General features: G+C 32.0%; 60 protein-coding genes and 1 pseudogene (2 of these 61 cut by a window edge). 40 read left to right on the forward strand and 21 right to left on the reverse strand.

From position 1 onward, the window contains the following. The 17 genes from CVU84_03790 to CVU84_03870 form a co-directional block, all read left to right on the forward strand. Positions 1-591, forward strand: partial view of a TIGR01212 family radical SAM protein gene (locus tag CVU84_03790; GenBank protein PKM96122.1) — the 3' portion only. 354 nt of this gene lie to the left of the window's left edge; only the last 591 of its 945 coding nucleotides appear in the window; its start codon lies off the left edge, out of view; its stop codon occupies positions 589-591. Next, the gene (locus tag CVU84_03795; GenBank protein PKM95935.1) at positions 569-2,059 is read left to right on the forward strand and encodes a hypothetical protein; all 1,491 of its coding nucleotides are present in this window, start codon (positions 569-571) and stop codon (positions 2,057-2,059) included. The genes CVU84_03790 and CVU84_03795 overlap by 23 nt, the downstream gene beginning before the upstream one ends. A gap of 11 nt (positions 2,060-2,070) precedes the next feature. After that, positions 2,071-2,757, forward strand: a complete 687-nt coding sequence (locus tag CVU84_03800; GenBank protein ID PKM95936.1) for a YggS family pyridoxal phosphate-dependent enzyme — start codon at positions 2,071-2,073, stop codon at positions 2,755-2,757. 11 nt (positions 2,758-2,768) lie between these two features. Beyond that, entirely contained in the window at positions 2,769-3,266 is a 498-nt protein-coding gene (locus tag CVU84_03805; GenBank protein ID PKM95937.1) for a cell division protein SepF, read from the forward strand. A gap of 15 nt (positions 3,267-3,281) precedes the next feature. Continuing rightward, positions 3,282-3,542: a YggT family protein gene (locus CVU84_03810; GenBank protein ID PKM95938.1), complete on the forward strand. Its 261-nt coding sequence runs from the start codon at positions 3,282-3,284 to the stop codon at positions 3,540-3,542. A gap of 2 nt (positions 3,543-3,544) precedes the next feature. Beyond that, positions 3,545-4,315 carry an RNA-binding protein gene (locus tag CVU84_03815; protein ID PKM95939.1) on the forward strand — a complete coding sequence of 257 codons (771 nt, stop codon included), beginning with the start codon at positions 3,545-3,547 and terminating at the stop codon, positions 4,313-4,315. 11 nt (positions 4,316-4,326) lie between these two features. After that, a complete protein-coding gene (locus CVU84_03820; GenBank protein PKM95940.1) occupies positions 4,327-4,959 on the forward strand; it encodes a hypothetical protein in 633 nt (210 codons plus the stop codon). A gap of 83 nt (positions 4,960-5,042) precedes the next feature. Further along, the gene (aroB, locus tag CVU84_03825) at positions 5,043-6,128 is read left to right on the forward strand and encodes a 3-dehydroquinate synthase (GenBank protein PKM95941.1); all 1,086 of its coding nucleotides are present in this window, start codon (positions 5,043-5,045) and stop codon (positions 6,126-6,128) included. 11 nt (positions 6,129-6,139) lie between these two features. Further along, positions 6,140-6,637: a signal peptidase II gene (lspA, locus tag CVU84_03830; protein ID PKM95942.1), complete on the forward strand. Its 498-nt coding sequence runs from the start codon at positions 6,140-6,142 to the stop codon at positions 6,635-6,637. A gap of 1 nt (position 6,638) precedes the next feature. Continuing rightward, positions 6,639-7,562 (forward strand): RNA pseudouridine synthase, encoded by a 924-nt coding sequence (locus tag CVU84_03835; protein PKM95943.1) that lies wholly within the window; start codon positions 6,639-6,641, stop codon positions 7,560-7,562. Positions 7,563-7,583: 21 nt separating this feature from the next. After that, on the forward strand, positions 7,584-8,105 hold the full coding sequence (locus tag CVU84_03840) for a bifunctional pyr operon transcriptional regulator/uracil phosphoribosyltransferase PyrR (GenBank protein ID PKM95944.1): 522 nt from the start codon (positions 7,584-7,586) through the stop codon (positions 8,103-8,105). Positions 8,106-8,232: 127 nt separating this feature from the next. Beyond that, positions 8,233-9,174 carry an aspartate carbamoyltransferase gene (locus tag CVU84_03845; GenBank protein PKM95945.1) on the forward strand — a complete coding sequence of 314 codons (942 nt, stop codon included), beginning with the start codon at positions 8,233-8,235 and terminating at the stop codon, positions 9,172-9,174. Next, the gene (locus CVU84_03850; protein PKM95946.1) at positions 9,167-10,510 is read left to right on the forward strand and encodes a dihydroorotase; all 1,344 of its coding nucleotides are present in this window, start codon (positions 9,167-9,169) and stop codon (positions 10,508-10,510) included. Before CVU84_03845 ends, CVU84_03850 begins: the two co-directional genes overlap by 8 nt. A gap of 203 nt (positions 10,511-10,713) precedes the next feature. Continuing rightward, complete coding sequence (locus CVU84_03855) at positions 10,714-11,334, forward strand: hypothetical protein (GenBank protein PKM95947.1); 621 nt, start codon at positions 10,714-10,716, stop codon at positions 11,332-11,334. 266 nt (positions 11,335-11,600) lie between these two features. Further along, positions 11,601-13,880 carry a histidine kinase gene (locus CVU84_03860; GenBank protein ID PKM95948.1) on the forward strand — a complete coding sequence of 760 codons (2,280 nt, stop codon included), beginning with the start codon at positions 11,601-11,603 and terminating at the stop codon, positions 13,878-13,880. Between the two features lie 92 nt (positions 13,881-13,972). Continuing rightward, complete coding sequence (locus CVU84_03865; GenBank protein PKM96123.1) at positions 13,973-14,254, forward strand: CsoR family transcriptional regulator; 282 nt, start codon at positions 13,973-13,975, stop codon at positions 14,252-14,254. Positions 14,255-14,296: 42 nt separating this feature from the next. Continuing rightward, positions 14,297-14,788: a phosphohydrolase gene (locus CVU84_03870; protein ID PKM95949.1), complete on the forward strand. Its 492-nt coding sequence runs from the start codon at positions 14,297-14,299 to the stop codon at positions 14,786-14,788. 403 nt (positions 14,789-15,191) lie between these two features. Here the strand turns inward: CVU84_03870 and CVU84_03875 are convergent, their stop codons facing one another. Then, entirely contained in the window at positions 15,192-16,454 is a 1,263-nt protein-coding gene (locus tag CVU84_03875; protein ID PKM95950.1) for a glutamate dehydrogenase, read from the reverse strand. Between the two features lie 462 nt (positions 16,455-16,916). Here CVU84_03875 and CVU84_03880 point away from each other — a divergent pair, with 462 nt between their 5' ends. The 11 genes and pseudogenes from CVU84_03880 to CVU84_03930 all read left to right on the forward strand — a co-directional run bounded on the left by CVU84_03880 (position 16,917) and on the right by CVU84_03930 (position 29,479). Continuing rightward, on the forward strand, positions 16,917-17,759 hold the full coding sequence (locus CVU84_03880; protein ID PKM95951.1) for an MBL fold metallo-hydrolase: 843 nt from the start codon (positions 16,917-16,919) through the stop codon (positions 17,757-17,759). Positions 17,760-17,833: 74 nt separating this feature from the next. Then, complete coding sequence (locus CVU84_03885) at positions 17,834-18,487, forward strand: hypothetical protein (GenBank protein PKM95952.1); 654 nt, start codon at positions 17,834-17,836, stop codon at positions 18,485-18,487. Positions 18,488-18,511: 24 nt separating this feature from the next. Then, positions 18,512-19,351 carry a hypothetical protein gene (locus CVU84_03890; protein PKM96124.1) on the forward strand — a complete coding sequence of 280 codons (840 nt, stop codon included), beginning with the start codon at positions 18,512-18,514 and terminating at the stop codon, positions 19,349-19,351. Positions 19,352-19,852: 501 nt separating this feature from the next. Next, positions 19,853-22,288 carry a hypothetical protein gene (locus CVU84_03895; GenBank protein PKM95953.1) on the forward strand — a complete coding sequence of 812 codons (2,436 nt, stop codon included), beginning with the start codon at positions 19,853-19,855 and terminating at the stop codon, positions 22,286-22,288. A 177-nt stretch (positions 22,289-22,465) separates the two neighbouring features. Beyond that, on the forward strand, positions 22,466-23,197 hold the full coding sequence (locus CVU84_03900) for a hypothetical protein (GenBank protein PKM95954.1): 732 nt from the start codon (positions 22,466-22,468) through the stop codon (positions 23,195-23,197). A 369-nt stretch (positions 23,198-23,566) separates the two neighbouring features. After that, entirely contained in the window at positions 23,567-24,733 is a 1,167-nt protein-coding gene (locus CVU84_03905; protein PKM95955.1) for a hypothetical protein, read from the forward strand. A gap of 186 nt (positions 24,734-24,919) precedes the next feature. Then, entirely contained in the window at positions 24,920-25,411 is a 492-nt protein-coding gene (locus CVU84_03910) for a hypothetical protein (protein ID PKM95956.1), read from the forward strand. A 537-nt stretch (positions 25,412-25,948) separates the two neighbouring features. Beyond that, positions 25,949-26,137 (forward strand): hypothetical protein, encoded by a 189-nt coding sequence (locus CVU84_03915; protein PKM96125.1) that lies wholly within the window; start codon positions 25,949-25,951, stop codon positions 26,135-26,137. 560 nt (positions 26,138-26,697) lie between these two features. Continuing rightward, positions 26,698-26,778: pseudogene (locus CVU84_03920) on the forward strand (RNA-binding protein). Between the two features lie 1,273 nt (positions 26,779-28,051). Next, positions 28,052-28,906, forward strand: a complete 855-nt coding sequence (locus tag CVU84_03925; GenBank protein ID PKM95957.1) for a hypothetical protein — start codon at positions 28,052-28,054, stop codon at positions 28,904-28,906. A 12-nt stretch (positions 28,907-28,918) separates the two neighbouring features. Further along, on the forward strand, positions 28,919-29,479 hold the full coding sequence (locus CVU84_03930) for a hypothetical protein (GenBank protein PKM95958.1): 561 nt from the start codon (positions 28,919-28,921) through the stop codon (positions 29,477-29,479). A 404-nt stretch (positions 29,480-29,883) separates the two neighbouring features. Here the strand turns inward: CVU84_03930 and CVU84_03935 are convergent, their stop codons facing one another. Together CVU84_03935 and CVU84_03940 are read right to left on the reverse strand one after the other, a co-directional pair. Then, positions 29,884-30,570 carry a DUF4386 domain-containing protein gene (locus CVU84_03935; GenBank protein ID PKM95959.1) on the reverse strand — a complete coding sequence of 229 codons (687 nt, stop codon included), beginning with the start codon at positions 30,568-30,570 and terminating at the stop codon, positions 29,884-29,886. 30 nt (positions 30,571-30,600) lie between these two features. Next, the gene (locus tag CVU84_03940) at positions 30,601-31,500 is read right to left on the reverse strand and encodes an AraC family transcriptional regulator (protein PKM95960.1); all 900 of its coding nucleotides are present in this window, start codon (positions 31,498-31,500) and stop codon (positions 30,601-30,603) included. Positions 31,501-31,952: 452 nt separating this feature from the next. Here CVU84_03940 and CVU84_03945 point away from each other — a divergent pair, with 452 nt between their 5' ends. From CVU84_03945 to CVU84_03990, 10 genes are all read left to right on the forward strand, one after another. Further along, positions 31,953-32,336 (forward strand): hypothetical protein, encoded by a 384-nt coding sequence (locus CVU84_03945; protein PKM95961.1) that lies wholly within the window; start codon positions 31,953-31,955, stop codon positions 32,334-32,336. Between the two features lie 69 nt (positions 32,337-32,405). After that, a complete protein-coding gene (locus tag CVU84_03950; protein PKM95962.1) occupies positions 32,406-32,825 on the forward strand; it encodes a hypothetical protein in 420 nt (139 codons plus the stop codon). A 361-nt stretch (positions 32,826-33,186) separates the two neighbouring features. Beyond that, positions 33,187-33,606: a hypothetical protein gene (locus CVU84_03955; GenBank protein PKM95963.1), complete on the forward strand. Its 420-nt coding sequence runs from the start codon at positions 33,187-33,189 to the stop codon at positions 33,604-33,606. A gap of 617 nt (positions 33,607-34,223) precedes the next feature. After that, entirely contained in the window at positions 34,224-34,715 is a 492-nt protein-coding gene (locus tag CVU84_03960) for a GNAT family N-acetyltransferase (GenBank protein ID PKM95964.1), read from the forward strand. A gap of 248 nt (positions 34,716-34,963) precedes the next feature. Further along, positions 34,964-35,722, forward strand: a complete 759-nt coding sequence (locus CVU84_03965) for an SAM-dependent methyltransferase (protein ID PKM95965.1) — start codon at positions 34,964-34,966, stop codon at positions 35,720-35,722. Between the two features lie 331 nt (positions 35,723-36,053). Further along, complete coding sequence (locus CVU84_03970; GenBank protein PKM95966.1) at positions 36,054-36,470, forward strand: bleomycin resistance protein; 417 nt, start codon at positions 36,054-36,056, stop codon at positions 36,468-36,470. 165 nt (positions 36,471-36,635) lie between these two features. Beyond that, complete coding sequence (locus CVU84_03975; GenBank protein ID PKM95967.1) at positions 36,636-37,211, forward strand: hypothetical protein; 576 nt, start codon at positions 36,636-36,638, stop codon at positions 37,209-37,211. Between the two features lie 96 nt (positions 37,212-37,307). Then, entirely contained in the window at positions 37,308-37,898 is a 591-nt protein-coding gene (locus CVU84_03980; protein ID PKM95968.1) for a hypothetical protein, read from the forward strand. A gap of 89 nt (positions 37,899-37,987) precedes the next feature. Continuing rightward, positions 37,988-38,203, forward strand: a complete 216-nt coding sequence (locus CVU84_03985; GenBank protein PKM95969.1) for a hypothetical protein — start codon at positions 37,988-37,990, stop codon at positions 38,201-38,203. A gap of 326 nt (positions 38,204-38,529) precedes the next feature. Then, positions 38,530-39,594 carry an integrase gene (locus CVU84_03990; protein PKM96126.1) on the forward strand — a complete coding sequence of 355 codons (1,065 nt, stop codon included), beginning with the start codon at positions 38,530-38,532 and terminating at the stop codon, positions 39,592-39,594. Between the two features lie 5 nt (positions 39,595-39,599). Here the strand turns inward: CVU84_03990 and CVU84_03995 are convergent, their stop codons facing one another. Further along, complete coding sequence (locus CVU84_03995) at positions 39,600-39,893, reverse strand: LysM domain protein (GenBank protein PKM95970.1); 294 nt, start codon at positions 39,891-39,893, stop codon at positions 39,600-39,602. Positions 39,894-40,117: 224 nt separating this feature from the next. Here CVU84_03995 and CVU84_04000 point away from each other — a divergent pair, with 224 nt between their 5' ends. Then, entirely contained in the window at positions 40,118-40,732 is a 615-nt protein-coding gene (locus tag CVU84_04000; GenBank protein ID PKM95971.1) for a transcriptional repressor LexA, read from the forward strand. Between the two features lie 98 nt (positions 40,733-40,830). Here CVU84_04000 and rsfS read toward each other — a convergent pair whose 3' ends face one another. The 14 genes from rsfS to asnB all read right to left on the reverse strand — a co-directional run bounded on the left by rsfS (position 40,831) and on the right by asnB (position 54,390). Continuing rightward, positions 40,831-41,178, reverse strand: coding sequence for a ribosome silencing factor (gene rsfS, locus CVU84_04005; GenBank protein ID PKM96127.1), 348 nt, complete (start codon positions 41,176-41,178; stop codon positions 40,831-40,833). Between the two features lie 44 nt (positions 41,179-41,222). Further along, positions 41,223-42,410, reverse strand: coding sequence for a hypothetical protein (locus CVU84_04010; GenBank protein PKM95972.1), 1,188 nt, complete (start codon positions 42,408-42,410; stop codon positions 41,223-41,225). Between the two features lie 77 nt (positions 42,411-42,487). Next, positions 42,488-42,796, reverse strand: a complete 309-nt coding sequence (locus CVU84_04015) for a ribosome assembly RNA-binding protein YhbY (protein ID PKM96128.1) — start codon at positions 42,794-42,796, stop codon at positions 42,488-42,490. A gap of 13 nt (positions 42,797-42,809) precedes the next feature. Next, a complete protein-coding gene (locus CVU84_04020; protein PKM96129.1) occupies positions 42,810-44,087 on the reverse strand; it encodes a GTPase CgtA in 1,278 nt (425 codons plus the stop codon). Positions 44,088-44,361: 274 nt separating this feature from the next. Further along, positions 44,362-44,646, reverse strand: coding sequence for a 50S ribosomal protein L27 (locus CVU84_04025; protein PKM95973.1), 285 nt, complete (start codon positions 44,644-44,646; stop codon positions 44,362-44,364). 3 nt (positions 44,647-44,649) lie between these two features. Continuing rightward, complete coding sequence (locus CVU84_04030) at positions 44,650-44,973, reverse strand: ribosomal-processing cysteine protease Prp (GenBank protein PKM95974.1); 324 nt, start codon at positions 44,971-44,973, stop codon at positions 44,650-44,652. Positions 44,974-44,975: 2 nt separating this feature from the next. Beyond that, positions 44,976-45,287 carry a 50S ribosomal protein L21 gene (gene rplU / locus CVU84_04035; GenBank protein PKM95975.1) on the reverse strand — a complete coding sequence of 104 codons (312 nt, stop codon included), beginning with the start codon at positions 45,285-45,287 and terminating at the stop codon, positions 44,976-44,978. A 218-nt stretch (positions 45,288-45,505) separates the two neighbouring features. Further along, positions 45,506-46,342, reverse strand: a complete 837-nt coding sequence (locus CVU84_04040) for a DUF368 domain-containing protein (GenBank protein PKM95976.1) — start codon at positions 46,340-46,342, stop codon at positions 45,506-45,508. Positions 46,343-46,953: 611 nt separating this feature from the next. Continuing rightward, the gene (locus CVU84_04045; GenBank protein PKM95977.1) at positions 46,954-48,198 is read right to left on the reverse strand and encodes a mechanosensitive ion channel protein MscS; all 1,245 of its coding nucleotides are present in this window, start codon (positions 48,196-48,198) and stop codon (positions 46,954-46,956) included. 35 nt (positions 48,199-48,233) lie between these two features. Continuing rightward, a complete protein-coding gene (locus CVU84_04050; GenBank protein PKM95978.1) occupies positions 48,234-49,445 on the reverse strand; it encodes a ribonuclease E/G in 1,212 nt (403 codons plus the stop codon). A 65-nt stretch (positions 49,446-49,510) separates the two neighbouring features. Continuing rightward, the gene (locus CVU84_04055; protein PKM95979.1) at positions 49,511-50,191 is read right to left on the reverse strand and encodes a Fe-S oxidoreductase; all 681 of its coding nucleotides are present in this window, start codon (positions 50,189-50,191) and stop codon (positions 49,511-49,513) included. Further along, on the reverse strand, positions 50,181-52,031 hold the full coding sequence (locus CVU84_04060; protein ID PKM95980.1) for a B12-binding domain-containing radical SAM protein: 1,851 nt from the start codon (positions 52,029-52,031) through the stop codon (positions 50,181-50,183). Before CVU84_04060 ends, CVU84_04055 begins: the two co-directional genes overlap by 11 nt. A gap of 76 nt (positions 52,032-52,107) precedes the next feature. Then, positions 52,108-52,521: a hypothetical protein gene (locus CVU84_04065; GenBank protein PKM95981.1), complete on the reverse strand. Its 414-nt coding sequence runs from the start codon at positions 52,519-52,521 to the stop codon at positions 52,108-52,110. A 21-nt stretch (positions 52,522-52,542) separates the two neighbouring features. Continuing rightward, positions 52,543-54,390 (reverse strand): asparagine synthase (glutamine-hydrolyzing), encoded by a 1,848-nt coding sequence (asnB, locus tag CVU84_04070; GenBank protein ID PKM95982.1) that lies wholly within the window; start codon positions 54,388-54,390, stop codon positions 52,543-52,545. Between the two features lie 328 nt (positions 54,391-54,718). Here asnB and CVU84_04075 point away from each other — a divergent pair, with 328 nt between their 5' ends. Then, a complete protein-coding gene (locus tag CVU84_04075) occupies positions 54,719-55,948 on the forward strand; it encodes a tyrosine--tRNA ligase (protein ID PKM95983.1) in 1,230 nt (409 codons plus the stop codon). A gap of 384 nt (positions 55,949-56,332) precedes the next feature. Here CVU84_04075 and CVU84_04080 read toward each other — a convergent pair whose 3' ends face one another. The 3 genes from CVU84_04080 to CVU84_04090 form a co-directional block, all read right to left on the reverse strand. Next, complete coding sequence (locus tag CVU84_04080) at positions 56,333-56,563, reverse strand: hypothetical protein (protein ID PKM95984.1); 231 nt, start codon at positions 56,561-56,563, stop codon at positions 56,333-56,335. Positions 56,564-56,791: 228 nt separating this feature from the next. Then, on the reverse strand, positions 56,792-57,493 hold the full coding sequence (locus CVU84_04085) for a DNA-binding response regulator (protein PKM95985.1): 702 nt from the start codon (positions 57,491-57,493) through the stop codon (positions 56,792-56,794). A gap of 107 nt (positions 57,494-57,600) precedes the next feature. Then, on the reverse strand, positions 57,601-57,671 hold the 3' end of the coding sequence (locus CVU84_04090; protein ID PKM95986.1) for a hypothetical protein. 343 nt of this gene lie beyond the right edge of the window; only the last 71 of its 414 coding nucleotides appear in the window; its start codon lies off the right edge, out of view; it ends in the stop codon at positions 57,601-57,603.

Consider the following 57,671-nt stretch of genomic DNA (forward strand, 5'->3'; position numbering starts at 1 on the left):
TCTACTAGACCAGATTGTATTTCAAGAGAGTATTTAGATGTTCTACAAGATATATACCATAAAACAAATACCAACATTACAATTGAGCTTGGTCTTCAAACTACAAATGATGAAAGCTTAATTAAAATTAATCGAGGTCATAATGTCCAAGATTTTATTGATGCAGTGAATGTGATTAAGGAATATCCCTTTGACATATGCGTTCATCTTATATTAAATTTACCTTGGGATGAGGATCAAGATGCTATTAATAGTGCAATCCTAATGAATCAACTAGCCATTAACCAGGTCAAGCTACATGCGCTATATATTGCAAAAGGTTCAGTTTTTGAGAGGATGTATGCGGAGAAGAATCTTGAGATTTGTTCAAAGGATGAATATATAAGTCGAGTCATTCTTTTTCTTGAAAATCTCGATTCATCAGTGGCTATTCAGAGGTTGATTGGACGAGCCCCCAAAGAAGAAACAGCATTTTGCAATTGGGATATAAGTTGGTGGAAGATTAGAGATGAAATTGATCACAAGATGAAGGAAATGAATACGTATCAAGGTAAAAAGAAGGTAACCTATGAAAAAAGAAAACGGGAATAGATATATTGAAAAAGAAAAAAAGGCAATTAAAGAAAAGAAAACAATGAATAAAGCAAATAAACATATCAATTTAGGATTAATTGTCTATTTTTTGATATTTGCATATTTGGTTTTTTGTGTTCTTAATTTTTCTTTTTCAGAAAAAACAAACTATACAATGGCAGAACCAGGCTCCATAATTGAGTCAGAGCTTTTTTCAGGAATCATTATTAAGGATGAAACAATTGTGAGTAGTAAGACGGAAGGTGCTGCTAACTATTTTGTACCAGAAGGTGAAAAAGTTAAGAAGGGTACTTTAATTAGTTGCGTTGATAATAATGGAGAAATTACAGCAGCCATTAATGCAAAGTTGCAAGAGGCAAAAACATTACAATTAAGTGATGTGAATTTTTCTTTAAATAATTATAAATATCTTCAGGATAAATTGAAAAATTATGTTCTATATAAGCATTCAAGGCCTTTTGAATATACATATTCTGCGAAAGCGGATATTGAAAGAGCTGTACTTGATGCTTCAAACACAGTACTCCTACAAGATGATCAAATATTAAGGAAAATATTAAGCAATTCAGTTGCACAGGATGAAAATATTCATTATGCTACAAAAAGTGGAGTAGTGTCCTATCAATTTGATGGTTTTGAAGGTATGAAAATAGAATCTTTTACTCCTGAAAGCTTGGATCAAGCGATTTCTTCAAAGAATGAAGATAATACTATTGTAGATGCACTTGGCGCTTTATCAATTACAAAGGATGCACCTTTGTTTAAAATTGTTAGTAATTACAAGTGGTATTTAGCAGCCGAAATCAATGATATTTGCGAAAAATATTTAGAGGATGAAAGTCATGCAACTATATATATTAATTTTAATGATATGAAAATGCAGGGTAAGATACATGAAATCATTAATAAAGATACCAAAACTTATATTGTTTTGGAATTTGATAGATACTTAAACGAGTATCTGGATGATCGTTTTTTAGACTTCTCAATCATTTATTCGAATTCTGAAGGAATTAAAATTCCATCCTCAGCTATAACAAATAAGGATTTTCTGAAAATTCCATTAGAGGCCTTGGTGAATTCAAATCAGCGATATGAAGTGAAGAAAAAAATTGTAGGTGATGATATTGTTGGTGGCGAATCCTTAGAAGGTGTTACAATTCCTATCTATAAAATTAGTGAGAGAGATGCTTACATTCCCAAATCAGATAAGTTAAAGGTTGGCGACGAAATAGTTTATGTTCTCGAAGATGGTAAAAACGTAGAATATAAAATTACAGAAATGCTACCAATCGAAGGTGTTTATGTAATCAATAAAGGATATGCTGCTTTTAAATTCATTGAAGTTATTTCCTATACACAGGATTATAAAATTGTAAAAGATACAACTGGATTTGGCGTTAATCAATACGACAGAATTGCAACAGATGCAAGTATACTTAAAGAAAATCAAATAATCAATTAGGAGAAAAGTAGATGCCAATTAACACTAATATTGATCGTATTTATAAAGAAATAGTTGAAGCATGTCATAATTCAGGTAGAAGACAAGAAGACATTACGTTAATAGCAGTCACAAAAACAAAACCAATAGAAGATATGAAACAAGCTCAAAATTACGGGATAATACATGTTGGTGAGAATAAAGTTCAAGAAATCGTAAATAAGTATCCTTATTTCAAGGAAAATTTTACATGGCATATGATTGGTCACCTACAAACCAATAAGGTTAAATCAATCATTGATAAAGTTGAACTCATTCATTCAGTTGACAGCATTAGATTAGCACAGCAAATCAATCTTGAAGCATCAAAAATGGATAAAGTACAGAATATTCTGGTTCAGGTTAATATCGCTGAAGAAGAATCTAAGTTTGGAGTAAGCAAAGAGGTAATCGAAACTTTTATTAGGGAAATAGCTTTATTACCAAATATTTGTATTAAAGGGCTAATGACAGTTGCACCTTATGTGGAAGATTCTGAAGAAAATAGACCTATTTTTAGGGAAATGTTTCAAGTTTTTGTTGACATAAATAGTAAAAACATTGATAATGTTACTATGGATGTGCTATCAATGGGGATGACGAATGACTTCGTGGTTGCAATTGAAGAAGGCTCTACAATGGTACGTATTGGAACTGCAATTTTTGGCGAAAGATATTAAATTAGGAAGGGATGAAAAAAATGGCTAAATTTTTTGATAAAATGTTAGATATCATGAATTTAAATGACTATGATGATGACGATGATGAATTAGAAAATGATGATGATTTAGATGAGTATGGAAGCTTAGCAGAAAAGCGTCCTTTTAAGAGCTATTCTGGCGGGAAGAACTATGAAAGTACTAGTACAGTAAGTAAGGTTGTCAATTTCCAAGCAAGTGTTCAAATGGAGGTTGTAGTTATTCAACCTTTGGCTTACGATGAAGCTCAAATAATCTGTGATCATATAAAAAGTAAAAGACCTGTAGTACTTAACTTAGAAAAAATGGAAAAAAATGTTGCGCAACGTATTATGGATTTTGTGAGTGGTTCTTGCTATACGCTTAATGGTAATTTGCAAAGAATTACAAATAATATTTTCATTATTGCACCTGAAAATGTTGATATTGCAGGTGACTTTAGAGAAGAACTTAAATCAAATGGCATCATTTTACCATGGAAAAACGAATAACTTAGGAGGCTTTTCATGGATCTTTTTTTATTAGCAATAGATAAATTTCTTTATATTTTAGAAGTACTTATTTTAGTTCGAGTGGTTGTTTCTTGGTTACCAATAGCAAGAGATAATCCATTTATAGAATTTTTATATACTGTAACAGAACCGATACTTGCTCCAATTAGAATAATGATTAATAAATCAATATTTGGAGGTAAAGGGCAAGTATTTGATTTATCTCCTCTAATTGCTTATTTTATATTACAATTGTTACACACATATTTAAAATAGGAATGATGATCGTGGACACAAGTAGCAATGAAAACCTGTTTTTAAGGAAATTAAATGATAAAGCTGAGCAAGCATATTATAACAATTTTCCAACTTATACGCATTTTTTAGATTTACATGAGCAAGGCCTTTTTAAAAGTCATATGAAGGAATTCCACAATGTTAACAATATTATGTTTGGTGGAAATGATTCCTGTGAACGGAAAATAATCATGTTTTTTCCAAGAGATTATCAAGAAGATCAAATTTATTTTCCGATAGCAATACTCCAAATAATAAACAATAGTGCTTCAGATAAACTTAATCACAGAGATTATCTTGGAGCGCTAATGAATTTAGGCATAGAAAGATATAAACTTGGTGATATCATTTGTGATGAACATTCAGCATATGTGTTTTGTATAGATGCACTTTCAGATTATATTATTGAACAATTGATAATGATTAAAAGGACAACCGTAACAATTAATAAAATTAACATGAGTGAAGTGACGCAAATAGGACCTCGTTTTGATGTTATTAAAGGTACAGTATCCTCGTTAAGATTAGATAGTATCCTAAAAATTGGGTTTTCATTATCAAGAGGTAATGCAACAATATTAATTCAAGGTGGTAAAGCCTTTATTAATAACAAGCTTTATGAGAAAAATTCGTCAAAGGTAGAGGAAGGCGATGTCATTTCATTAAGGGGCTTTGGTAAATTGAAGATTAATACTATAGGGGATTATACAAAAAAAGGTCGTATCTTTATTGAGCTATTAAAATACAAATAGGGAGGTTTACTATGTTAACACCATTAGATATTGAATCAAAGGTTTTTACTAAGTCATTTCAGGGGTACAATACTACAGAGGTAAAAACATTTATTAAAGAAATTTTAACACATTATGAGAAATTTTATAAAGAAAACATAGAGTTGAAAGATAAATTAAATACTTTGCAAGAAGCGGTTCAGTATTATAAGAATATTGAAACTACATTACAAAATACATTAATCTTAGCTGAAAGAACTGCAGAAGAAACAAAGACTGGGGCAAGACAAAGAGCGAACCAAATAGAAAAAGAAGCTCAACTAAAAGCAGATGTTATGGTTAATGATGCAAAGAACGAAATTATTTCAATTAATAAAATAAAGGAAGAATTGATTCGTAACTTCGATCATTCTAAAATACAAATTAGGCAATATTTAAAAACTCAACTTGAAATAACTGAAAGAAGTGATATGGATTTTACCTTTAATACATCAACTTTTGATATGTTATTTAGAACGAATAAAAATATGAGTGAAGCTCGTATAGAAACTCCTCTAGAGGTTCTAGTAGAAGCACAATTAGAAGCAGCACCTGTTCTAGAGAAAGAATCAGTAAATACGAATTCCTCAAGAACACCAATACCCCCTTTTAATGAAAACAACTAAAAGATAAGTTAAAAGGAAACCAAAAATTTACGATAAGGTGCTGGTATTGTTACAGCCCTTATTTCTTAAGTAAGGTGAAAAAAATGAACCAATTAACAGTGAATACTAAAAATAAAAACTATGAAATCATATTTAACAACAATTTTGAAGGTCTATTACATGAGATTAAAAAGCTAAATATTACAATCAGTAAAATCGCAATTATAACGGATGATCATGTTGGACCGTTATATTATGATCAAGTAAAGGAATGCTTAAGGACACTGTATCCTGAGATTTATTGCTTTACTTTTTTGCATGGAGAAAAAAGCAAGAATTTAAATACAATTTCTGATATTTATGCTTTCATGATAGAGCAAAAGCTTGATAGAAAATCTCTTGTAATCGCATTAGGTGGAGGGGTTGTTGGTGACATGGCTGGCTTTGCTGCTGCAACTTATATGAGAGGTATTAAATTTATACAAGTTCCAACCACTTTATTATCACAGGTTGATAGTAGTGTTGGAGGTAAAACCGGAGTTGATTTCAATGGATATAAAAATATTGTTGGTGCTTTTTACCAACCTGAACTAGTATATATCAATACACGTACCTTGAAGTCATTACCAAAGAATGAATTTTGCTCTGGAATGGGAGAGGTAATTAAGCACGGACTTATATTAGACCAGAATTATTATAATGAAATTGAAAAAAACAGAGATCATATATTGAATTTAGATCATGATATATTACAAACACTCATTTATAACTCTTGTAAAATCAAAAGTCAAATTGTATCAGAAGATGAAAAGGAAGAGGGGTGTAGAGCTCTTCTGAATTTTGGACATACAGTGGGACATGCAATTGAAAGGTTGAAAAACTTCGAACTTTTACACGGAGAATGTATTTCTATTGGATTTGTTGCTGCTCTTCATATCAGTGAACAATTAGGTCATATCACTGAAGTAACTATAAATAGAGTTATAGACTTACTAAAAGCGTTTGAATTACCTACTGCAGTAGTAGGTCTAGAGCCAATAGATATCTATAATGAAATGTTTCATGATAAAAAAACCTCAAGCAACCAGTTGAATTTTGTTTTATTAACTGAAATTGGTAAATCATATATTAATAATTCGGTTGAAGAAGAGGTTGTTATGAAGGCAATACAAAAAATCATTTTAAAATAACTACAGGCGGTATGTATATGTGGATAGAAATAGTAGCAATAGTCCTCTTGATAGGGTTAGATCAATTAGTAAAATACTTTACGGTACTAAACTTACAAGGAAATAGTCCTTATGTAATTATTGAAGGGGTATTCCAATTAACCTATGTTGAAAATAGAGGTGCAGCCTTTGGTATGCTTCAAAACCAAAGAGCATTTTTCTTGATTTTTACATTAATCGTTATAGGACTAATTCTAGCTTATTATATAAAAGTTCCAAAAACAAAAAGATATAATCCACTTAGAATAACTGTTATTGTTTTCTTTGCAGGAGCTATAGGAAATTGGATTGATAGATTTCGGTTATCGTATGTAGTTGATACCTTTCATTTTAGTTTGATAGACTTTCCTGTATTTAACGTTGCAGATTCTTATGTAGTAGTATCAACTTTTGTTTTTGCATATCTAATGTTGTTTTATTATAAAGAACAAGAATTTGATTTCATTAAATCAAGATTGAAAAAGGAATAATATGAAAACTCTTAAATTAACGGTAGACGAAAATGCAGTAAATGCACGCATTGATAAATATCTTTCAGAACAACTAACTGAATATACAAGATCTTATTTACAAAAGTTGATTACAGATGAAGCTGTACAAGTAAATGAGAAGATTGTGAAAGCAAACTATAAACTAAGATTAAATGATGAAATCACTCTAAGTATTCCTGATTTGGTACCCTTAGATGTTACTGCTCAAGATATGGATTTAAATATTGTTTATGAAGATAGCGACTTACTTATTATTAACAAGCCTCAAGATATGGTTGTTCATCCAGCCCCTGGACATGCAGAGGATACCGTAGTCAATGCAGTTCTTTATCATTGCAAAGATGAGCTGTCTGGAATCAATGGAGTATCTCGACCTGGTATCGTTCATAGAATAGATAAAAATACATCTGGATTACTGGTCATATGCAAAAATGATAAAGCACATGTTCATATTGCAGAGCAATTAAAAGACCATACGATCACAAGAAAATACGAAGCCATAGTCTATAGTAATATGAAAGAAGATGAGGGCACAATAAATGCTCCAATTGGAAGACATACGGGTAATAGACAATTAATGGCTATTAATTATAAAAATGGAAAAACAGCTACTACCCATTATCGCGTTATTGAAAGATTAAAAAACCAATTTACCCATGTTGAGTTAACATTAGAAACAGGAAGAACTCATCAAATTCGTGTTCATATGGCAAGTATTCATCATCCCTTATTGGGCGATGATATTTACGGCCCTAAAAATAAAAAGACTCCAGTTAAGCTAGTAGGACAAGTATTACATGCGAAAACGTTAGGATTTATACACCCATCAACCCAAGCCTATGTGGAATTTACTTCTGATTTACCAGATTATTTTATTGAATTATTAAATAAACTGAGAAATTAAAAGTTTAAAAGGTGAACAAACATGAAGATATTAATGGATGATAAAGCAATAAATCGAGCAATTACACGTATTGCACATGAAATTATTGAAAACAATAAAGGTGTTCATGATTTAGTTATATTAGGTATCAAAACTAGAGGCGTTCCTCTTGCGAAGAGCATTGTTAAGAAAATCAAAATGATTGAAAATGCAGATGTTCCCTTTGGAGTTTTAGATATTACTTTTTATCGGGATGACTTAAATCACAAATCAATTCATCCTATATTAAATAATAAATTAAACATTGATGTAAAAAATAAAACAGTGATTCTAGTGGATGATGTTGTATATACTGGAAGAACCTGTCGAGCTGCTTTAGACGCGGTTATGACTGCTGGAAGAGCAAAAAAAGTACAATTTGTTGCGTTAGTTGATAGAGGACATAGAGAGTTACCACTTACTCCTGATTATGTAGGTAAAAATGTACCTACTTCAAAGGATGAAGTAGTACACGTAAGATTGGTGGAGACTGATGGTGAAGACATCGTAGTAATCACTAATTAATACATATCTTGCCAACTTTTATTAAGTTATATTTTGTATGTCCGATTGTATTTTAACTTGATTGTGATATAATAAAAGGTGGATTTTAATTCCAATTTTTAACCGACCTAAGAGAGGTGTCTGAACTATGGTATTCAACAATAAACATTTTTTAGATTTAAAATCATTAAGTGAACAAGAAATTCATTATATTCTAAATACAGCGCAACAAATGAAATATACCCTTACATCAAGTAAGGCAGCAGCTGTTGCACCACATTTAAAAGGTAAGACGGTAGCAACTTTATTTCATCAAGAAAGTTCAAGAAGTAAATTATCTTACGAGCTTGCAGCATATAATTTAAGTGCAAAGGTTATCAATTTAACAACCTCAAGACAATTTAAGAGTGGTGAATCCCTTAAAGATATTGGAAGAACTGTCGATCAAATGGGAGCAGATTTCATTGTTCTTAGACATCCAGTCGCAGGTGGTCCTCATTATTTAGCAAAGTTTGTAGATGCTTCCGTAATTAATGCAGGAGATGGACTCAACGAAAATCCAAGTCAAGCATTGATCGATTTGCTTACAATACTTGAAATGAAGAAGATCTTCAAGGGCTTAAAGGTTGTTATGATTGGAGATATAGAGCATAATAGAGTTGCTAAGAGCAATATTTGGGGGTTAACTAAGCTTGGTGCAAGGGTTTCTATAGCTGCGCCACCTACGTTAATACCATCTAGAATTGAAGAGCTAGGGGTAGAGGTATATAATTCTATATCCGAGGCTATCATCGATGCAGATGTCATTATGACTATGAAAATTCAAAGTGAAAGACAAGAGAGGAACCTATTGCCTTCTCTTAATGAATATAAAAAATTGTATAAATTAGATGTAAATAGGCTAGAGTATGCAAAGGATGATGTAATTGTTATGCATCCAGGTCCAATAAACAGAGGTATAGAGATTTCATCAAAGGTAATTGATGGAGATTGCTCACTAATTGATAGACAGCAAATAAATGGTGTTGCAGTTAGAATGGCATTGTTTCATTTACTATCAAAGAAAGGTGGGGTATCCTATAATGATTAATACATTGCTAATAAAAAATGGCACAATATTTACCCATGATAAAACCATTTATAATATGGATTTATTGATTGAAGACGATAAAATTGCAGCAATTGAAGCAAATATAATACCTGGTGATAACTGGCCAGTGATTGATGCAACTGGATTATATATTATTCCAGGACTTGTAGATATGCACTGTGATGTATGTGAGCCAGGCTATGATTTTAAAGAAGACTATGAATCAGCTGGAGAAAGTGCAATTAACGGTGGATTTACAACAATTACCAATAATCCGAATTCTGATCCAGTAATAGATAATAAGGCTATTGTTGAATATGTTTTAACGAAATCCAAGAAGGAATGCCCAGTAAATGTATATCCATATGGTTCACTTACAAAGGGATGTAATGGGAATGAAATCGCCGAAATTGGTGAAATGCAAATAGCTGGTATTGTTGCTGCTTCAGATGGAGATATTCCAATACAGAATTCAGCATTAATGAAAACAATATTAAATTATTGTAGTATGTTTGATATGCCGATCATTATCCATAGTGAAGATACAACGCTATCCAATAATCATGGTGTGAATGATGGCTTAATATCTACGCAATTAGGGCTTATCGGTGCCCCAGAAGTTGCAGAAACAGTTGCACTTTCAAGAAATCTACTGCTTGCTGAAGCGTATAATATTCATATACACGTAGCGCATGTGTCTACCAAAAGATCTTTAGACTTAATCAGAAGTGCGAAGAGAAATGGGATTAAAATTACGGCAGAAACATCACCACAATATTTTTCTATGGATGAATCATCTCTATTAGATTTTAATTCGTTTGCAAAAGTGAATCCTCCATTAAGAACTAAGGAAGATGTTCAAGCAATGATCAAAGGTATTGGGGATGGCACAATTGATGTTATTAGTTCTGATCATAAGCCTGATACGATTGATTCAAAGGATGTAGAATTTGAATTGGCATCTTTCGGAATTTCCTCCTTTGAAACTGCTTTTTCATTAGCATATACAAAATTAGTGGAAACGAAAGTAATTAATATGGAGCAACTGGTTCATAAGATGTCTTATAAACCAGCACAAATACTTGGGATCAGTAAGGGTAGGTTATGCTTAGATAGTATAGCAGATTTAACAATATTTGATCCTAATGCATCATTTTTAGTTGAAGCAAGAAACTTTAAATCAAAAGCTAATTATTCGCCTTTTGATGGAATGATTCTAAAGGGTCTAATTAAATATACAATAGTTGGTGGAAAGAAATTCAATGCAAATACAGATACAATTGTTTTTCCCCCTGCCGATTATGATACGAATGAATTTGAAGGAAATAATGAGTAATCATATAAATTAGAAAACTGAAACGGCATAGGTTACATAATAAAGTTATTGTTAACAATATCCGTGTTGTTACTTTTAGATTGAATTAACGTAACAAATTGAATGAAATGCTATTGGTCATTAGGACAATATGCTGCAAATAAAATACGAAGGAGTGAGGTATTTTGTTTTTAAAAAAATTCAAAAAGATTACGGAGGACTGTATGTTGGGTGAGGTATGTAAGAGCAAAAGATTAAAAGGAAAGGCAGTATTTGGAATTCTAGTAGGTACAGTTCTTGGTTTGGTTTTCGGTCTTTTATTTGCACCTAAGCCAGGAAAAGAAACACGAAAAGAGATTCTTGGAAAAGTAACAGACGACCTAAGTAGTAAAACTACTGTTATTAAAGACAAAGTTATAGAAAAAGCTGAAAATGCACAAGAAGAATTTAATGAATTGGTTGAGAAAGTAGAGAAGGTTCAAGAAGAAATCATTGAAATAACTGAAGAGCTAAAAGAGAAGGTTAAAGAAAAGGTAAAAGATAAAGTTAAATCAAAAAAAGAGAAAAAAAGTATTAATATACATATTGATGAACAAGAAGAAAGTAAAGAAGCAGAAGCAGTAATGGAGAATAATAATATTGGAAAAGCAGAAGAAAAAACAGAGAATATTAATATTGCAGAAGAAAATTTGGATATTCAATTAGAAAGTATCATGACTAGTGACTCTGCAGAAGTTTTAGAAGAAAATTTTGTTATTAAACCAAAAAGAACTAGAAAAAAGAAGACAGATGCTGCCAAAATAGTTATTGAAGATAGTGAAAATTTGAATGAGGGTATTGATTAAGAGCTTTAAGGAATATATTTAACAGCTATCATGCAAATTATTTTGCTTCGATAGCTGTTTTTGTTGGTTGTTGCTAACTTACTAGTAAGGTATGTTCTACAGATGAACAGAAAATGAAGCAGATAGGGATGCAAGAGATTTAGCTAAGAACAGCCTATTTTATTTGTGTTAAGTACTCTCATATGCTACAATAATAACTATTAAACAATAATAATTAATAAGAAATTTAAACTACATAAATTGACATATACTAGGAGGTGTTCTTGATGAGAAAGAAAAGCAATTTCATTGTTTTGCTGATCATGCTTATTTTGTTCTGTTCGTATCAGATAAATGGTAAAGAAGAAACAAGAACCATTCAAGTCGTTATGGATGATAATTATCCGCCATATTCCTTTAGAAATGGGAATGGAGAATTACAAGGAATCGCCATTGATCAATGGACACTTTTTGAAAATAAAACTGGTATTAAAGTTGAAATTACTGCAATGGAATGGAGTTTAGCTTTCGAGAGTATGGCTAAAGGGGAATATGATGTAATCGATACAATCTCATATAATGAAGAGAGAGAAGCTTTTCTAGATTATACAACAGCGTATGCGACCATTGAGGTACCCATCTTTTTTCACGAGAATATCGCAGGTATTACTGATATCGAATCTTTAAAAGGATTTACAGTGGCTGCCAAAAAAGGTGATAACAGCATTTATATGCTAAATAGAAACGGAATAAATAATATTCAAGTTTATCATTCAGCAGAAGAAGTTGTTACAGCTGCTAGGGATAAAGAAATTGTAATATTTGTTTTAGGCAAGCCTCCAGCATTATACTATCTATATAAAATGGGTATTGAAGAGGATTTTAACTACTCTACATCATTGTATACTAGTCAATTTCATCGAGCAGTGAAAGAGGGAAATACAACTTTGCTAAACGATTTAAATGCTGGGTTTTCTAAAATTTCTAAAGCAGAATACGAAAATATTGATAATAAGTGGATGGGTACAGCCAATTCATCTGTAAATAATTCTAAAGTTTTTAAAACATTTATGATATTTATTGCTATAACTTCTAGCATTACTTTTTTACTCTTATTTTGGAATAGAACACTTCATTCAAAAGTTGTTGAAAAAACTATGGAGCTTTCTAATACAATTGAAGAGCTTAAAAAAAGTGAAGCGCGTGGTAAAGCCCTATTAGAAGCTATACCAGACACCTTTTTTCTTTTCGATAGTGAAGGTAAAATTATGGATTATCACACTTTACAAGTTGAAAGCCTCTACGTACCACCTGAAGCATTTTTAAATAAGTACTTGCATGAAATTTTCTCATCAGAATATTCAGATGGTTTTATAGCGGCAATTAGAGAGGCAATCAGCACAAATCAAACTACGACTATTGAATATGAATTGCTCATTCAAGATGTTATGCGTCAATATGAAGCTCGGTTTGTATCCTGTGATCAAGAGCGAGTGGTTGCAATCGTCAGAGATATTACAGATCGTAAGAAAGCTGAGGAAAAGCTTATTGATATTGGTATTCACGATGCATTAACAGGTGTGTATAATCGTTATTACTTTGAACAGGAACTATCAAGAATCAAAAATAGCTCGCTAAACAACCTTTACGTTGGTATGTTTGATTTAGATGGACTTAAGCTTATAAATGATACCATGGGTCATGAACAAGGAGATACTTATTTAATTGCTACAACTGAAATTATTAGCAAATCATTTCCTGATACTAGCGTTATTTCAAGAATTGGAGGAGATGAGTTCTGTATATTGCTTTCCAATATATCAGAAGACGATATTAGCCAATATCTTAAAAATTTGTCTGAGGAAATTGATAAATATAACCTTGTGGAACGTATTATCCCAATTAGTATTTCTCATGGTTATGTCTTTAATAAAAAGAGCTCAATGGACATCTTAGAAATGGTCATGCAGGCAGATAATCGTATGTACCGTCAAAAATTACATAGACGTCAAAGCATGAAAAGCGAAGTGGTTCAGACCATGAAAAATATGTTAGAAGCACGAGATTTTATTACTGAAGGACATGCAAGTCGAATGGAAATATTGGCGGTACAACTAGCAACAGCAATAGGTATTCCTGAGAAAGATCTTGCAGATATTAAATTACTGGCACAATTTCATGATATAGGAAAAGTTGGTATTCCAGATCATATCCTATTCAAACCAGATAGATTGACTGAGGAAGAATTTGAAATCATGAAACGTCATACAGAAATAGGCCACCGTATTGCAGAGTCCTCGATAGACTTATTACCAATAGCGGAGTTTGTTTTGAAGCATCACGAATATTGGAATGGCCGTGGTTATCCTTTTGGTATTGAAGGTATAGAAATCCCTATTGAGTGCAGAATATTGTCAATAGTTGATGCCTTTGATGCTATGACGAATGATAGACCTTATCGCAAAGCGTTACCCAAAGAGGTTGCCATTGAAGAGCTTAAGCGTTGTTCAGGAACTCAATTTGATCCTACACTTGTTGAAGAATTTATTCGAATAATTTCTTCTTAGGTTAGTAGGTTTATAACATAATTCTATTTATTTGGAGGAGCACTTTCATGAGTGAAATAAAACAAAATACTGAGCTTGCATTGGATATAGTAATGAGTGATAGAACAAAAAACAGATCCCAAAAGCAAAAAGAAGCCTTGATCAATAGGCTAAGTAGGGTGGAGGGACAAATAAGAGGAATCAAAGGAATGATAGAAAAAGATGTATATTGCGATGACGTTTTACATCAAATATCAGCCGCCCAAGCTGCTTTAAAATCTGTAAGTAAGCTTGTACTTCATAGTCATATGAAGAGCTGTGTTATTGAAAGAATCCAATCAGGAGATAATGAAGTCATCGATGAGTTATTAGACACAATTGGTAAAATGCTTTAGTAACAGAAAGTATCAAATTGGTCTTATTATTAGGGAGAATAGATGAAAGAAATAGGCAAATTAATCAGTGAAATGATCCAATATTATTCAGGAGATGTTAAGCGGATAAGTCATTTTTTAAAGGTATATGCTTTGGCAAAAGCAATAGGGGAAAGTGAAGAATTAGATAGCGTAAAACAAGAAATACTAGAAGTAGCAGCTGTTGTTCATGATATTGGAATCAAAATTAGTGAAATAAAATATAATTCTAGCGCAGGACATTATCAAGAAGTTGAAGGACCTATAGTAGCCATGGAATTATTAAAAAAATTAGAATATAGTGAGGAATTGATTTCTAGAGTGTGTTTTTTAATTGCAAATCATCATACTTATAATGACATAAAAGAGAGCGATCATCAAATACTTGTAGAGGCCGATTTCTTAGTTAATATTGGAGAAGAGGGAATTTCGGTAGAAGGGATTAAGAAAATTCAGGAGAAAATATTTAAGACGTATACTGGATTGAAGTACTTAAGTAATATGCATATGTCATAATAATTTAATGTTTGGGTAGGTGTTTAATAAATTTAATGAACTTAATATGGCATTATCTCAGACAGTCGACAAAAGCGTTTTTTCTGATAAGTGTATTGATTATTGGCAGTAAGTGTTCATTTTTCTGGTCTTACCCTTCGGCTGGTCAGGCGAAAAATGAACACTTACTGCCTTTTGTATTTATTTTGAAGAAAAAATGCTTTTATCTCTGTTTTGTTAATTGACAATTAAGTCAATGTTACAAAACCTACGCATTTGCTAGGGTTTCGTAATCGAAGGTAAACTTCGCTTGCACATCAGTGGGGCGACTAATTCCATTCGGTTAAATTGTCAACAACCTGAGGAAATGCCCTTTATATAGCATTTCTTTTTTGGTATTTTTATATTGATGATAGTTTCTATTTTATAACCAACCTCTTAATCTTAAAGGTTTTGCTAAACGTTGGATTGCAATCATATAAGCTGCCTTACGCATATCTGTTCCTTTTTCTACGCTTAGTTCATAAATACTCTTGAAGGCTTCAACCATTTTTCGCTCTTGTTTATCTTGAATTTCATCAAAAGTCCAGTAGTAATGATAAAGATTTTGAACCCACTCAAGGTAGGAAACCGTTACACCGCCTGCATTTGCAAGAATATCAGGGACGATATAGATGCCTTTCTCAAGAAGATATTTTTCAGCTTCAGGAGTTGTTGGACCATTGGCACCTTCAACAATAATATTTGCTTTTATTAATTTTACATTTTGGCTGGTAATGGCATTTTCTAAAGCACAAGGTGCAAAAAGATCACATTCTTGCTCAAAAGCAGCTTCACGTGGTAACTCGATGCAACCATCATTTTGGTAACCTTCTAGGGATGTGTTAAGGGCTGTATAATTCATGGCATGTATCACATCAATGCCGTGTTCATTTTTTATACAGCAGGTGCTATCAGATATAGCTACAATTTTAGCTCCTAAATTTTGCATGTATTTAGCTGCATAGCTACCAACATTACCGAAACCTTGAACAACAACTTTTAAGTCTGAAAAGTCTAGGTTCTTAACCTTGGCAGCTTCTCTTGCCATAAGTGCAACTCCATAACCAGTCGCTTCTTTACGTCCGAGACAACCTCCAAGCTCTATGGGCTTCCCAGTAAAAACAGCTAGTAAGGTTTGTCCAACACCTCGTAATTGAGAATATTCATCTACCATCCACGCCATGATTTGACCATCCGTGCCAACATCAGGTGCTGGTATATCGCGCTTTTCTCCAATGATCGGGGTAATGGCCTTAGCATAACCTCTCGAAAGGTTTTCTAATTCTCTATTTGACAATAGTTTTGGATCAACAACTACGCCACCTTTAGCACCACCATAGGGGAGACCAACAATAAGACACTTGAAAGTCATCCAGGTTGCCAAAGCCTTAACTTCATCTTTAGTAACAGCGGGATGAAACCTGATTCCACCTTTTGTAGGGCCAGGAGCATCATTGTGTTGAACTCGGTATCCTACAAACATTTTGGTTGTACCATCGTCCATTTTTACAGGAATTGAAACTTCTAGAACTCTCTCTGGTTCTGAAAGTAAGTAATACAGCTCATCACTTTCTCCAAGAGCATCACAACCTTGTCGAATCTGTTTTTGTACAATCTCAAATGGGTTTAAAGTTTTTTCAAGCATAATTCTAGCCTCCAATAGTATCGATCTAGGTATATATTTTCATGGTAACACTTTCTACTATAATTGTAAATACTTTACAAACCTTATAAAAAATTTAAGAATAATATGTTAATATTGCCCTATTGATAACTTGATAAACGAATAAGTAGAATATAGATAGTGTTACCATTTATACAGAATTAAAACTAAAGGTAGCATCATTAACTGCACAGCAGAGAAATATTAATATTAATTTATACAAGTATATATGATATACTAGAGCTGTAAAGAGATATGATTTTAAATAAAACATGATAAACTGTATTGTTTTATTTCCATACGTTATTAAGCAAGTTGGTTTGAAAAAACTTTATAAGTGATAAAAAAGAATTAGTGTATAGATTAATTAGTACGGAAAAACAACGTTAATATGACATTTCTCAATAGGAAATTATGATGAATAACTTTGGAGGATGATCAAAAGTGAAATTTACAATAATAGGAAGTGGAGGCTGTGTTGCATTGCCTAAACCGCTATGTATGTGTGCTGTTTGTATAGAGGCAAGAGAAAAAGGAAAGCCCTACTCAAGATTTGGATGTAGTTTATTTTTAGAAGATTTAAATTTATTGGTTGATACACCGGAAGATGTTGTACATGCACTCAATTTTGCAAATGTCATGCAAGTTGATACTGTACTATTTAGTCATATGGATCCTGATCATACACTTGGCATGAGAGTTTTTGAACATATGCGTATTAATTGGTTTGGAATTTCTGAAGGACAGGAATGCGATAATCCAATTAATGTGTTTGCAATGGAACATGTTATGTCAGATATCAATTCCATACGGTCTATAAGAGGAGGGTATTTAGATTATTATGAAAGTGTTAGAAATTTAATAAAAAGAAATGTAGTGAAAAATACACTTAATCTAGGTAACATAAAGATAACCTTCATTAAAGCAGATTCGGCTACCGTTTTTGTATTTGAGCAGGGCGAAAGCAAAGTTATACATGCTCCATGTGACATTAAACCATTTCCAGCAGATGACATATTTAACAATGCAGATGTTTTGGTTATTGGTAGTACCTTTGTTGGAGAAATACTTAAGGATGGATACATCTTAAAAGAAGGTAATCCTATACGAGAAGAATTGTTTAGTATGAATGAAATCGAAAGTTTAAAGAACCAATATAACATCAACAAAGTTATAATTACCCATATTGAAGAAGATTGGGGTAAATCATATGATGATTACGTTGAACTGCAGAATCACTATAACGAAATTTATTTTGCTTATGATGGAATGGCTTTTGAATTATAAAAAACACTTATATAAATTATTTAAATTAGAGACTGGAGTAGAATTATAAATCTATAGATTTGGGAGTGTATTTTATGAACCTAAATATTTATGAAATAAAAGATAATTGCAGAAAAAACCTAAGTAAATACACAATAAAGGCCTTTTCCAATATACCCAAAATCGAAAATCCATTCATATTAGACTTGGGATGTGGAACTGGTGTACCAACAATAGCTTTAACTGAAATAAGCAACGGTTATGTCTATGCTGTTGACTCGGATAATTCATGTTTATTATGGTTAAGAGAAAAAATCATTGCATTAGACTATTCAGATAGAATTAAAGTAATTCATGCATCTGTTATTGATTCCACTTTATTTTTCCGAAAATTTGATATAATCTTGGCAGAGGGCTTACTAAATGTAATTGGTTTTGAAAAGGGCTTGGATACTATGATGACATACCTAAAACCAAACGGATATTTAATAATTCATGATGAACTATTTAATAAAATTGAAAAACAAGCTATTTTTAAAAAACATAATTTAGAATTACTAAATTCATTTGTATTAGATGAAAATGTGTGGTGGAATGATTACTACAGCTGCTTAGAAAAATCCATTAATAATAAAAATAATGATTCATTATTTGAACAAGAAATCAATGAAATATCTGAGTTTAAAATGAATTCAAAGAAATTTACTTCAATTTATTATATTCTACAAAGCAAGAGCAAATATTACTAGGAGGAGGACAAAATGAGAGAAAACATTTCAAGATTTGATGAAATAAGCACAGCAGAACAATTAATCAATTACTTAAAAAGCAGCAGAAGACTTGAAAATAGTTCTTATTTATATCATTATACAAAACTTGAGAATGCCTTACTAATTATTAAAAATAGACGATGGCATTTATCATCTGCGCTACATATGAATGATTTGCTTGAGTACAAAAATGGAGATCCAGCAAGATGGAAGAATATCTTTAGTGTTAGTTATATGGGCGAAAATAGGGAAAGCATAGGTATGTGGAGTATGTATAGTCAGCCCTGGGAGAACGGTGTGAAAATAGCGATCCCTAAAAGTGTCATGCTAAAATGGGTGAAAGGGATAAGGAAAGCATATGAAGTTGATGCTAGAACACAGAAGGAAAATGGGCGAGTGATTCTACTTAAGGAGGGCCAAATTTTTTGTTCTGCGGTGGCATATTGCAATACAGATAGTCGTGAACTAAATACAGAGGAGGAATTGACAACATGGAGTACAGTCCATAACAAAATTCTAAAAAATGTTGCTAACATTCCTGAATTGACTGGTTATGTAAAAAATGAAGCCTGGTCATATGAAAAAGAAATACGCCTCCGAGTAGAGTTTGAAAATTCAAATGGTTTTTCCAAGATTGCAGTTGAAATTCCAGAAGAAGTGATCGACTCAATAATCATTACAGCGGGCCCTTTATTTGAAGGAAATTTAAAGGACAAAATTCAGGAAACAATACAAAGAAATATTGCAGTAGATAATAGTTTGTTTGCAAATCGATTTAAGATGAAGACAATATGTGAGAGTTGTGATTACAAAATTGCTTCGCTCCAATATCTATGTATTTAAACTTAACCCATAAGCTATATTAGTGCTTCGGGGGATTTATATCCTTGTGATTTTGTTGCTATGAACTTTGGTAATGTTACTTAATACAAGTGTACGTTAATTATGGAAGGATATGAATTCAGTAATAGGCATCCCTAAAATAGGATGTTTGGCACTACAGGTGAATAGAAATGTTTATAAGTTAGCAGAAGGGAATTTATCTTTAGAGAAAACTCTTTCTGAACAAATTTGTTTGAGAAATAAATCAAAAAGGTTCCCACAATATTATAGATCATTGCATTGATTTGTTTGATTTTAAAATTGATTGTGCAAAACGTAAACTTTTTATTTGTTCTATTACGTTCGTGATAATTGCGTATGTTATCCAATATATTAATGTAATTTTTATGGTATAATGGAGGTGTTTACGACACGAGTGCCACAAATATAATAGTTAAGCGAAATAATCAATTAGGCTTTTATAAATTTACTTATAATAACGTATTAAATGTGGAGGAAAAAATGAAAAAAACTAGATCAATTTTAACTTGCATTATTTTTTTGCTAAATATAACGATACTACCACTTAACTATGCTAATGCCGATTCTAATATTAGCATAAATACTTTAGTAAAAATGAAAAGTATTTCAGGGGGGTTATCATTTTCTGCATCGATAGGTGAAGATGGAACAGTTTGGACATGGGGTGATAATTATGATGGTCAGCTTGGTGATGGGACATACTTATCAAGAAGTACACCTACCATGATTGACGGTTTATCCGGATTTAGTTCTGTATGTTGTGGTGCTAATCATGCACTGGCTCTTAAGAGCGATGGAACGGTTTGGGCTTGGGGTGCGAATATGAATTATCAACTTGGCAATGGTAAAAGTTTTAAAAGGAATACTCCACTTCAAGTAAATGGAATGAATAATGTAATTGCATTGTCAGCTGGGCATAATCATTCAGTAGCATTAAAAAGCGACGGAACTGTTTGGACATGGGGAAGAAATTGTGATGGTCAGTTAGGGAGGATTACTCAGGAAGAATATACTGCTACCCCTGGAGTAATAAATGAATTATCAGGTATTACATCAATTGCTGCAATGGATGACCTTACTGTAGCCCTAAAAAATGATGGCACAGTATGGTATTGTGGTCATACAGATATATATCAGGAAAAAATAACTATTGCTGAAGGACTAGAAAATATTGTTGCAATAGCTGCTTTGTCAAATTCCATTGTAGCTTTAAAAAATGATGGAACAATATATATGTTTAAGTCTAATACTAGGGGTAATTTCATAAAAAAAATAGAAAATATTTCAGGAGTTAAATCTATAGTCAGTGGACAAAATCAAATAGCCGCATTGAAAAATGATGGTTCACTTTGGTTAATTGGACAGCCATATTTAGTTAATGGTTATGTAACTGGACAAGGGTCGGATTTTACTAATGCTCAAATGTTAGATGATATTTCAGATATAAAAACAATTGCGTCTGGTTATAATCATATACTCATACTTAAAAATGATGGAACTGTATGGGGAGTAGGCAATAATACAAATGGGCAACTTGGAAATGGAATAGCTATCAAAAGAAATATTCCTATTAAAATACCAAATTTAAATAAAATAGAAAGTATAAGTACCTCTGATTATCAAAGTATGGGAATTAGCACAGATGGGACAATAAATATTTGGGGAGAACTTAACCATGATATTAATTCTGATGCATATTCTAGTGCACCTATAGAAATACAAGATTTAGATAATATTGTTGAAGCAAGTGGTAATAGCTGTGCTTATGCAGCTCTTAAAAACGATGGAACTGTTTGGTGTTGGGGAACGAATTTTGGTGAGGTGCCGAGTAAAGTAGATAATTTATCTGACATTGTAGACATTTGCCAAGGGGAATATTTATTAGATTTTTATGCAATAAAAAAGGATGGAACAGTTTATGATTTTGGAATAAATTCAGACGGATTATTTGCTAAGAAATTCAAAGGTATTGCAGATGTTATTCAAATTTCTAAAGGCAATTATTATTCTTCAAATGTATATATACTTAAAAAAGGTGGTACAGTATGGGCATTTAATTACAATAATTTAGATAGTAGTAGTTCGGATATTTGTGTTACCCCAGAAAAAATACAGGGTTTATCTAATATTACTCAAATATCTTCTTTAGATAATATATCGCTAGCACTAAAGAAAGATGGTACAGTTTTAACTTGGCAGTTGGATGAAGACAATAATATGAACTCTCCTAAGCTTGTAAATGGGATCTCAAATATAATTGCCATATCAGGTAATTCAAAGGCATTAAAGAGTGATGGAACTGTATGGACTTGGGGATCAAATACTTATGGACAGCTTGGGGATGGAACGTATGTTGATAGTAATGTGCCAAAAAAAAATTCTTCCTTAAAAAATATTACTCAAATATCATCAAGTAAATTTCATACTTTGGCACTAGATAAAGATGGTAAAATATGGTCTTGGGGGCTAAACCAATATGGAGAATTAGGGGATGGGTCTAATTTGTGTGAAGTTACACCTGTTCAAGCCATGACCTATAGTAAGTCGGATAGTAAGATCCCAAATCTAATTAAGGTAACAGTAAATGGAAAACCTGTTTTATTTGATGTGCTACCAAAAATAGTTAATAATTATACTTTTGTACCAGCGCGACCTATTTTTGAAGTTCTTGGTGCTACACTAACGTGGGATAATACTACGAAAGTAATTACTGCAATTAAGGATGAACATATTATTATACTTAAAGTTGGAAGTAATGAAGCTATTGTTGATGGTGTAACAATACTGATTGATGATGCTGTTTTATATTGTGGTGGAAGAGTTATGGTACCTGTGAGATTTATATCTGAAAGCTTTGAAGCTGATGTAAATTGGAACCCATATAATCAAACAATTATAATCACATCTAGTAATTAACTTTAATTTATGAATGGCATTATAATTTATAATAGTTTTCATTGATTACTTCGCTTAACAGTGTGTTCCCGACATGACGGAAAATCGGAAGCATGTCAAGTCGGGAACACGTGGAACGTTTTGTGACAGAAATTCCCTTTGTAACAAAAGCAAAAAAATTGGAGGAGAGAAATAAATATGCAAAAAAGCATCAAAGAAGTAATAGAAAGCAAAGATTTTACATTAATGGGTATCGAATTAAGAAAGTGTGTACTAATGGGTGATTTGAAACATCTTAAATTACTTCATGAAGCAGGAGCAGATGTAAATTATTATACTAAAGATAAGATTTTTACTACTGATACTACTGCTTTACATATAGCTGCAAATGCGAGTTATATGGAAATAGTAAAATATTTATTAGATAATGGATCTGATGCTAAGATAATTGATGGATTAGGTAATAGGGCATATCACTATGCAAAGGCGAATAATGATATTGCTATTATGAAGTTAATAAAAGAAAAAGATGATAAGCTTTTTTATGAAGAAGATTATTGTGTAAATAAACTTAGAAAGTATAATCTTCCAGAAGAGACAATTGAATTTTTGGGAAGTAATAATAGAAAAATTGATTTGGAAAAATCAACTTTTACTGATTATATTCTGTTTTGTTCTGTACAGGATGTCAGGATTTTTGAGTGGAATGATATAATTTTTGTAGATTTATTATTTCGAGTTGAAAATTATACAGAGATTGGAGTAATATCGTGGATTCCAGAAAAGGAAAGTTTCGGTTGTATAGATTTAGAGCATAACGAATTTGGTTTAATGAAAGGAATGAGTTGGCAAGATATTATCTGCGACATAGATAATATTATTGACAAATCATTGTCCTGGGAGTTTAGCAATAATACTAATATTTTTTAATTGTAGGATGCTGGCGGGAATTTCCGTCACATAACAATATGTTGCCAACATTCAATTTACTGCAGTGGAGGTTTTATGTATAAAGATAAAAAGGAAATAGTAAGAAATTTTAATGAACTTGAACTTACAGAGTTTGGCGACTTTAGAACAGATGACGATAGAGAGAGGAACAATATTTTTTCTAATAATGCAAAGTTATTGTTAAATTTTTAGGCTTCCAATGGAACATCGCCTAACAGGTTGTTGCAAACATTCATCAGCATAAAATTGGATGAGGTTGTTAGGGAATGGGCTGATGAACATCGTAAACACGCGAGCGTTATGCGAAATATGATACTAGATTATAAAAAAACAAAAGGAGAAACATAAATGAAAAGTATATTTAAGAGTTTTAGTTTGCTAGTTTTTGGTGGATTACTATTAGCTACAATATTTTTCACAACAACAAACGTTTATGCGACAAACTTATATGGGGATTATGCAGAAAAGCTGAAAGAAATTGGAGTTTTTAAAGGAACAAGTACGGGTTTTGAATTAGATAGAGAGCCAACAAGAATTGAAGCAGCAATAATGTTTGTGCGATTAATTGGTGCAGAGCAAGAGGCTCTAGATAAGAAATACAAGCATCCATTTATTGACGTACCTAAGTGGGCAGATGAATATATAGGATATTTATATCATGAGAAACTTACCAAGGGCACTAGTACCACAACTTATGGTTCAGACGATATTATTTCAGCTAGAGGGTATATAACTTTTATTTTAAGAGCATTAGGGTACAGTGACGCGGCTGGAGATTTTACATGGAACCAATCTTTAGAGTTTGCAAAAAGTCAATCACTTATTATCGAATCAGATTTTAATGAATTTGCTACATCCATATTTTATAGGGATCAATTAGCTAAGATGAGTTATTTGGCATTAAAGATGCCAATAAAAGGTGATAAGACTAGCTTAGTTGAAAAGTTGGTAAGTTTGGGAGCAATTGACAAAGAAATAGCAACTAAGATTGGATTATTAACACTAAATTCTGCCGATGAGCAGGATAGACCAAATCCTACGCCAAATTATTCGGATTGGGATGCCAGTGTACAAATATATATTAAAGAAATGGGATCGTTTGTTGGAACTGCAATCAAAGCAAATGGAATTAATGATTTTTTGATAAAAAGTAAGAACAGTACTGATTTTACGATTATTGGATTTAATAGTATAAGTTTGAATGAGGCATTAGATAGCGAGGGTAATGTCTTAGCATATGTAGCAACTGAATATGTTGTTAAAGAAGACAGTTTAGTCAGACTGAATGGTTTAGTGAAAGAAGGCGCTGCATCTTACTTGGATCTAATGAAGGAACTTAGTCTAGGTGATTTTATCACAAAGGATTATGGAACAAAAGAAGCACCAGATAAGACCAAATTTAAACAGTTAAGACAAGTTCATAGTTACAATATAATTGTACTGGATAATAGTGGTAAAAAAATACCATTACAATTATTTCTTGAAGTAATACAAGATGCAGCAGATTTAAGTTAAAAGTGAAATTTCCGTATTATACTTCGCATAACAAGTAGTTGTCAACATTTATCTGCATTAAGTGTGGGGCATTGGAGCTTGTTGAGCTGATAAACGGCGGCAACTACGATGACGTTATCTGAAATAAAAAGCTGTGATTATTGCTAAGTTTATATTTTTAGAAGGTTTAAGAGGAGGGGGTAGAGTATGGCACATATTTTTAGGAGCGAGGACATGAAGTTTGAATTGAAGAAGGCACCAATACCGGAGTATGCATGGCACATGAGTCCTAAGTTATCAGAGATTGCTCAATCTAAGCATCTGCATTTTGATATGAGACAACTTGATCCAGGTAAGTATTCTTATCCTTATCACTTTCATAGGAATGCAGAAGAAGTATTTGTGATTGTTAGTGGTAAAGCTATGTTGAGAACACCAGAAAGTTATGTAGAATTAGTTGCAGGAGATATGATTTTTTTTGAGATTGGTCCGGCAGGTGCACATCAACTATATAATCACTCACAAGAAAAGTGTCTATATATAGATATCGGGACAGAAGCAGGGATAGATATATGCGAATACCCAGATTCGGGTAAGGTTAATATACTGCCTGCTCAAGAGATTTATGAGACTAAAGATAAAGTTGATTATTTCAAAGGCGAGGCTAATGTAAAGGGAAAATGGCCAACGGAATGGTAGTGAAAAGAATATTTACCCTGTCAAATTTATGGTTGAGAATGGTGTCACTGTCAGAGCTGCACTAGGAAACTATAAATTTCTTACAGATGAAGAAAAGCTAAAGCCGAGGCACTATTAGATGAATTTTCAGGAGGTTGTGAATATCAGGTGAGGAAGTAATTTGAGTACTGGTGGTAAAAACGTAATGATATCAGAAGTTACCAATAGTATAGGTTGTTAGTTAGCATATGACATCCGATTAATACATCGCATAACAATATGATCACAACATTCATCAGCATATAAGGTTAATAAGTTTCTAGTGAAGGAGCTGATGAACGTAGTGAACACGAGAGCGTTATATGACATTGGTATATTCATGATCGGGTATTCTTATTAGGTATTTTAATTAATTTTTCGGTTAATAGAAGAATTTTATGAGGATAATTAAATTTAAGATTTTAGTAATTACTGTGTTGCTATATTTGTTACTTACAAACTTATAATAAGGAGATAAAAATAATGAGTAATTTAAAAATTGACGGATTTAATTCAGGAATTATATTTCAAGGAGCATTACATATTGTAATCTTATTGATTTATTTGTTTTTTATAGGAATATCGATATATTGTTTGGTTTTATTTGTTAAATTGGCAAGGAGAGGAATACTAGCACTTGATATTTATATTTTACAAAACAAACAAAAAGAATCTCAAGAAGAAAATAATAATAAACTGCGAGATTAAAGAACATATTTTAGTGTGCTTTTATATAGAAAGTATGATTTTATTAATATCGGATTTTAAATCATAAATTTTATAAAGCCTAATTTATTTAAAGTAAGGGAGATAAGTCATAAGACGAACTAATAATGTCATTGAGGCTATTAGAAAAGGGAAAAATATATGAAGATTTAAAAGTTGTTTGCAATATTGATAGTATTAATAACTATAAGTGGATGTAGTGGTGGAGCTCTATCGGAGTGTGAGATAGAAAAACTTGAAAGAATATAATAAAAAATTTGTGTGAAATTTAGTCAAATTATAAAATATAATTCGAGTATTGTGATAATCGGTTGGCGATTTTTGTTGATTGTATTATAAAAGATGATATAATTATTTTATGATATTATTAATGAGAGGAACTGTCATTATACGATGATATTAGGAGGTAAATGAGTGTAAGTACAGTTATGGTGACAGTAAATAAGGGCCATGCAGATAAAATTATTTGAAGGAAAAGAACTTATGTTATGCATAAGAAAATGTTAGTAATAATTCTAAAGAGGGAGAAAAGATGATTTATGGGTAGAGCAGGTGGAGCAGGTGGTGGAGGTGGCCGCGCTGGCGGCGGTCATTCATTTGGTGGAGGGCGTTCTGGAGGAGGAAGAAGTTCATTCAGTAGTGGAAGAAATAGTTCATCAAGCGGGTCAAGTGGAAGCCGTTTAGGGAGCTCAGTTGGACGTAAACTAAGGGGAAGCAATTCATCTGGTGGGTTTTTTGGTTCGACTAGGCGGTCAAGAGTAAATAATGTAAATGATAATAGTACATATGATAATCGAAGATTTTATAATAATGGTTGTGCAACAACAGGATGTGGATGTCTTTCAATAATATTTGCTATAATTATGGCAATATGTACATTAGGATTTGTTATGATTTTAACCTTTGTAAAAAGTGAAAATGTAACCACATCAACGATAGAAAGAGAACCATTACCAAAGGGTTCAGTGAATGAAACAGAATATTATACAGATAATTTGGGATGGATAGGTAACAAAACAGAATTAGAAAAAGGAATGAAAAATTTTTATATAGCAACTGGAGTACAGCCTTATTTATATATTACTGATAATGTATACGGAGAACATATCACTGATGTTAATGAGTTAGCAGCGTTTGCAGAGTCATTATATCAAGAGTTGTTTACCGATGAGGCTCATATACTGTTAGTCTTTTATGAATATAATGGTGACTATGCTGATTATTATTTAAGTGGTTCTCAAGCAAAAACTGTTATTGACAGAGAAGCAGGTGATATATTATTAGACTATATTGATAAATATTATTATAATGATAATATGACAGATGATGAGTTCTTTAGCACTGTTTTTGATAAAACGGCTTCAAGAATAATGACAGTAGAAAAATTACAATGGCCTATACTTTGGTCAATACTGGTTATATTAATTATTGTACTGGTCTTAATTATTTTCATAAAAATTCGTGCAACACAAAAAATTAAAAAAGCTGAACAAGATGCCAGGATATTAGAAACTCCATTAGAACAATAGCAGGAAATAAAAGCCTGTAGATAATCTGCAGGCTTTTTAAGACATTTTTTTTGGTAGGGTTGTTTACAATTTTTCATTTAATAAATCTAATAAGTATTTTCTACTGAGTTTGGGGTATTAATGCTAATGCCTTTAACTAACAAGGTTTTTGGCTGGCAGCTTGTGTTGAGTAAAGTAAACAATAAGTTCATCACCTAATTGATATGAAATTGAATATGGAAAACAACAAAAGAGATGAAGTGCACACCGTGCAATTCATCTCTTTTTCTACTTTTATTATACTACAAATTCGGGTAAAATACTAGTCTTGAAATCCATAAGAATAAGTTGTAAAATTGGAATCCAATACAGGATTGGAGGTGGATGAATGTATTTTGGGATAGCAGAATTACTTCCGTTAATGAAAGACCTATCAGAAAAGTATACCAGTAAATCAAGCACATCTATTCCATATGAAACAGCACAACAGTTAATGGAGGCAATCCTTTATTGTATTGCTGAGAATGAATGTTATAGTGAAAATTCTGAAAAGGGTCAAAACATAATAGCCAATCAAAATGCTACTGTTTCAGCGAGAGAGGCCTATGATCGAGGGTATAAATTAGTTGTTCAGAAAATAGTAACTTCACAAAATCTCTATAATGAAATGATTGTAGGGTTTAATGATTTTAGTAATAGAGCATATTATGATGCTGTAACCAAGCAAATACCTATGTTTTTTAGATGGTATGATGCAAGATTTTGTCCACAGAACAATATAGTTGAGTTTGATTATCCTTTATTGATCCAAATGCAGAAACATCAAGGAATAGATGCTATTTATGAATATGTAAAGTGTATAAAGTATGAACAACAGTTTATACAACAATTTCAAGAAAAATATGTAAAAGAAATTTTAGAGTTATCGTATGAAGGTTATGAGGAACTTTTCATAAACTTATGTAGTCCTTTATTAAAAAAGGTTCTTGGAAATATGTTACTTGACCTGCCATTACAGAAAACTAAGCTAGAAGTAGCAGACTATAAAAAAATGTCAATCATCGTGAAAGAAAATAGTGAAGACATACTATTAGAAAAATTGTATGAACTGTTGAAATTATTAATAGATAATGTTTATCAGGGAAATATGGAAATGTTATATTATTTGCAAAATGGCATACCGGACATTGTAACAGAACTTGTAAATGGAGCTGAAAATAATTGTTTAGAGCATATTATTTAAGAAGGTGAGCACATGGATGAAATGTATGAGCTTATACAGTTGGGGCAACAGAAATATGAAATGCAGGGAATTATTGCTTGTAATGAAAAAACCAAGAAATTTGGTTTGGTTTTAACAGAGGAAGAAGTCAAGTCCTTGATGGTCTGTCGGAAAGATTCCTTAAAAGAGAATCAACGAATTGAGTTTGGCGAAGGTATTCTGGCAGATCTTATTTATGCGTTCTGCGATTCCCAGTACTTGAGCCAGGACAATTATGTAGATACATTAGCACAATTACAAGAAATCTTTTATTTATACAAAAATGAATCTCAGGACGAATTGACAGATGCTGAATTGATTGATTTTATGAGAAATCAATTTGAAGAAATCTGCTTTGGAGATGTAGAATATTTGAGAGGAACTTGTCTTGAACGGTTTGCCAGAGCTATTCGCTCAGGCTATCAATGTCAGGCGCAGCGCAGATTACGGGATGAGTACACCTTAAAGGATGTAGAAAATGAATATAATAAGTTGTCGGAAGAAACAAGATGGGACTATGAAGTGTATAAAATGAAACTGGAAGATATGTATTGATTAGGAGAAATCATTAAGCTAGCTTGGGTTAATGAAAAATAATTATTTGATTTATTGGAATTTCGATGAAATAATATATAATAAATAAAAGGATTACCAATAAACAAAATATAAATATATAAAATCCAATGTAACTAAATCAATTTAAATTAACTCAGAAGGATTTTATTAATCTTCTAAAAAGTAAATTATGAGGTATAATTACAGTTAATACTAAGATTTACTCAATTGACAACTGCAATCAAAATAAGTATCCATGACTGAAATATGGTATAATTAGAGATATTTATGATAAAGGTGTCGGGAATGCAATAGTTAGGCGACACCCAAACCTAGTATTATGAAAAGTGATAGGCATATGATGTCTGAAGAAAAGTTTATCCGCAGAGTATTTGAGAGTTTACTTATTTTACAGAAGGGATAACAGATGTATTGAATCCCTTCACAAAGAGCCATAATGGAAACACAAGTAATTCCCATAAACCTCCGGGGATATACATCATCATTCCCGAACCACTAACAGTATCAATAATACCTAAAATATCTAATAGGGAGCTAGCTAACAATAATGCGTATCCAAACAGCCCCCAGGCTGACAACCACTTAGGAATGAGTTTTGACTGGTATAATAAATAACAAATCATTATGCTACCAAGACCAAGAATGCACATAGCTATCTGATAGGTAGAATATCTCACGGCTATAGCTAAATTATGTATAGTTTCATAATAGGAAGTATCTGAAGCACCTGTAGTAATATATTTTTGACTTAGTTTTATGAGTAATAATGAGATGACAGCTCCAACAATTAAGAAAACGCACTCGATAGTCCTGAAACTAACATAAGTAATTGCTATAGTTTGATTATACTTTTTAAAAATTGGGAAAAGCATAATTGCAATTCCAACAATCCCAATAGACATGACTAATATAAGAAGTGCACCTATTTTTACTAGGATTTCATTTGGATAAACATTATTAAGAGGTCCTTGTAGTATAGGTGCTGCGACATTAGATTCTATAAGACCAGCAATCATCGTAATGATAAATAATACTCCTACAATTATTGCATTTTTTTTGTATGTATTCATTTTTTCTCCTTTACATATTCAATAATTTATTTAATTTCTATACTCAGATGGTGATATCCCGGTGATATTCTTAAAAAGTTTTGAAAAATGCTGCGGGTATTCAAAGCCTAACGTATGCGCAATCCTGTTTACAGGTTCTTGTGTTCCTAAAAGCATAATTTTAGCTTTTTCAACCAAGTAAAAATGGATATGTTCTTGGACACTTTTTCCTGTTTCTTTTTTCAGTAAATCACTCAAATAATTTGGAGAATAGCACATTTCCTGAGCACAATATCTGACACTAGGCAATCCCTGGGATTCTGGTTTGTCAGAGTCGAAATAGGAATTTATAAACGCTTCAAAACGAATAACCACATCCTTTTGAACATTTGTACGAGTGATAAATTGCCTTCCGTAAAATCGCTTACAGTAATTTAATAACAACTCTAGGTTTGATATAATCAGATCCTGGCTATGAACATCTAAATTCTGACTGTACTCATATTTTATTGCTTTAACTATCTCGGTGACCGTTTGCCTTTCCTGCTCTGATAGGTGAAGTGCTTCGTGAGAATCATAAGTGAAAAATGTATATTCATTTATCTTTTTGCCAAGAGCACTCTTGCTTATCAGGTCTGGATGAAAAATGAGAACCCAGCCATCCAGTTCAATATTTTCAGACATACTGAACGGCTCTATTGTTTGCCCCGGAGCTAAACACATCAAGGTACCTTCCTGAAAGTCATAATTTTGTCGGCCATATTTAATTTTACATTCATGACCATTTTTTAGGCTGATACTGTATAAATTCATGGTGATTTTTTGGTCAATTACCGGTATCATTTTTACCTTAGATGGTTCAATGAGTGTTATCAATGGGTGTTTTAACTTTTCATTCCCAATCATCTCATTTATTTGAGAGATAGATTCTATTCTCATTATTTTTGCCATGGTTCAACTCCTTTAAAAACTTCTATAGCTATCTAGCGTGATAACAACAAGCCCATTTGTTAGTTTAGTTTTACTTATTTATTAAATATTGTTGACTTAATTATACTGCATCAAAAATGATAAGTAAATTAACGCATTACTGAAAAACCAATACATTTTACTGATATAGATGTATGGAAACTGAACTGAAGGCTATTCAAGGGTATACTGTGAATCGTAGCGATATAGGGTAGTAATGGCAGTATCCGGTTTGGGCATCGCCTAACAATATGTTGCCAACATTCATAGCCTTGAAGTTATGTAAATTTCAAGTGTTTGAGCTATGAACGTCGGCAACACGGTAACGTTATATGACATTGCGCACTAGAGTAATAATGAGTTATATTAATTTAAACAAAACAACTTGCAATTATATTGTAAAGTTGTAAATTTCAAGTCATAGGGGGGGATTCATGTTGTTTTATTATTTTTATTTAACTTTTTATATTGGCACATTATCTTATATTATTGCCAGAAATATTTATTTATTTTATAAAGACAAATATAATCCATATGTTTTTAAAAAGGGAGAGAATGAGTTACCTTTTATTATTAAGTTTATATGTATTTTGGGTATGAATATTGGAGGATATTTTTTTGTAAATAGCGAGAAATCATTAGTTATCATACTAAATATTTTCTTGTGGTATTCATTCTTTCTTGTTATGAGTACAGTAATATTAAATTACCTATCTTATAAGAAAAATAAAGACCAAAAGATAATTCTACATACTGCAATAATGAGTGCAACAATTATTATTATTTCATTAATTATGTGGAGGTATGTTGGGAGGTAAAATAAGTTGGATTGTTCTTGTAGGTGACATATTCTACTATATTATTTATTAATTGAAGGAGTTTTTATGATGAAGAGGTTAATTATTTTAGCAATTTTGATATGTATATTTATCTCAGGATGTAAGAAAGATGTAATGTCAGTAGAACCTTTGGATTTTCATGTAGCAATAGATATGGGAATAGAACAGTACACTCCATCAATGTCTTCCGTTCCTGGTTTGCCACTTTTGGTTAATGTAAATTTATATAATAAAGAATTAGAATTAGAACTACATTTTAAATGTGAACAAGGCAATTTTTTGTTATGGAATGCAGACAGTAATATTGAACAATTAAATTCAGAATACATATGTGATTTTAATGATTTGAATTTATATTGGTCTCCGAGTGAATCAACTGATCATAGTTCAGATCAAAATATGCTTACAGTATCAATAATTGAAAAAAATACAGGAGATATATTTGGAAAAGGCAATATAAGATTATAGAAGAAAACGGAGTTTATTATTATAAAGACAAAGAATATATAGTGATACAGTGATTAATAAAAAAATAAGCAACAAATATATTGGGTTTATGTATTCTAAAGTTAATGTATAACACATCACCTAACAGGTTATTGCCAACATTCATAACCTTTAGAGTTGTTAAGCAAGAAGTTTGTGAGCTTTGAACGGCCGCAACAACGAGAACGTTAGCTGACATTGCACACTAGTTTAAAAGTATTAATGTTAATTTATCACAATAGAGGTATAATAATAAGAAAACACAAAGCAATATTATATTAAATGGTACTATTGTATGAAAATTCATAGCAATACATTAAAAGGTAAAGAAAGAAGGGTGTATATGAAGCTACTTGATAATATAGATAGTATTATGTTTGCTCCATGTGGTATGAATTGCATAGTTTGCTATAGGCACTTAAAACCGAAAAAATCTTGTAAAGGTTGTTTGTGTAGTGATGAAGATAAACCAGAACATTGTAGGAAATGCAATATTAAGGATTGTGTAAAAGTAAAAAGAATTACATACTGTTTTGAATGTGGAGAGTTTCCTTGCAAACAGATAAAGAATCTTGAAAAAAGTTACATTAAGAGATATGGAATTAGCCTTGTAAAAAATAGCGAGACTGTACGAAGTGAGGGATTAGAATTTTTTATGTTAATGGAAAAAGAACTTTGGACGTGTAAGAAATGCAGCGGTATTATATCTTTACATGACTCAGAATGTAGTGAATGTCATTTGAAAATCCGTAGTTCAACATGAAAACAATCTTTGGATATAATTCTTATATAATCAAATATTATTATATTATATTAAGTAATATTAAGTTATTTGTGGTTGACTGGTAGTTATCGTGTGTAATGCAACATCAGCTAACAAAATATTGCCTAAAATCATCAACATTAAGATTTGAGAATTGGTAAGTATGTGAGCTGATGAACATCGTTAACACGTAACGTTATATGACATCCCCCTCTAGAAAAAGAGAAAAAGAACATGTATTTCAATTATTGATGGGAAGAACTTTTAAGGCTATTAAAAAAACTATTGCGTTGCTTGAGAAGAAATAATGGCCTTATTTATAAGACCATCAATGAGGAATTTTAATTTATTGTAATACAACATGTCGATATTCCTAAACAATCGTAGATAGGACAGTATCGAATGGTGCCTTCAATAATCATAGAAACACCAATAACCATCAATGCCGAGCATAGAAGTCGCTATTAAGTTTAAAGTGGGGGAAATAGTGAACTAGATTTTCAAATAAAGTGTTTCCGTATGTAACGACATATAACAAAATTGCCAACATTCATCAGCCTTCAAGGCTGAAATTTATGGCTAATCCTTATGACAGATAATGGCGTGTGATAAAATAAATTATTCATGATATTGATAATAGAAAAAGAGAGAGGTGTATCTATTTGAAGTTAAGAAGTGCATTGATAGATGACTTGAAAAATATATATACTTTGATTTGTAAGCTTGAAGAATCAAATATTGATATCCAAGAATTTAGCCAAATCTACTTAGATAACTTAGCTGATCAAAATGTACATTACATTGTTGCAGAAGATAAGGGTAAATTAATTGGATTTATAAGTCTACATATTCAAAAATTATTGCATCATGTAGGTAAAATATCTGAGATACAAGAATTATTTGTTGTTGAGAGCTATCGCAGGCTTGGAATCGGGAATAAGCTATTAAATGAAGCAAAGCAAGTTTCATTGAAGAATGGATGTATTCAAATTGAAGTATGCTGTGATAGAAAACGGGCAATTAGCCATTTATTTTATTTGAGTCAAAGTATGAAGAAAACTCACTATAAATTTACATGTGACTTGAAACTAAATCAATTAATTAAGTGATTGGCAGTTTTCGCATTACATGTCACATAACAAGTTGTACAACATTGCTCACCACAAAAAACAAAACATCTGTTCTAAATTGAGAAGAAAGAATTATTTATATAATCTTGAAAGGAAGTGAACTATATCAGAAATAAGCGAAGTAAATACTCGATGCAATAATGACAGCATATGTACCGAGTAATGAGCTGTCGTTATTTATTGCACCTATCTATTTTAAAAATATTTAAAAGAAAAGGAGCAATATTATGAACGAAAAACAGTTAAGAGAACAATGGCTACAAGATGAAAAGATAAGTTTTCAAGGATGGGATTTTTCATATCTGAATAAAAGATGGAAGCACGAAAAAATACCATGGGATTACGGAAAAATTGTGCATCGATATTTGAAAAACGATATGCAATTATTGGATATGGGAACTGGTGGTGGTGAATTTTTGCTATCTTTACATCATCCATATGATAAAACTTCAGTTACTGAAGCATGGCAACCTAATGTAGATTTATGTGTAAAGAAATTGAAACCACTTGGGATATCTGTCAGACAGATATTTAATGATTTCTGTATTCCATATGATGATAATAATTTTGACTTTGTAATTAATCGGCATGAAGCTTACGATTTGGATGAGGTAAAGAGAATACTAAAGACTAATGGATTATTTATTTCTCAACAAGTGGGTGGATATAATAATAGACCTCTATCTGAAAGATTAATACCTAATTTTACGCCGTTGTATCCTGATTTTGATTTGAAAAATGAAGCTATTAAGTGGGAAAAAGCAGGATTCGAAGTTATTTACAAGGATGAATGCTTTTCAAAACTATTCTTTTATGATGTTGGAGCAATTGTATATTTTGCGAAGGTAATAGAATGGGAATTCCCTAACTTTTCAGTAGAGACCAATTTTCAGCAATTGATAGAATTACAAAAGCTATTGGAAGTGAATGGCTACATAGAAAGTATTGAACATCGTTTTATCATTGTTTTGAGAAATATTCAATAAGATGGACGCCGGCAATAACGAAATCGTTTTGCGACGAACTTTACTGGTTTATTGTTTATCAAAATTTAGCATATGCAAGTTTGTTGATGCAGAATCAATTAGGATAAACTATTAAATAAATATATGTATATTAAGTAGTCTTTAATAAGGGATATGCTATGAAAACAATACATTGCCAACATTCATCAGTTTTGGTGATAATTAAATAAAGGAAAATTGAGCTGATTGAACGTCGGCAATATGCAAACGTTGTACCATATTACACACTACAAAAAACATCAATTTGTTTATAATTGCGATTTATTAATTTGTTTTGAATGGAGGTGTACTTATGGATATATTGAAACAACCGTTATTTAAATACATAGACTGTATAGAATTTTATGTTCCAAATATACAACAGGGAATTGAATATTATTGTAATAGTCTTGGATTGAGAGTTATATGGAAATCTGATACAGCTGCTGGTCTTGGGATGAGCGAAGGAATAACAGAAATTCTCATCCAAAATGAACGTAATTTTCAATCAGTTGATATTAAAGTAGATTTGGTAACGGATGCAGTAAAAGCGATAGAAAAGGCGGGAGGTCAGATTGTATATGGGCCTTTTGATATAAAAATTGGAAAATGTGCAGTTGTAAAAGACCCTTGGAACAATCAGTATGTGATTTTAGATACTACAAAAGGCACGTATATTACTGACAATGAGGGAAATATTATTGGACAAAATGAACCTTCTAATGAATAATAATTAGTAATGCGATAAGTTCACAAGTTCCTATGTGTCGCAGTATTTGTCAGCGCTAAATAAACTTTATTAAAAGCGAGCGTTAGACGACATAATTCATAAGTAAATAATAACCAAGTGGTTGGAATTTGGAAAAAAAATCGAAAGAGGTTTGAAAGGTGGAAAATGAGTTGCAAAACAAGAAACAAAAATAAAATATTGATAGCAGCGGTAAGTATTGAATTTTTAATAGTAGTATTCTTATTGATAGGACGGCAATCAGATGATTTCGTACCGTCTCCAATTTTGTTATATTCAATTGAAACTCAACTTAATGAGAGTGGAAGTAGTAGCCAATTATTGAATTACGATGTGGGGAATGTAGGATTAACCAACTTACTTACATATGAAGAATGGATGAATAGTGGGGGACATCAAGGATGGAGATTAGAACCCCTTTTTTTAGTGAAGGTTGTCACTTCAAACTTAGTTCCAGAAAATATATCACAGCAAGAACATCTGATGGATGGTGGAGATAACTGGAAAGAGTCAGGCAATGCTACAACGAATATAGATGGAGTAATCATTAAATTAATTAGCCCAACGGATAATTCACTAGAAAATCCTTCGAATGCTACAAAACTGCAGTATAGGATGATTGTACCCCATTTAGGATCTTATGATATAATGGTTGAACAACCGCAAAAATCGGCAATTTTCATTGTTACTAGGATTGTTTTTAATCCCAATTCGTTTAACTAGTAAGTATGGGATTAATTTATGGATATAGCTAATTTCCATTGAATTGTAGCAATCAAAGAAACGATTATATAAGCTCTTAGAAAAGGAGAAATTAAAGTGAATGACAGTCAACGTACCGAAAATTTCAACATAATCAGAGCACAACTCGAAAGCCAAGGTTACCATGCAGAGAAATGCACAATTTCAATTTTAAAGGCAAATATTATGGCTTTTGTTACGGCAGGTCCTGTGGCAGCGCTGTGTTGCGTGGTATTTTTTCTTGCAAAACAGAGTGGGGAAGTTAAATTCTCAATATTGGGATCACTTCTTCTTTACGCTATTATGGTTGCAAGTGTTTTTGTGCATGAATTTCTACATGGTCTAACTTGGAATTTCTACTGTAAAAACGGATGGAAAAGCATTCATCTTGGAGTTATGTGGAAAAAACTAACTCCGTATTGTTGCTGCATGGAATCACTCAGTGTTAGGCAGTACATACTTGGAGGTCTTATGCCTTTCCTAGTACTTGGGCTTGGAATGTTTGTAGTCTCTTTAATAACAAACAGCATATTTTGGCTCGTTTTGAGCGTTTTTAATATTATCGCTGCTGGCGGAGACACAACAATTGCACTTATGCTCCTGAAGCATAAAAATGCTTTTATCATCGATCATCCGACGGAATGTGGCTTTTGGGCTTTCAGCAAATAAAGGGTGATAGTTTAGTCATAAAAGAATATTTTATCAATATCGATAAGTTCGAACTAAATTTTTGAAATAGACATGGAGAGGCGTGGAGTATGAAATTAAATAGTAAAAAGATATTTTTTTTGGTAACCATAATGACTTTTTCAGTTACTACAATTGGGTTTGCTATACTATCAATTGCAAATAAGGACAACTGGTTGTTTCGCATTGGAACACAAGTAAGTTTGATAGTATCATTGCTAATGAACGGTTTACAGACTTTGACAATACAGAAGAAAGAGGGAATTGCTTTTTTTCTTATATGTTGAAATTTAAACTAATCAATATAAGGAAAATTAGATTGATATATAATTTTCATATAGTTGATTGATTTAATTTAACATATTATGTAGAATAAAATTATCAGAAGATAGTACTTAGATTTTTTACAAAGTGTTTCAAATTTTACAATCATTACAAAAAACCTATTGCTACCTAAAAAGAGTAGTGATATAATATACATACAACTATTCGCAAAACTCAACTTTAACGAATAGATTGGGGTGATTTTAACCTAAAACAGGGGTTTCTCATCGTTACTACTCACAAAGGATATTATTTATTTGTGATAACTTTCAGGAGGTTAAATTATATGATTAATAATAAAAGCTATCATGAGCAAGAAAAAATAAAAAACTCAATTCATTTACGTGAATTAATGTATTCTTTACCTTCCTTTACACTCGAATTCTTCCGAGGTATTGAACAAACCACTTCGTCTAAAACTCGTATTGCATATGCTTACGATTTAAGGGTCTTTTTCGAGTTCTTGGGACAATATCATAAGGAAATTAAAAAAGTGGCTATTTCTGACCTTAAAGTTGACTGTTTGGATCAAATACTACCAGATGATATTGAAATGTATCTTGAATATCTAAATTACTACATTAAAGAAAATGATAAACATACTCAAATTGAACATATTAATACTGAACGTGGAAAAGCTAGAAAATTAGCTTCTTTAAGAACTTTTTATAACTATTTCTTCAAAAAACAAAAAATTAAAACGAATCCAGCGTTATTAGTTGAGCTACCTAAAATACATGATAAACATATTGTGAGATTAGAAATTGATGAAATTGCTAAGTTATTAGATGAAGTTGAATCAGGTGAAAAACTAACTGTTTCTCAAAAAAGATTTCATGCATATACAAAGGATAGAGATTTAGCACTCCTAACGCTTCTATTAGGTACAGGAATTCGTGTAAGTGAATGTGTGGGTTTAAATATTCCAGATATTGATTTTGACGTTAATGGTATTAAAATTGTAAGAAAAGGTGGCAACGAGGTAATTGTGTATTTTGGGCAAGAGGTTAAAGATGCTCTTCTTGGTTACCTGGAATATAGGAAAAAGATGGTTACACCACCAATGCATGAGGATGCTTTATTTCTATCAATTCAAAATAAAAGATTAGCAGTTAGATCAGTTCAAAATTTAGTTAAGAAATATGCTCTACTAATCACTAAACTTAAGAATATTTCACCACATAAATTAAGGAGTACATATGGAACGAATTTATATCGTGAAACCGGTGATATTTACTTAGTTGCTGATGTTCTAGGTCATAAAGATGTAAATACGACTAAAAAGCATTATGCACAAATTGAAGATGAACGTCGACGTATGGCTGCAAAGGCAGTTAAATTAAGACAAGATTAGGGTTTTCATTCAACAATTGGTAGTGTTAATTTCTCTCCAGCATAAATAGTAGTTTCTTGAATTGAATTAATCATAATTACCTCATCAATGTATTCGTCTAAATTATAATAATTATCATTCATATATTGATTAGCAATGTCCCATAATGTATCATTGATGTTAATTGTAACTGTAATATAACTTTTAGTTGGTATATTACTAGCGCCAATAACTGTATTATTTATAAAGTTTAATAATAATATTGATACTAAAATGATACTAATAAAAAATATTCCACCCTTTGACTTCTTTTGTTTCATGCGGAATCACTCCTTTATTGAATAAAATCATCGATAAATCGTCATCAATCGAATGTTCGTTCGTCTATTTACATTATATACGAATGAACGTTCTGTGTCAACATGTTTTTCGCAAAAACGAGAACATTCGTTTGATGTTTTGCATTTTCTATGTTATAATACTCAAGAACATACATTCTTTAGATGTAATATTTTCCAAAATTATATAATTAGGGGTGATTACTTTGGCTAGTGATTTGAGCAATAAGCAGCTCATAATTCTGAATTTTCTAAAACAAGAAACAATGAGTAAAGGCTATCCACCATCAGTTAGAGAAATTTGTGAAGCCGTTGGTTTGAAGTCTACTTCTACGGTACATGGTCATCTTGAACGTCTTGAGAAAAAAGGATTAATTCGTAGAGACCCTACTAAACCAAGAGCAATTGAAATTGTAGACGATGATTTTCAATTAGCACGTAGAGAAATGGTTAACGTGCCTATTCTAGGTAAGGTTGCTGCTGGTTCACCAATCTTAGCTCAAGAGAATATTGAAGATTACTTCCCTATTCCAGTAAATTATGCGCCAAATACAAATGCATTTATGTTAAGAGTTAAGGGTGATAGTATGATTAATGTTGGAATATATGAAAATGATTTGATCCTTATTCAACAACAACAAACAGCTAGAAATGGAGATATTGTTGTAGCATTGATTGAAGATTCTGCTACAGTTAAGACTTTTTTTAAAGAGTCTAATCATATTAGACTTCAACCAGAAAACGACAATATGGAACCAATTATTGTGAATGAGGTTTCTATATTAGGTAAGGTTGTTGGGTTATATCGAACTTTATCTTAGTAGTAAAAAAATAAAAGATAGCTAGGGTTAAATCACCTACTATCTTTTTTAGTATATAACTTTATAAATGTAACAATCGATTAGTTTACATAATAGTATTATTGACTACCATCTTTGCTTGGAGCAAAACTTATTTGTTTTCCATCAGACCAAATACGTTCTAAATCATAAAACATTCTATCATCCTTACTAAAAATATGAATAATAACATCATTGTAATCTAGTAATATCCAACTTGCAGAATTATACCCTTCAACATGTTTAGGCACAAAACCTTCTTTGTCTAACTGTTCTTCTGTATTATCGATTAAAGCTTTTACGTGGTTAGGGTTGTTACCGTGTGCTATGATGAAATAATCTGCCATAACAGTTACATCTCTTATATCCAATACCTTAATATCAACCGCTTGTTTATCATCTAGTGCTTTATAAATAATTTCAACCATCTTTAATGCATCATCTTTTGACATAGATTTAATTTCCTTTCAATTTACTTTTTGAGTTTGTTATAGAACAAAAATGTTTCTAATGTTCTAGGATCTATTGTACTTTTTTTATTATCTAAATATTCTAATGTATCTTTTAAGATTTCTAATAGTGCATCGTCGAGCGATTTATTAGCCAAATTTCTAATGCAGTTAATTCGAGGTAATGGCATTCGATTGGGTTCAATATAATCAGCGATATAAATGATTTTATCTAATTCTGTCATATTAGGTTTCCCAGTAGTATGACATTCAATTGCACGGAGTATTTCTTCATCAATAACACCATACACTTCTTTTGCAATAACTGGACCTAATTTTGCATGTAATAAATCCGGACTGTCTATCTCAGCTTGAGTTGTTAAAATTAAATGCTTTTTTGTAAGCTCATCTTGCTTTTTACGGCTAATTCCTTTTGCACAATCATGAAGCAACCCTGCAATAAAGGCCTTTTCAACATCAACACCATGTTGCAACGCTAATTTTACGGCAACTTCTACTACAGATAAGGAGTGTAAATATTTCTTTTCAGACAAGCTTATTTTTAGCTTTTTTTTTGCATCGTCTATCGACATATTTATAAAATTTGAAATTCTATAAAGATTATTCGTTATAATGTATTGCTCAACTGAAGTCGGAACCATATCACCAATTGAAAAACCATTGCTCATTAGTTGCCTTATTCTAGATGATGATATATCCATTTTGGGCATATTTATTGTTGAAATATTGACTTGATGATTGTCCTTTAAGTTAGCAATTTGCTCATCTGTTTTATGCTCAAATCCTGGTCTATTGATGACTAGAAAATTAGCAATTTTAAAAAGTTCCGCTGGTTTATACCAGTTAGTCAAATTCATCAAAGAATCTGCACCTATAATTAAGGTATATTTATTTTCAGGATTCTCTTTGATCAATGCCTTAAGAGTTTCTACTGTGTACGAATTACCACTACGACTAATTTCAATATCAGAAATAGAAAAATAATCATACTCTTTTATAGCCAGCATGCACATATTCCATCTATGAATTTTATCTACTATACAGCGATCATTTGCTTTATGTGGAGGCTCTCCAGTTGGAATAAATAACACTTCATCATAGTTTCCAGTAGCATATACATATTTGGCCATTGATAGATGTGCTAGGTGTATAGGATTAAAGGTACCACCTAATATTGCAATATTCTTCATTTAACCATCCTTTCCATTTGTTGAAAGGGTTTTTATTATTAGTAATTAGAAAAACGGCAGATAAGTAAAGTTTGAACTTATTTCAATCGTTTTTTTTCTAGAGGTAATTCAATCGTTTTATTGTCTTTTGATGGTCTGTATAAAACAATTTTTCGCCCTATTTGCTGTACAACATCTGAACGGGTTCTTTCTGCAAGAATATATGAGATTTCTTTCGGATCTTCTATGCAGTTTTTTAGAACATTGATCTTGATTAATTCTCTTGCCTCAAGAGCATCAGAAATACCTTCTGTTACTTCAGGGCTAAGTCCTGCTTTTCCAATTTGATAAATTGGTTCTATTAAATTAGCTAAGCCACGTAAATAAGCCCTTTGTTTACTTGTTATCATAGGTTTCTCCTTATCTATAATATTCAAACTCAAGATAATACATTTTAACTGTATCGCCTTCTTCAATGCCAAGTGCTTCTAATTCATCAATAATTCCATTCGTTTTCAAGTAATTTTGGAAGAAGCTTAAGCCTTTCTCACTGTCTAAGTTTGTATATCCTAACATTTTTTCTACGCTTTTACCTATAATGTTAAATACCCCATCTTCTAGTTTTTCAACAGTAATAGGATCATCCGCAACTCTTTGAGCATTTGCAAAATACTCAGGTTCATATACGATTATATCAACATCAATAGTATCTAATAATTTTTTTATGTGAAACAACAACTCTTTGATGCCTTGTCCAGTTACTGCTGAGATTGGGAATACTTTTACATCTTCAGTTTCAAAATTATCAATGATACGTTTGAGATTTTCCTCACCATACATGGCATCAATTTTATTTGCTACAATTACCTGTGGCTTCAGTAACAAATCTTCATTAAAATTTTTCAACTCTAAATTAATTTTGTTAATGTCATCAATTGGGTCTCGACCTTCAATACCAGCAACATCTACAATATGCACTAAAACTTTTGTTCTTTCTATATGTCTTAAAAATTCATGCCCTAAGCCAATACCTTCTGCAGCACCTTCAATTAAACCAGGAATATCAGCCATTACAAAGCCTTCTCCATGACCCATATCAACTACACCAAGGTTTGGATTTAGAGTTGTAAAATGATAGTTTGCTATTTTAGGTTTAGCATTTGATACTCTAGATAATAATGTTGATTTTCCAACATTAGGAAAGCCAACTAGTCCAACATCTGCAATAGATTTAAGTTCTAAAATAACATGTAATTCCCGACCTGATTGGCCCGGTTGAGCGTATTTTGGTATTTGCATTGTTGGAGTAGCATAGTGCTGATTGCCTTTCCCTCCACGACCACCTCGAAGGATTACTTCTTTGGAGTCAGGATATGCCATGTCCACAATTATCTTACCGCTTTCAGCTTCTTTAATTATTGTCCCTCTTGGAACCTTAATTATCAAATCTGAAGCATCTTTTCCATGGCAATGGTTTCCCATACCACCTTCACCGTTACCGGCTTTATAATGCTTCTGATGTCTAAAATCATACAATGTATTAGTGGAATCGTCTACAACGAAAATGATACTTCCACCCTTTCCACCATCACCACCATCAGGTCCACCATTTGGAATGTATTTTTCACGCCTAAAGCTTACACAACCATTTCCACCACTACCTGATTTAATAAATATTTTAACTTGATCAACAAAAATCATTCGGGATCACACTTTCCTTATTTAAACTGATACGCAATCATTTAACGTATCGGGATTGGTAAAATACTTTCTTGCGATATACAACCTAAGACATATGGCTACTAACTTTCATTTACATGATTTCATTTTATTTGGTGAAGGCCATGTCATGAAAGTTTCTTAGTGAATAAAAAAGTTTCAAATGATAGACATTTGAAACTTTTATCTTCTAATACAATCATTTCCATAATTTAATTATTAATTCATATAATTATGATTATTTCAGTTGAAATTACTCAGCCTTAGGATGAACAGAAACTTGCTTTTTATCTCTGCCTTTTCTTTCAAACTTAACAACTCCATCAACTAATGCAAAAAGAGTATCGTCTCCACCTCTACCTACATTCGTTCCTGGATGAATTTTAGTTCCACGTTGTCTATATAAAATATTTCCAGCTAAAACAAATTGTCCGTCTGCTCTTTTGGCACCTAATCTCTTAGATTCTGAGTCTCTACCGTTTCTAGTAGAACCTACTCCTTTTTTATGAGCAAACAATTGAAGGTTCATTCTTAACATGGTTTACACCTCCTCGTTCGTTATATCTATATTATTGCAGTACTGTAGTTTTATTTCTTGTATACCTAAATTAAAAGCATTTAATAAGAGCTTACTTTCATCACTAATATTTGAAATGAGTTGAAAATGTAAAAAACCATCATCTTCTCTCACGGTACAATCAAATACATCCTTGGTAAAAGCTTCTATTGAATTGACGGTATTGATAGCTAACACAGATACAGAAGCACAAACAATGTCCTTTCCATAATCGCCATAGTTAGCATGACCTGACATTTCAAATCCTATTAATTGATCTTTTTTTAATAATAAAGTCACCTTTATCATAATTATGCATTAATCTTTTCGATTGTAACTTCTGTAAATGGTTGTCTATGACCTTGTTTCTTGTGGTAAGTAGTTTTTGGTTTGTATTTGTAAATAACAATCTTTCTACCTTTACCAACTCTAGCTACTTTACCAGTAACTGTAGCATTAGCAAGTAATGGGCTTCCTACTTTCAAACCATTTTCATTAGATATCATTAAGACTTGATCAAAAGTTACTGCTTCGCCATCTTCTAGGCCTAACTTCTCAACTCTAACAACATCTCCTTCAGAAACTTTGTATTGTTTTCCACCTGTTATAATAATTGCGTACATATGGGCACCTCCTCATTTTAAGACTCGCCGAAGCTTGGTGGCTTATTAGCACTTAAACCTATTCGCGCGGTTATACCGTCTTTTAGAGTACCATAATTGTTTATATATGTCAAGGGAAACAATAGTTTATTTGTTATTTTAGAATATTGTGATTGTTATGTCATAATATATCTATGTAGTAGATTGATATAAGCAAATTACCATTCTGCAAGATTTGCTTAAGCGAATTTTTCAATGCTCAATATAACAGCAGCTCCAAATAGGAACGCCAACAAAGATGTTATGATTAACATTCCATCATATGGGATGTTGTAAGGTATCAGTACAATGGCAGATGCTATAATAAGACCCAATATAAAACTAACAGTACCTCTACGATGGTTAGCTAAAAAATAACTAGTTAATTTGGCGCTTATAAGTATGCCTAGAATAATACCTATTCCTATAAAAAAAAGTGGTGTAATAATAATCCAATCAAAGGTCAAAACATTAGCTATATAAGATTTGAACAGATAGTACTCACCAATAATAAGCAAAAGCATCGAACCACTGACACCTGGTAAAAGCATAGTACCTCCAGCAATGATTCCGATGAATACTAATTTCATTAAAAGTAAAAGTGAAATTTGCGGAAAAACTTCTACTTGTAGAGCTTGATCTCCTGGATTAAAGTATGTCATTGCAAATACAATTAAAATTCCCAATAGAATTTGAATCCAGGATACTCGGTATCCCTTTAACTCAGTCTTGACCACAGAAGGTATGCTCAACACAATAAGACCAATAAACCAATACAAGGTATGTATGGGGTAATTTGCAAATAACCAATCTATCACTTTAGCAAAAGCAACTAAACCAATAGCTACACCAATTAAAACCTGAAAAATAAAAAAAATATCATTTTTTCGTTGTGGATTATTTAGTTTAAAAATCCTAGATAAACTTTCAATAATTTTATCAAACAGGCCTAAAATAACCATTATTGTTCCACCACTGACACCGGGAATAATATTTGCAATGCCTACTGCCATTCCACCAATTATATTTTTAATCATATATATTTCCTCTTTTATTGTAATTAAGTATTTCTAACTCTATTCCTGTTATATTTAAAATATATCAAAAAAAAATTAGTTTTTTGCTTTTTCCATGTTATCATATCCCTTCTATAATTGCAATTCCTAATCTGAATGCAAATAAATATTATAATAAGCTTACTGATTTGTAAAATTAATTATTCATGACGAATAATACGAGGTTAATTAACTAATAATAACAATTGAGGAGGTGATTTCATGGAAGATAATAAAAGCGGTTCAAGAGATAACAATAATAATAACAACAATTCTTTAAACAACAATAAGAACGTGAATAACAAAAACAACAACAATAAAAACAATAAAAACAACAACGATAACAATAGAAACAATAATAATTAATATTATAAAGTTAGCTAATCATGATATTATGTTTGATTCTTTAGATATTAAAATAATTTACAGCAAAAATGAAATGAGCAGTTTATCAACGTTAAATGATGATAAACTGCTCATTTTTTTTATTCAACTATTTTTAGCTTTGAATCTTTTTTGACTACTTAATCACACCCGTTGATTTAAAATCAATGCTAATCAGTAGTATTGCTAAGTGGTAGCAACTGTTGGTTTTACTTCCTTTCACCCAAAGAAGCACGCAAATCATGTCCTGTTGGCTTTTGAAAAACGCGAAGGCCAAAATGAGGTATGATAGCTAATATATGATCAAAAATATCTGATTGGATTCTTTCATATGCTTCCCATTCAATTTCATTCGTGAATGCATATACTTCTAAAGGTATACCATGTTCTACCGGTGGTAACAGCCTTACCATTTGAACCATGTTGCTATGTAGCTTAGCATGGTTATAGAGATAATTTTGTAGATAGATTCTAAATACACCTATATTTGTAAGATGTCTACCATTTATGATCGTAGATGTATCAATGTCATGTTCTAAATTATAAATTTCAACCTCGATTTCTTGTTTTTGAATATATTCAGTTAAATAATGGATTTTCTTAAATTCTTTCAATAACTCCTCGGTACAAAACGTTATACTGGTAATATCAATAAAGATAGAGCGTTTGATTCTTCTACCCCCTGATTGAGTCATACCACGCCAATTTTTAAAGGAATCGGAAACAAGTACATAGGTTGGAATTGTTGTAATGGTTTTATCAAAATTCTCAACCTTAACGGTATTAAGGGATATATCAATAACATCTCCATCAGCACCATATTTAGGCATTTCTATCCAGTCACCTATCCGAATCATATCGTTAGATGATAGTTGAATTCCTGCAACAAGTCCAAGCAAAGAATCTTTAAATATGAGGATCAAAACTGCTGATAAGGCACCAATACCGCTGAGTATTAGTACTGGATTTCTTCCCGTGATCATAGCAATGATAACGATACCCGCAATAATGTAAACAAAGATCTTAACAACCTGTAAGTACCCCTTAATTGGCTTATGTTTTGAAGTTTCATAGGTTCGATAGATATCATCTATCGAATTTAATAACGCATCAACAGACAAAGCCCCCGTTATTATGATATAAATCGTTGCTAAATTCTGTATTGTAATTGCTATTTGAGTTGAGAATACGTGTGCATAAGAATAAACGACAAGAGCTGGTACAATACGAGAGAGCTTTTTAAAGACTCCACTTCTAATAATCGCATCATCCCACTTGAACATATTATGCATCATTACGCGTGAAAGAAATTTTAAAACGATTTTATTTGTAATAAGACTCGCTATAATACAAGAGAGAATAATGCATAAAATTGTTACTGCTATAGCAAGATAGCCAGATACAGCCGCGTCTACACCGTATGCGATAATCCATTTAGTAATTTCTTGAATCATAGGATACCTCCTTTAAATCTTAATCTCATGATTTCCTATAATGATGGAAATTTAAGATTTTTAAATTTATCATATATATTTTTATCTACCTTTTTTCTAGTGACTTCAACTAAACCTAGCGGAGTCATATCAACTAAGGTAGTTTTTATACGATCCTCTAAAAATAATGATTCCAGCAAAGTAAGTAGCTGGGTTTTATGCTCTTCATCCTGCATATCAATAAAGTCAATAATAATAATTCCAGAGAGGTTTCGAAGTCTGATTTGTCTAGAAATTTCCTTAGCTGATTCTAAGTTAATTGCAAATACTGTCTCTTCAAAATTCTTTTTGCCAACGGATTTCGAGGTGTTTACATCTATAACAATCAAAGCCTCCGTAGGCTGAATAAATAAGTTGGCTCCAGAATTAAGCCAAACCTTTTCTTGAAGGGCTTTCTCAATTTTCGAATGAAAGCCCAAAAGCTGATATAGATTACAACTAGCGTCGGTACGAAGCTCAAAACGTTCAGAAATATTGTTGTAATAGTCATCATTAAAATAGTCTTTGGCACTATTATATATAGCTTCATCATCAAATAAATATACATCTACATTGTTCTTATATAGATCTCTTATTAGTCTAATGTAATTTTCAGGTTCCTTATAAACACATTGATAGCTTTTTCTGAATTTTCCAACCTCAAGAAGTCTATTGAAGATAGCAATAAGCATATCACGTTCTTTAATAAGGTCCTCTTCAGCAACATCAACAGCATTCGTACGAATAATAAACCCATAGTCATCATTGATCGCATTGCTATAAATTTCTTTTAGTCGGTAGCGTTCTTGAACTTTTTTAACTTTAGAGGAAATTCCAACAAAATTTTTCTTGTAAGTTAATACTGAATATCTTCCTGTTAGATTTATCATACTAGTGGCAGTTGCAGCCTTTGACATATAATAATCTTTGGTTATTTGTATTAACAATTCATCTCCAACTTTAGGAGAATCTAAGGTTGGTTTATTGTTTGTATAAATAAAGTGTTGTCCTTCCTCTATTTGAAGAAAAACATCCTTTTCTAATCCAATATTAACAAAGGTAGCATTTATTCCTTTCACTACATTAGAGACCTTACCTATGTATATATTCCCTATGATTGAGTGATCATTGATTTGTTCAGGATGAAGTTCAATCATTTGATCTTTTTGATCTAATAAAGCACAATATACAATGTTATTTTCTAACGTGGTAATAAATCGATTGCCCATAAACTCACATCCATTTCTAAGTTGTTATATGTTTTGTTCGCATTCAAGTGAAGCTTCGTTGCATGTTAAAAAACAGGCTCTACAGGGACAGACAATGGTATAAACGCACTATCACTATGATATAGTTCTTCACGATGAACCTTATAGTTAAAAGGGTCATAAGAAGCACCAATAAACTCCGATAAAGAACTAAATACTGCATCGGGCTTGACATTAAGAGTACTACCAGTAGCTAAGGTCATAATAATTTTGTTATCATTGATTACTATGTTATAAATACCCGGTTTAATATCAAAATCGTTGATTTTACCCTTTTTGTTCTTCTTTTTGATAACAATGCTGTCTTGAAGCGCAAAGTTAGCAATATTTTCCTCTGTTAACACACATTCTTCCTGCAGTACACTATACTTTGCTGCAGAAACAGATGCCATTGCAGATGGCTCATGATCATCTATAACAATAGCTGCTTCAATTTTTAATCCATTTGGACAACAGGCATTCACATGATCAATAATCATTTGTGTGTCCATATTTTGAACTAACTTCATATCTAAGTACTCGCCACTGCTGGTAACTCCAACAGCTAATGGTGCCGCAATAGAAAATATTTGATGAGGGTTAAAACCTTCTGAGTATGCTATTGGTAACTCTGCTTGTCTGAATATTTTTTGAAAAGTACGCATCAAGTCAAGATGCCCAATGAATTTTAATGTCCCAGTTTTAGAAAATTTCAATCTAACTTTCATAACAAATACCTCCTCCAAATACCTGTGCACCACAAGTTGAACAAGATAGCGAGCAATTTGGGGTTGTACTTCCTTGGAGTGCTTTATTATATTCGTCTAATAAAAATTCTTTAGAAACACCAATATCAATAAAATCCCATGGGAGTACTTCATCTAGCGAACGTTCTCTTGATGCATAAAAGCTAGGATCAATTTCACATTTTTCAAAGGCTTGTTCCCAAACAGAATATTTAAAATGCTCAGACCAAGCATCATATTTAGCGCCTAGTTTATAAGCTTCATAAATAACCTTACCTACTCGGCGGTCTCCTCTTGCCATAACACCCTCTAATACACTTGTCTTAGCATCATGAGAATTAAATTTAATATGTTTTTTGTTAATCGTTCTATTCAAAAGAGTCTGCTTTTCCTTAAATTGTTCCATCGTATCTTGGGCTACCCATTGGAAAGGAGTAAAAGGTTTTGGTACAAAGAAGGAAGTGCTTGTAACAATTTCAACTCTAGTACGTCGTAGCTCTTTAGGAAGCTCATAATATTTTTCAACAATCTTATGAGAAAGATGCGCAATTGCTTCAACATCTTCTAATTCTTCTGTGGGCAAGCCCAACATAAAGTATAATTTTACTCTTGTCCATCCGCTCTCAAAGGCTTCTTTTGAGCCCTTTAAGATGTCTTCCTCGGAAATTCCCTTATTAATGACATCTCTAAGTCTTTGAGAACCAGCCTCAGGAGCAAAGGTTAAACTGCTTTTTCTCACATCTTGAACCTTACTCATAAGTTCTAGTGAAAATGCATCAATCCTTAGGGATGGCAGAGATAGATTTACATGTTGATCATGGCTTATATTATCAATGATGTGCTCAGAAAGCTCATGAAGCGGCTTATAATCACTTGAGCTTAAGGATACTAAGGATATTTCCTCATGACCAGTAGCTTTTATTAAATTAACCGCTTGCTCCTTTAGCTTGTCCACATCCTTTTCTCTAACAGGTCTATATACAATACCGGCTTGACAGAATCTACATCCTCTCATACAGCCTCTAAAGAGCTCTAAAACAACTCGATCATGAACTACCTGCATATAAGGCACGATTGGCTTAGTTGGATAGGAGGAGTTCGTTAAATCCAGTACTAAATTCTTCTTGATTTTTTCTTTTGCGTTCGGGTGTGTTGAGAGAAAGGATTGAATTGTACCATCTTCCTTGTAAGAAACCTCATAAAATTTAGGAACATAAATACCCTCTATTTTTGCTACAGCTTCTAAATAATCAGCTCTACTCTTTCCAGCTGCTTTCATACTACTATATAAATCCAAAACATCATTAAAATGCACTTCACCTTCTCCGATATAAAAGAAGTCAATAAAATCAGCCAAAGGCTCGGGATTGTAAGTACAAGGTCCACCAGCACATATGATTGGATCATCCTCTCCTCGTTCTGCAGAATAAATGGGAATGTGAGCAAGATCTAAAATACTTAATATATTTGTATATGCCATTTCATATTGGACAGTAAAGCCTAAAAAATCAAATTTCTTAAGTTCATCTTGTGATTCTAAAGCAAAAAGTGGAAGGTTCTTTTCTCTCATAATTTTATCTAAATCAATCCATGGAGAAAAAACCCTTTCACAAAAAGTGTCTTCTCTTTTATTTAAAAAGTCATATAAAATAGATAAGCCTAAATGACTCATACCTATTTCATATACGTCTGGAAAACAGAATGCAAATCTAATATCTACGGAGTTAATATCTTTATAAATACAATTTATTTCATTACCAATATATCTTGCAGGCTTATCTACGCTTAACAAGATTTCATCACTTAGTCTTAGTTCATTCATTATAGTTTCTCCTTAGTAGCAGTATCTCTATTACATCATAATATATTTATCTGGATATAACAAGGCTATTTGCGAATCATTGAGTGCCATTCGATTCCTCATTTGATAAATCCCTATCAATATTCTCTTGATTAACAATTGGTATTTCTTCAATTGTTTTAGGTTCTAAGTTTTCGCTATTGTCAATTGTGTTATCCTGAACTTCTTCTTTTTGAAGAGTATTTTGCATAGTATCTTCAGTTTGTTTTGGGTTTTCCCTAAAGAAGAATACCTTTTCTTTTAAGGCATTTAAGTCTTCATTATAATACACAACATGATAGATACTGTCAACATTAAAATTGCCAATGGATAAGTCGTACTTTTTCATTAGTAATATAACAAGTAAAAGACCTAGAGCTACAAAAAGTTTTGTATTGAATTTATTTGGAATGTCTGAAGATCTTGGCCTTATAGATTTCTTGCTTTTCCTCTTACCATGCATGCTATTCATAATATCACCCCTTTTACTTTTTTAGATTCCTTCAATATCAACACTATACATCTCTAAAAAATAATTTAATTGAATCAAGTAAGCAACAAATTGAGGACCCTTCATAAGTTGGCCAAACCATGGTGTTTGAAATGAATTCAAATCATCCTTAAGGAGATTATTCACCTTATTAATGTTAATTAGACCTTTTATTGGTGCATACGGATTATCAAGTATTGATTTTAGCAATTGACCTAAAATCGTATTGTATTTTGGGTGATAGGTTTTAGGATAAGGTGATTTCTTTCTGTTAATTACTTCACTTGGTAAATGCTCTTTTAATGCAGATCTGAGCAAACCCTTTTCTATGTTATTCATGTATTTTAAAGACCAAGGAATGTTATATGTATACTCAATAATACGATGGTCTGCATAAGGTACTCTTACCTCAAGACCATTGTACATGCTCATGCGATCTTTCCTTGTAAGGAGTGTAACCATAAACCATTTATAGTTTAAATATGTCAATCTTCTAATTCCCCTATCATAAGGATCCTCATGATCTAAGTATTCTATTTCTTGGATAGTCTTTTTGTATTCACTATAGGCAAAATCTTCAAGATTAAGATGAGAGAGTCCCTCTGATAAAAAAGATTTTCTTACATCCATATGTTTATTCCAAGGAAATCCATCATAATGAATATCAGTAAAATTTCTATACCAAGGATACCCTCCGAAAATTTCATCTGCGCATTCGCCAGATAAAGCTACGGTATGATTCTTTTTAACTCGATTGCAAAAAAGCAGTAAAGAAGAATCTATATCAGCCATGCCAGGATAATCATTTGCTCTAGTTGCATCCCATAATGCTTCAGCAAGTTCATCAATTCCTATTTCAATTCTATTGTGATTTGAATTTATGTATTTACTCACTCTATTTACCCATACGTTGTCATTACTTGGCTGATAGGCATCACCTGCAAAGTACAGATCATTTTCTTCATAATCTATAGAATAGGTGGTTAAAAGCTCCCCTTTTTGCGAACTTAAATACTTAGCTGCGATAGAAGAAATAGCGCTAGAATCTAATCCACCTGATAAAAATGTGCAAATAGGCACATCTGAAATCAATTGGCTCTTAATTGCATCTTCAACTAAAAATGCTACTCGTTCAATTGTTGAACTCTTATTTTCGTTATGTTCACCCGTAATTGGCCTCCAGTATTCTTTTTTAACGAATTTTTTTTCGGTTAGATAAATAAATTCTGCTGGTTTGACTTCATAAATGCCTTTAAATAAACCGCTGCCGTTTATTCTGCTTGGACCTAAGCTAAAGAGCTCTAGTAAACTTGTTTCATTAAAAATTGGCTCAACAAATCGATGCTCAAGCAATGCTTTTATTTCAGAAGCAAAAATGAAGTAACCATTTACTTGAGTATAAAAAAGTGGCTTAACACCTACTCTATCTCTTGCTAAAAACAATGTTTTTGTACGATTTTCCCATATTGCAAAGGCAAAAATACCATTTAAATATTGAAGGCTATCTTCTCCCCACTCAACGTATGCCTTTAGAACTACTTCCGTATCACAATGGGAATCAAAAAAATATCCTTTTTGTATTAATTGCTTTCTAACTTCATCAGTATTGTAAAGTTCTCCATTATACACAAGAGTATATTCATAAATTTCTTTTTTGAATGTCATTGGCTGTATTCCACCAGTAGGATCAATAACGATCAATCGTCTATGACCCAATAGAACTCTTTCATTATAATAATAACCAAATGCATCGGGACCTCTATGTATCAATGCATCCGTCATAGGGTGAATCGTTTCAATTTCCTGCATTAAATTTTCATGATAATTAATAATTCCGGTTATACCACACATTAAATACCCTCCAATTTGTCGATTATTAGCTAAATTTGCGCAACAGTAGGAGTTTAGCCCCTACTGTTGCGGGAAGATTGCACGCCACTAAATAGTGGTGTGCACCTTCCATTTAATTAATTATATGCGAAGAAAATGTCATTTATACTTGATGAATTGAGCCAAGTATGCTAGGATATTTATTAAATCTAACGAACGAATAAACCACATAAAGTGGGATTACAAGCAATACTTGCGTTAGACATATAGTAGTTTACCTATGATTGGGTTTTGAGCTCGTAACAAATGGGTCACGAGTATTCTTTTATAAGCAATAGGAGGTATATAGATGAAAAGTGCATACGACATTTTGTTGGAACGTGGTTTCATTGAACAAACAACACATGAAGAAGAAATTATAGATTTATTTAAGAAGGAAAAGGTTACTTTTTATATTGGCTTTGATCCTACTGCTGATAGCTTAACTGTAGGCCATTTTTTAACAGTAATGGCCATGGCTCATTTACAACAAGCTGGTCATAGACCAATCGTATTAATTGGTGGCGGCACAACAATGGTTGGTGATCCTACTGGTAAATCAGACATGCGTAAGATGATGACAAAAGAAATTATAGAAAATAATGCTGAAAGATTTAAGGAACAGCTTTCAAAGTTTATTGATTTTACGGATGATCGTGCTATTATGGTCAATAATGCAGATTGGCTACTTAATTTAAATTATGTAGAATTTATTCGAGAAATTGGAGTGCATTTTTCAGTAAATAGAATGTTAACAGCTGATTGCTACAAAACAAGATATGAAAAAGGCTTAACCTTCCTTGAATTCAACTACATGCTTATGCAATCCTATGACTTTTTAGAATTAAATAGAAGGTTTGATTGTACAATGCAATTAGGCGGAAATGACCAATGGTCAAATATCCTAGGTGGTGTTGAATTAATACGTAGAAAAGAAAGCAAGCCTGCTTTTGGTATGACCTTTAAGCTATTGACTACAGGTGATGGTAAGAAAATGGGTAAAACTGAAAAAGGTGCTGTCTGGCTAGATCCAGTAAAGACTTCACCCTATGAGTTTTATCAATATTGGAGAAATACAGAGGATGTTAAGGTAGCTGAATGTTTAGGACTGCTTACGTTCCTTCCTATGGAAGAGGTTCGAAAATTAAGTGCTCTTGAGGGCGCTGAAATTAACAAAGCCAAAGAAGTATTGGCCTTTGAAATCACAAAAAACATTCATGGTGAAGAAGAAGCATTGAAGGCGATGGACGCTGCCAAAGCTTTGTTTAATGGTGCGGCTTCTGGAGGTTCAATTCCTACTACCCACATGAAATTAGATCAATTTAAAGATGGCATAGATATACTTACTCTATTACAAGAGACAGGACTTATCCCTACTCGATCAGAAGGAAGACGCTTGGTTGAACAAGGTGGTATTAGAATAAATGACATTCAAGTTTCGGATATAAATAGGCTGATAATCCTTAATGATTTTGATGATAAGAAGGAATTAATGATAAAAAAAGGCAAGAAAAGCTTCCATAGAGTTGTTATTTCCTAAATTGGAAGAAAAATATTCGCAAGCAAGAAAATCGGCTACGCAGTGTTAAATAACATTGTTATTTATACACAGAGTTAAAATTCTCGTTACCTTCCTGCCGCTTTTCCAATTGCATATGCAAAACTTTCCTAGTAAGCAAGAAAATCGGCTGCGCCGAGTTAAATAACATTGTTATTTATACGCCGAGTTAAAATTCTCGTTACCTTCCTGCCGCTTTTCCAATTGCATATACAAAACTTTCCTAGTAAGAAAAAAAGAATGACTAAGTCAAGTCATTCTTTTTTTCTTTTCAATATAATTTAAGTACCATAACCATCAACTTGTACAAAAAAAAAGAAACCTCATTTCAAATACACAAGGTTTTTATGAGTGCTTATTAATTTGTTAATTGATCATCACTACGATGGCCAAGCCTGCATTTAGAACAATCAGTAAAAGAAAAAACCCAAATAGATTTCTTGAATTGATTGGCAATAATCTATTGCCAAATTGCTCATCTAAAAAAATATCTTCTTCACCTAAGTCTATGGATTCAAAACTGTTACCTTTGTTTTTCAATGAATCCAAGTTATCATGCAGATACTTAACTGCATTCTCATTCTTATGTGTACTCATCTTAGATCCCCCGATCTCCGATTAAATAATCGTAAAAGCTCGATTAATATAGGTACAATCTGTATAAAAGTTTTGTTACGATTCTTTCTCTATCTCTAGTTATTATATTACAACATGTCTATAGGTTTTACAACAATAATTTAATAAAATATTAACCAATAATTCATACAATATTCATGCTTTTTCCACAAGTGATTAAGAAACTTTTAGGAAGTTTATATATAAAATTTATGGTCTTGCATCAAAACGATAACCAACACCAAAAACAGTCAAAATATAAAGTGGATTTTTGGGATCATCTTCAATCTTTTGACGCAAATTTTTTATATGCGTATCAACCGTTCTGTCAAAGCCATCGAAGTCATCACCCAAGGCGATGCTGATTAATTCATCTCGTGTAAAGGTTTTTTCTGAAAATTTGATGAGTGTTAGTAATATATTGTATTCGTTAGGAGTAAGCTTAATTACCTGACTATTTTTTTGAACCTCTCGTTTTAAAACATTGATCACTAAATCATTATGATTAAACGAGATCACGTTAGAAAGAAATTCCCTATCGGCTGTACATCGCCTTAGAACTGCACCTATTCTTGCCATTAACTGCTTAGGACTAAAAGGTTTTGTTATGTAATCATCTGCTCCAAGGTCTAAACCGTTTAAGATATCTTCCTCAGAAACCTTTGCAGTAAGCATAATAATTGGTACCCTAGAGATGTTTCTAAGCTTATGGCACACATCTTCTCCACTTATATCAGGAAGCATTAAATCTAATACAACTAAGGAAGGCAATTCCTTAGTGAAAATTTCTAAAGCATCCTTCCCATTATAGGCTTTAAAAACGGTATATCCATTATGTATAAGGTAAGATTCTATTACACTTACAATTTTAACTTCATCATCTACGATTAAAATACTCTTTTCCAAACCCATACTGTCACCCCCCCTAAAATATTCCGGTTATTCTTAGCATAACAATTAGTTATGTAGATATGATGAAGAGTTAGTATATTTTATCATATCTATAGTTAAAAATTCAATTATTCCTCTAGTTTATCCCATTCACTTAATATAGCTTCAACTTCTACCGTTGAAATAGTTTGACTTTTTG

This window comes from Firmicutes bacterium HGW-Firmicutes-1, from assembly GCA_002841625.1.
In the GTDB taxonomy this organism is placed as follows: domain Bacteria; phylum Bacillota; class Clostridia; order Lachnospirales; family Vallitaleaceae; genus HGW-1.

Bases quoted from the DNA above. Each gene is read 5' to 3' on its own strand.
- CVU84_03885 (PKM95952.1), top strand. From the start codon at position 17,834: ATGAACCTAAATATTTATGAAATAAAAGATAATTGCAGAAAAAACCTA.
- CVU84_03970 (PKM95966.1), top strand. From the start codon at position 36,054: ATGGATATATTGAAACAACCGTTATTTAAATACATAGACTGTATAGAA.
- CVU84_03865 (PKM96123.1), top strand. From the start codon at position 13,973: ATGAGTGATAGAACAAAAAACAGATCCCAAAAGCAAAAAGAAGCCTTG.
- CVU84_04055 (PKM95979.1), bottom strand. From the start codon at position 50,191: ATGAAAGTTAGATTGAAATTTTCTAAAACTGGGACATTAAAATTCATT.
- CVU84_03870 (PKM95949.1), top strand. From the start codon at position 14,297: ATGAAAGAAATAGGCAAATTAATCAGTGAAATGATCCAATATTATTCA.
- CVU84_04040 (PKM95976.1), bottom strand. From the start codon at position 46,342: ATGATTAAAAATATAATTGGTGGAATGGCAGTAGGCATTGCAAATATT.
- CVU84_03905 (PKM95955.1), top strand. From the start codon at position 23,567: ATGAAAAGTATATTTAAGAGTTTTAGTTTGCTAGTTTTTGGTGGATTA.
- CVU84_03820 (PKM95940.1), top strand. From the start codon at position 4,327: ATGTTAACACCATTAGATATTGAATCAAAGGTTTTTACTAAGTCATTT.
- CVU84_03860 (PKM95948.1), top strand. From the start codon at position 11,601: ATGAGAAAGAAAAGCAATTTCATTGTTTTGCTGATCATGCTTATTTTG.
- CVU84_03810 (PKM95938.1), top strand. From the start codon at position 3,282: ATGGATCTTTTTTTATTAGCAATAGATAAATTTCTTTATATTTTAGAA.
- CVU84_03975 (PKM95967.1), top strand. From the start codon at position 36,636: ATGAGTTGCAAAACAAGAAACAAAAATAAAATATTGATAGCAGCGGTA.
- CVU84_03855 (PKM95947.1), top strand. From the start codon at position 10,714: ATGTTGGGTGAGGTATGTAAGAGCAAAAGATTAAAAGGAAAGGCAGTA.
- CVU84_04085 (PKM95985.1), bottom strand. From the start codon at position 57,493: ATGGGTTTGGAAAAGAGTATTTTAATCGTAGATGATGAAGTTAAAATT.
- rplU (PKM95975.1), bottom strand. From the start codon at position 45,287: ATGTACGCAATTATTATAACAGGTGGAAAACAATACAAAGTTTCTGAA.
- CVU84_04025 (PKM95973.1), bottom strand. From the start codon at position 44,646: ATGTTAAGAATGAACCTTCAATTGTTTGCTCATAAAAAAGGAGTAGGT.
- CVU84_03900 (PKM95954.1), top strand. From the start codon at position 22,466: ATGCAAAAAAGCATCAAAGAAGTAATAGAAAGCAAAGATTTTACATTA.
- CVU84_04075 (PKM95983.1), top strand. From the start codon at position 54,719: ATGAAAAGTGCATACGACATTTTGTTGGAACGTGGTTTCATTGAACAA.
- aroB (PKM95941.1), top strand. From the start codon at position 5,043: ATGAACCAATTAACAGTGAATACTAAAAATAAAAACTATGAAATCATA.
- CVU84_03845 (PKM95945.1), top strand. From the start codon at position 8,233: ATGGTATTCAACAATAAACATTTTTTAGATTTAAAATCATTAAGTGAA.
- asnB (PKM95982.1), bottom strand. From the start codon at position 54,390: ATGTGTGGTATAACCGGAATTATTAATTATCATGAAAATTTAATGCAG.
- CVU84_03950 (PKM95962.1), top strand. From the start codon at position 32,406: ATGAAGAGGTTAATTATTTTAGCAATTTTGATATGTATATTTATCTCA.
- CVU84_04010 (PKM95972.1), bottom strand. From the start codon at position 42,410: ATGAAGAATATTGCAATATTAGGTGGTACCTTTAATCCTATACACCTA.
- CVU84_03935 (PKM95959.1), bottom strand. From the start codon at position 30,570: ATGAATACATACAAAAAAAATGCAATAATTGTAGGAGTATTATTTATC.
- CVU84_04080 (PKM95984.1), bottom strand. From the start codon at position 56,563: ATGAGTACACATAAGAATGAGAATGCAGTTAAGTATCTGCATGATAAC.
- CVU84_03940 (PKM95960.1), bottom strand. From the start codon at position 31,500: ATGGCAAAAATAATGAGAATAGAATCTATCTCTCAAATAAATGAGATG.
- CVU84_03985 (PKM95969.1), top strand. From the start codon at position 37,988: ATGAAATTAAATAGTAAAAAGATATTTTTTTTGGTAACCATAATGACT.
- CVU84_03805 (PKM95937.1), top strand. From the start codon at position 2,769: ATGAAAAAAATGGCTAAATTTTTTGATAAAATGTTAGATATCATGAAT.
- CVU84_03925 (PKM95957.1), top strand. From the start codon at position 28,052: ATGTATTTTGGGATAGCAGAATTACTTCCGTTAATGAAAGACCTATCA.
- CVU84_03965 (PKM95965.1), top strand. From the start codon at position 34,964: ATGAACGAAAAACAGTTAAGAGAACAATGGCTACAAGATGAAAAGATA.
- CVU84_03945 (PKM95961.1), top strand. From the start codon at position 31,953: ATGTTGTTTTATTATTTTTATTTAACTTTTTATATTGGCACATTATCT.
- CVU84_04045 (PKM95977.1), bottom strand. From the start codon at position 48,198: ATGATTCAAGAAATTACTAAATGGATTATCGCATACGGTGTAGACGCG.
- CVU84_03835 (PKM95943.1), top strand. From the start codon at position 6,639: ATGAAAACTCTTAAATTAACGGTAGACGAAAATGCAGTAAATGCACGC.
- CVU84_03875 (PKM95950.1), bottom strand. From the start codon at position 16,454: ATGCTTGAAAAAACTTTAAACCCATTTGAGATTGTACAAAAACAGATT.
- CVU84_03895 (PKM95953.1), top strand. From the start codon at position 19,853: ATGAAAAAAACTAGATCAATTTTAACTTGCATTATTTTTTTGCTAAAT.
- CVU84_03930 (PKM95958.1), top strand. From the start codon at position 28,919: ATGGATGAAATGTATGAGCTTATACAGTTGGGGCAACAGAAATATGAA.
- CVU84_03795 (PKM95935.1), top strand. From the start codon at position 569: ATGAAAAAAGAAAACGGGAATAGATATATTGAAAAAGAAAAAAAGGCA.
- CVU84_03800 (PKM95936.1), top strand. From the start codon at position 2,071: ATGCCAATTAACACTAATATTGATCGTATTTATAAAGAAATAGTTGAA.
- CVU84_03955 (PKM95963.1), top strand. From the start codon at position 33,187: ATGAAGCTACTTGATAATATAGATAGTATTATGTTTGCTCCATGTGGT.
- CVU84_04065 (PKM95981.1), bottom strand. From the start codon at position 52,521: ATGAATAGCATGCATGGTAAGAGGAAAAGCAAGAAATCTATAAGGCCA.
- rsfS (PKM96127.1), bottom strand. From the start codon at position 41,178: ATGGTTGAAATTATTTATAAAGCACTAGATGATAAACAAGCGGTTGAT.
- CVU84_03840 (PKM95944.1), top strand. From the start codon at position 7,584: ATGAAGATATTAATGGATGATAAAGCAATAAATCGAGCAATTACACGT.
- CVU84_03815 (PKM95939.1), top strand. From the start codon at position 3,545: ATGATGATCGTGGACACAAGTAGCAATGAAAACCTGTTTTTAAGGAAA.
- CVU84_03910 (PKM95956.1), top strand. From the start codon at position 24,920: ATGGCACATATTTTTAGGAGCGAGGACATGAAGTTTGAATTGAAGAAG.
- CVU84_04050 (PKM95978.1), bottom strand. From the start codon at position 49,445: ATGGGCAATCGATTTATTACCACGTTAGAAAATAACATTGTATATTGT.
- CVU84_04030 (PKM95974.1), bottom strand. From the start codon at position 44,973: ATGATAAAGGTGACTTTATTATTAAAAAAAGATCAATTAATAGGATTT.
- CVU84_03995 (PKM95970.1), bottom strand. From the start codon at position 39,893: ATGAAACAAAAGAAGTCAAAGGGTGGAATATTTTTTATTAGTATCATT.
- CVU84_03850 (PKM95946.1), top strand. From the start codon at position 9,167: ATGATTAATACATTGCTAATAAAAAATGGCACAATATTTACCCATGAT.
- CVU84_04060 (PKM95980.1), bottom strand. From the start codon at position 52,031: ATGAATGAACTAAGACTAAGTGATGAAATCTTGTTAAGCGTAGATAAG.
- lspA (PKM95942.1), top strand. From the start codon at position 6,140: ATGTATATGTGGATAGAAATAGTAGCAATAGTCCTCTTGATAGGGTTA.